The 57,671-nt window shown below is 58.3% G+C and carries 37 protein-coding genes and 3 tRNA genes (1 of these 40 running past the window's edge); 17 read left to right on the top strand and 23 right to left on the bottom strand.

Going from position 1 to position 57,671, the window contains the following annotated elements:
• The 3 genes from L1A08_RS18030 to uvrA all read right to left on the bottom strand — a co-directional run.
• A protein-coding gene (locus L1A08_RS18030; protein ID WP_238757917.1) for a hypothetical protein crosses the window boundary here: on the bottom strand, window positions 1–917 show its 5' portion. The gene continues 10 nt to the left of window position 1, outside the view; the window shows 917 of its 927 coding nt (coding positions 1–917); the start codon lies at window positions 915–917; its stop codon lies beyond the left edge, outside the window.
• A gap of 134 nt (window positions 918–1,051) precedes the next feature.
• Window positions 1,052–1,140, bottom strand: a tRNA-Ser gene (locus L1A08_RS18025).
• A gap of 203 nt (window positions 1,141–1,343) precedes the next feature.
• Window positions 1,344–7,709 (bottom strand): excinuclease ABC subunit UvrA, encoded by a 6,366-nt coding sequence (gene uvrA / locus L1A08_RS18020; RefSeq protein WP_238757916.1) that lies wholly within the window; start codon window positions 7,707–7,709, stop codon window positions 1,344–1,346.
• Window positions 7,710–8,001: 292 nt separating this feature from the next.
• On the opposite strand from uvrA, the gene L1A08_RS18015 reads away from it, so the two are divergent.
• Window positions 8,002–9,348 (top strand): sulfatase-like hydrolase/transferase, encoded by a 1,347-nt coding sequence (locus L1A08_RS18015; protein WP_238757915.1) that lies wholly within the window; start codon window positions 8,002–8,004, stop codon window positions 9,346–9,348.
• Here the strand turns inward: L1A08_RS18015 and L1A08_RS18010 are convergent, their stop codons facing one another.
• Both L1A08_RS18010 and L1A08_RS18005 read right to left on the bottom strand, forming a co-directional pair.
• Window positions 9,349–10,584, bottom strand: coding sequence for a glycosyltransferase family 4 protein (locus L1A08_RS18010; RefSeq protein WP_238757914.1), 1,236 nt, complete (start codon window positions 10,582–10,584; stop codon window positions 9,349–9,351).
• Window positions 10,584–11,747, bottom strand: coding sequence for a hypothetical protein (locus tag L1A08_RS18005; RefSeq protein ID WP_238757913.1), 1,164 nt, complete (start codon window positions 11,745–11,747; stop codon window positions 10,584–10,586). Before L1A08_RS18005 ends, L1A08_RS18010 begins: the two co-directional genes overlap by 1 nt.
• Window positions 11,748–11,843: 96 nt before the next feature.
• Here L1A08_RS18005 and L1A08_RS18000 point away from each other — a divergent pair, with 96 nt between their 5' ends.
• From L1A08_RS18000 to L1A08_RS17990, 3 genes are all read left to right on the top strand, one after another.
• The gene (locus L1A08_RS18000; protein WP_261362951.1) at window positions 11,844–12,632 is read left to right on the top strand and encodes an MBL fold metallo-hydrolase; all 789 of its coding nucleotides are present in this window, start codon (window positions 11,844–11,846) and stop codon (window positions 12,630–12,632) included.
• 141 nt (window positions 12,633–12,773) lie between these two features.
• On the top strand, window positions 12,774–14,006 hold the full coding sequence (locus L1A08_RS17995; RefSeq protein WP_238757911.1) for a hypothetical protein: 1,233 nt from the start codon (window positions 12,774–12,776) through the stop codon (window positions 14,004–14,006).
• A gap of 304 nt (window positions 14,007–14,310) precedes the next feature.
• Window positions 14,311–17,448 carry an AAA family ATPase gene (locus L1A08_RS17990; RefSeq protein WP_238757910.1) on the top strand — a complete coding sequence of 1,046 codons (3,138 nt, stop codon included), beginning with the start codon at window positions 14,311–14,313 and terminating at the stop codon, window positions 17,446–17,448.
• A gap of 30 nt (window positions 17,449–17,478) precedes the next feature.
• Here L1A08_RS17990 and L1A08_RS17985 read toward each other — a convergent pair whose 3' ends face one another.
• Together L1A08_RS17985 and L1A08_RS17980 are read right to left on the bottom strand one after the other, a co-directional pair.
• A complete protein-coding gene (locus L1A08_RS17985) occupies window positions 17,479–18,357 on the bottom strand; it encodes an endonuclease/exonuclease/phosphatase family protein (protein WP_238757909.1) in 879 nt (292 codons plus the stop codon).
• A gap of 117 nt (window positions 18,358–18,474) precedes the next feature.
• Window positions 18,475–20,256 (bottom strand): alpha-amylase family glycosyl hydrolase, encoded by a 1,782-nt coding sequence (locus L1A08_RS17980; protein WP_238757908.1) that lies wholly within the window; start codon window positions 20,254–20,256, stop codon window positions 18,475–18,477.
• 575 nt (window positions 20,257–20,831) lie between these two features.
• On the opposite strand from L1A08_RS17980, the gene L1A08_RS17975 reads away from it, so the two are divergent.
• Both L1A08_RS17975 and L1A08_RS17970 read left to right on the top strand, forming a co-directional pair.
• Window positions 20,832–21,026, top strand: coding sequence for a hypothetical protein (locus tag L1A08_RS17975; RefSeq protein WP_238757907.1), 195 nt, complete (start codon window positions 20,832–20,834; stop codon window positions 21,024–21,026).
• 181 nt (window positions 21,027–21,207) lie between these two features.
• Window positions 21,208–21,699 (top strand): zf-TFIIB domain-containing protein, encoded by a 492-nt coding sequence (locus L1A08_RS17970; RefSeq protein WP_238757906.1) that lies wholly within the window; start codon window positions 21,208–21,210, stop codon window positions 21,697–21,699.
• Between the two features lie 85 nt (window positions 21,700–21,784).
• Here the strand turns inward: L1A08_RS17970 and L1A08_RS17965 are convergent.
• The 3 genes from L1A08_RS17965 to L1A08_RS17955 all read right to left on the bottom strand — a co-directional run bounded on the left by L1A08_RS17965 (window position 21,785) and on the right by L1A08_RS17955 (window position 23,392).
• Window positions 21,785–21,867 (bottom strand) — tRNA-Leu (locus L1A08_RS17965).
• 80 nt (window positions 21,868–21,947) lie between these two features.
• Complete coding sequence (gene mscL, locus L1A08_RS17960) at window positions 21,948–22,448, bottom strand: large conductance mechanosensitive channel protein MscL (protein WP_238757905.1); 501 nt, start codon at window positions 22,446–22,448, stop codon at window positions 21,948–21,950.
• Window positions 22,449–22,525: 77 nt separating this feature from the next.
• On the bottom strand, window positions 22,526–23,392 hold the full coding sequence (locus L1A08_RS17955; protein WP_238757904.1) for a LysR family transcriptional regulator: 867 nt from the start codon (window positions 23,390–23,392) through the stop codon (window positions 22,526–22,528).
• Window positions 23,393–23,567: 175 nt separating this feature from the next.
• Here L1A08_RS17955 and katG point away from each other — a divergent pair, with 175 nt between their 5' ends.
• Window positions 23,568–25,934, top strand: coding sequence for a catalase/peroxidase HPI (gene katG / locus L1A08_RS17950; RefSeq protein WP_315860603.1), 2,367 nt, complete (start codon window positions 23,568–23,570; stop codon window positions 25,932–25,934).
• A 169-nt stretch (window positions 25,935–26,103) separates the two neighbouring features.
• Here the strand turns inward: katG and L1A08_RS17945 are convergent, their stop codons facing one another.
• The 5 genes from L1A08_RS17945 to L1A08_RS17925 form a co-directional block, all read right to left on the bottom strand.
• Window positions 26,104–27,030: a hypothetical protein gene (locus L1A08_RS17945; RefSeq protein ID WP_238757903.1), complete on the bottom strand. Its 927-nt coding sequence runs from the start codon at window positions 27,028–27,030 to the stop codon at window positions 26,104–26,106.
• A gap of 2 nt (window positions 27,031–27,032) precedes the next feature.
• Complete coding sequence (locus L1A08_RS17940) at window positions 27,033–27,569, bottom strand: hypothetical protein (protein ID WP_238757902.1); 537 nt, start codon at window positions 27,567–27,569, stop codon at window positions 27,033–27,035.
• A 376-nt stretch (window positions 27,570–27,945) separates the two neighbouring features.
• Window positions 27,946–30,309 carry an arylsulfatase gene (locus L1A08_RS17935; RefSeq protein ID WP_238757901.1) on the bottom strand — a complete coding sequence of 788 codons (2,364 nt, stop codon included), beginning with the start codon at window positions 30,307–30,309 and terminating at the stop codon, window positions 27,946–27,948.
• Between the two features lie 308 nt (window positions 30,310–30,617).
• On the bottom strand, window positions 30,618–31,625 hold the full coding sequence (locus L1A08_RS17930; RefSeq protein ID WP_238757900.1) for a DUF1559 family PulG-like putative transporter: 1,008 nt from the start codon (window positions 31,623–31,625) through the stop codon (window positions 30,618–30,620).
• 83 nt (window positions 31,626–31,708) lie between these two features.
• Window positions 31,709–32,110 (bottom strand): hypothetical protein, encoded by a 402-nt coding sequence (locus tag L1A08_RS17925; RefSeq protein ID WP_238757899.1) that lies wholly within the window; start codon window positions 32,108–32,110, stop codon window positions 31,709–31,711.
• Window positions 32,111–32,658: 548 nt separating this feature from the next.
• Here L1A08_RS17925 and L1A08_RS17920 point away from each other — a divergent pair.
• Window positions 32,659–33,864, top strand: a complete 1,206-nt coding sequence (locus tag L1A08_RS17920) for an aspartate aminotransferase family protein (RefSeq protein ID WP_238757898.1) — start codon at window positions 32,659–32,661, stop codon at window positions 33,862–33,864.
• Between the two features lie 188 nt (window positions 33,865–34,052).
• The gene (gene argF, locus L1A08_RS17915) at window positions 34,053–34,970 is read left to right on the top strand and encodes an ornithine carbamoyltransferase (RefSeq protein WP_238757897.1); all 918 of its coding nucleotides are present in this window, start codon (window positions 34,053–34,055) and stop codon (window positions 34,968–34,970) included.
• A 253-nt stretch (window positions 34,971–35,223) separates the two neighbouring features.
• Here argF and L1A08_RS17910 read toward each other — a convergent pair whose 3' ends face one another.
• From L1A08_RS17910 to L1A08_RS17900, 3 genes are all read right to left on the bottom strand, one after another.
• Window positions 35,224–35,817 carry an HAD family hydrolase gene (locus L1A08_RS17910; RefSeq protein ID WP_238757896.1) on the bottom strand — a complete coding sequence of 198 codons (594 nt, stop codon included), beginning with the start codon at window positions 35,815–35,817 and terminating at the stop codon, window positions 35,224–35,226.
• Between the two features lie 188 nt (window positions 35,818–36,005).
• On the bottom strand, window positions 36,006–37,469 hold the full coding sequence (locus tag L1A08_RS17905) for a hypothetical protein (protein ID WP_238757895.1): 1,464 nt from the start codon (window positions 37,467–37,469) through the stop codon (window positions 36,006–36,008).
• Window positions 37,470–37,667: 198 nt separating this feature from the next.
• Complete coding sequence (locus L1A08_RS17900; RefSeq protein WP_238757894.1) at window positions 37,668–38,246, bottom strand: GNAT family N-acetyltransferase; 579 nt, start codon at window positions 38,244–38,246, stop codon at window positions 37,668–37,670.
• A 386-nt stretch (window positions 38,247–38,632) separates the two neighbouring features.
• Here L1A08_RS17900 and L1A08_RS17895 point away from each other — a divergent pair.
• Window positions 38,633–38,706, top strand: a tRNA-Met gene (locus L1A08_RS17895).
• Between the two features lie 87 nt (window positions 38,707–38,793).
• Window positions 38,794–40,515, top strand: a complete 1,722-nt coding sequence (locus tag L1A08_RS17890) for a cation:proton antiporter (protein ID WP_238757893.1) — start codon at window positions 38,794–38,796, stop codon at window positions 40,513–40,515.
• A 295-nt stretch (window positions 40,516–40,810) separates the two neighbouring features.
• Here the strand turns inward: L1A08_RS17890 and L1A08_RS17885 are convergent, their stop codons facing one another.
• The 5 genes from L1A08_RS17885 to csrA all read right to left on the bottom strand — a co-directional run bounded on the left by L1A08_RS17885 (window position 40,811) and on the right by csrA (window position 46,671).
• Entirely contained in the window at window positions 40,811–40,948 is a 138-nt protein-coding gene (locus L1A08_RS17885) for a hypothetical protein (protein WP_238757892.1), read from the bottom strand.
• The gene (locus tag L1A08_RS17880; RefSeq protein WP_238757891.1) at window positions 40,929–41,786 is read right to left on the bottom strand and encodes a hypothetical protein; all 858 of its coding nucleotides are present in this window, start codon (window positions 41,784–41,786) and stop codon (window positions 40,929–40,931) included. The genes L1A08_RS17885 and L1A08_RS17880 overlap by 20 nt, the downstream gene beginning before the upstream one ends.
• Window positions 41,787–41,988: 202 nt before the next feature.
• On the bottom strand, window positions 41,989–42,648 hold the full coding sequence (locus L1A08_RS17875; protein ID WP_238757890.1) for a hypothetical protein: 660 nt from the start codon (window positions 42,646–42,648) through the stop codon (window positions 41,989–41,991).
• A gap of 588 nt (window positions 42,649–43,236) precedes the next feature.
• Window positions 43,237–45,837 carry a flagellin N-terminal helical domain-containing protein gene (locus L1A08_RS17870; protein WP_238757889.1) on the bottom strand — a complete coding sequence of 867 codons (2,601 nt, stop codon included), beginning with the start codon at window positions 45,835–45,837 and terminating at the stop codon, window positions 43,237–43,239.
• Between the two features lie 633 nt (window positions 45,838–46,470).
• Window positions 46,471–46,671, bottom strand: coding sequence for a carbon storage regulator CsrA (csrA, locus tag L1A08_RS17865; protein WP_238757888.1), 201 nt, complete (start codon window positions 46,669–46,671; stop codon window positions 46,471–46,473).
• 637 nt (window positions 46,672–47,308) lie between these two features.
• Between csrA and L1A08_RS17860 the strand changes: the two genes are divergently transcribed.
• The 6 genes from L1A08_RS17860 to L1A08_RS17835 all read left to right on the top strand — a co-directional run.
• The gene (locus tag L1A08_RS17860) at window positions 47,309–49,153 is read left to right on the top strand and encodes a carbon starvation CstA family protein (RefSeq protein ID WP_238757887.1); all 1,845 of its coding nucleotides are present in this window, start codon (window positions 47,309–47,311) and stop codon (window positions 49,151–49,153) included.
• Window positions 49,154–49,336: 183 nt separating this feature from the next.
• Window positions 49,337–50,914, top strand: coding sequence for a hypothetical protein (locus L1A08_RS17855; protein WP_238757886.1), 1,578 nt, complete (start codon window positions 49,337–49,339; stop codon window positions 50,912–50,914).
• A 44-nt stretch (window positions 50,915–50,958) separates the two neighbouring features.
• Window positions 50,959–52,626: a hypothetical protein gene (locus tag L1A08_RS17850; RefSeq protein WP_238757885.1), complete on the top strand. Its 1,668-nt coding sequence runs from the start codon at window positions 50,959–50,961 to the stop codon at window positions 52,624–52,626.
• Window positions 52,623–53,195: a hypothetical protein gene (locus tag L1A08_RS17845; protein ID WP_238757884.1), complete on the top strand. Its 573-nt coding sequence runs from the start codon at window positions 52,623–52,625 to the stop codon at window positions 53,193–53,195. Before L1A08_RS17850 ends, L1A08_RS17845 begins: the two co-directional genes overlap by 4 nt.
• Before the next feature lie 466 nt (window positions 53,196–53,661).
• Window positions 53,662–55,470, top strand: a complete 1,809-nt coding sequence (locus L1A08_RS17840) for an FG-GAP repeat domain-containing protein (RefSeq protein ID WP_238757883.1) — start codon at window positions 53,662–53,664, stop codon at window positions 55,468–55,470.
• Between the two features lie 579 nt (window positions 55,471–56,049).
• Window positions 56,050–57,671: hypothetical protein (locus L1A08_RS17835; protein ID WP_238757882.1), on the top strand; the 1,622-nt coding region annotated here is incomplete at its 3' end.

Genomic DNA, 57,671 nt, shown 5'->3' with positions numbered 1-57,671 from the left:
CGCAGCAGCGACGGCGGAGAAACAGTGGCCCTGCTTTTCGTTCCCCGACAACAAACGAGAGCACTTCGGCGAGAGCCGGGAGAATCGGGATCGCTCGTTCGGATCTCGTTTTCACTTGCCAACCGAGTTGGGGCTTGTTGCGCACAAAGATCCAACGATTCCCCAGATCCAGGTCGTCGGGTAGCAGCAAGTGCAAGTTCACCCGGACGCATCCCGGTCATTAATAAAGTGAGGAAGACCGGAAACTGCCACTCATCGCACGCTTCAAGAAGTCGGCGTTCGGAGTCGTGATCAAAAACCTCAATCGGCTTGGCGTCTTCGACCCGGATTCGTCCCACTTCAATCGCGCGAAACGGGTTCTCAACATAGGGTGGCAAATGCCGATGTCGTTCCGCGTAGTTGAACATGGTCGAGCACGTCAGCAGAATATATCGGATGCCGGAGTCCAGTAGCCGACGCTGTCGCGAATGCGTATGTCCGTTCGCTGCGACCCGCAAGGAACGCAGATATCGCACGAACTGTTCGGCGTGCGTGGAGCGAAAATCGGATGCCCGCCGGATCGGACATCGGTTGGTAACAAAGTCGATCAGGTGTGCGGTCGCCGATTGATAACGTCGAATCGTCGGTAGCGAGGAGCGGCGCACGTGCTCGTGCTGCTCCAGCCAGCGTTGCCGCAGATCGACGATGGTAATCGGCTCAAAGCCCAGTGAAGAAGGAACGCCGACTTCGAGCTGAGCATTGATCTCGGCAGCCATTTGCCGAGCAATGTCGCGACTTGGTCCGACACGAGGCTGCTTGCGTTTCCCGCCCTCATGATAGGACAGGTACCAGACCTGTCCCCGCAGGTAAACACGGACGCGCCCCACGCGAAACGCGGGTGTTTTCTTACCGGATCGATCGGTCGATTTCTTGGGCATTTTCGAGTCTCCTCAGAGAAGCTCTCCGCTACAAAACGCTACAAAAAGCGCTACAAACGGGAACTTTCTGAGAGTCTCAGAAAACGCAAATGCCCGCGAGTCATAGGGTTAGGCTCACGGGCAGCAAGCAAAAGCGGAGAGAACGGGATTCGAACCCGTGAAGCCTCTTTCGAGACTTACCGGATTAGCAATCCGGCGCTTTCGGCCTCTCAGCCATCTCTCCGTGGTGTCGCATCATAGCGACCGTTTCGTGGGCTTTGCAAGGGCTTGGATTCCCTCGCTTTGCTATTCTTGCGAGCCGTCAGAATCGGTCAATCTCTCCTGTCTTTTTCGGATCATCGGACCGGTCCGCATGACTCGGATTTCTCGAAATGGGACCTTTTTTTGGGACACGGAGACTCCGCCCCGGGTTCGGGACCGATTCCTCTACCGGAAGATCGATTCGAACAGGCGGAACATTTCGCGGCTGTGCAGCTGGTCGATGTCGGTCAGGCGGAAGTTCAGCAGGCAGTGCTGCTTTTTCGCCTTGATCTGATGGGCTCCCGGGATCTGGGCGAAGTACTCGGCCAGTTCTTCAGTTGAGCCTTCCGGCCAGAGGAGTTCAACCTCGAGGAAGTCGGGGCGGTCGGTGCGGATCGTCACCGGCGGGCTTTTCGTGCCGTTTTTCGGCGGGGACACGATCTCACTCGGATGATCCCAGCTCAATGTCGCCTCGAATTCCCGTTCCAGTCCTGAGGTCAGTTCTTCGAGCATTGCCGGTTGCCAGCGGGGTTCGCGGCGAGCCAGCGACTTCAGCGACGACTGGCTCAGATGCCACTCGCGGCTGTCTTCTTCCCAGGGCATCCGCTTCCCGTTGCCGTTCAGGTGCTCCTTGAGCCGGTTCTTCGGCGTCCGCTTTCGTGAGACATCGAGGGTGTCCCGCTCCTCCCGGCTGTTCGAATCGAGAATCGGGCCGAGCAGTTCGCCGGTCCAGGATCGACTCCGGAGCGTCTTCGCCGGATCGAGGAACTCCGGCTTCTTCTGCAGCTGCTTCGCCCGTTCGGCTACTTGCTCGGGCGTCCCTTCGGCGACAATCCATCCGCCGCCGGTGCCGGCTTCCGGGCCGACATCGACAATCCAGTCGGCCGTTTTGATGACGTCCAGGTTGTGCTCGACGATGATCACCGTGTTGCCGCAATCGACGAGTCCATTAATGACCTTGAGCAGCTTGGAGATGTCGTCGATGTGCAGACCAGTCGTCGGTTCGTCGAGAACGTAGAGCGTGTCTCCCTGATTCGGCCGCGAGAGTTCGGCGGCCAGTTTGATGCGTTGGGATTCGCCGCCGGAGAGTGTGGGAGCCGACTGACCCAGCGTGAGGTAGTCGAGGCCGATCTCGCTGAGGATCTGCAACGGGCGATGAATCTTCGGGATTTCTTCGAACAGATCCGCCGCCTGGCCGATCGACATTTCGAGCACATCGGCAATCGAGTGGCCACGGTACTCGACGGTGAGTGTTTCCTCGCCGAATCGCTTGCCGCGGCAGGAGGGGCATTCGACCCAGACATCGGGCAGGAAGTGCATCTCGATACACTTCTGGCCGAGCCCCGCACATTCCTCGCAGCGACCGCCGGCCACGTTGAAGCTGAACCGGCCCGCTTTGAAGCGTCGCTTTTTGGCTTCGGGCTGCTTGCTGAACAGGTCGCGAATGTGATCGAAGACGCCGACATAGGTCGCGGGGCAGGAAGCCGGCGTGTTCCCGATCGGCTGCTGGTCGACGACGATCACTTTACGAACGCCATCGAGCCCGGTCAGCGAATCGTGCAGGCCGGGTGTTTCTCCACTGTAGTTGATCTGCCGACTCGCGGCCCGGGCGAGAGTTTCCATAATCAGCGAGCTCTTGCCTGAACCCGAGACACCGGTCACGCAGGTAAGGGCGGCTCGAGGAATACTGAGATCGACGTTGCGGAGGTTATGGTGTCGGGCTCCGGTCAGTTCGATCCATTCGGAACTGTGATCGGAGAAGTGCACATCACGGCGGTCGACAGGAATCGGAATCTCCAGGCGGCCTCCGAGGTAGTTTCCGGTGAGTGACTTCTGATTGGCTGTGATCTTCTTCGGCGTTCCATCGGCGACGATGCGTCCTCCCAGACGACCGGCAGCCGGGCCGAAGTCGAAGATCTGATCGGCTTCGCTGATGATGTCGCGATCGTGTTCGACCAGAACGACCGTGTTCCCCAGGTCCCGCAGCTGCTTGAGGGCAGCATTCAGGCGGTGGTTGTCGCGCGGGTGGAGTCCGATCGTTGGTTCATCAAGCACATACAGCACGCCGGTGAGGGAGCGCCCCAGCTGACCGGCCAGTCGGATCCGCTGGCTTTCTCCACCGGAAAGCGATGGCATCGGGCGGTCGAGATTCAGATAGTCGAGTCCGACATCGATGAGAAACTTGAGCCGGTGTTCGACTTCCGCGATGAGATCGCCGGCGACCTTCTTCTCTTCGCGGCTCGGCTTCAACTGCTGGACGAAATCGTAGGCACTGCTGAGCGGCAATCGGCACAGCTGGGGCAAGGTCAGTCGTTTGAGCCGCACGGCTGCCGCGTCTTCGCGGATGCGGGCTCCCTGACAGGCGCTGCAATCCTGTTCGCCGAGTTGATCGTACAAGGCACGACGGTAGTCGTAACTCAACCGCGAGGCTTCGTGCAGCGTCGGATAGAGCCCCTTGTAACGGATCGTCAACCCGGGTTGATCGGGTACGGGGATCGGTTCTTCCGAGCCGTAGTAGAGCACATGCTGCTGCCGGGCCGACAGTTCGACGAACGGAATGTCGATCGGAATCCCCAGCTTCTCTGAGATCGCTTCGAGGAACCGGCGGAACTGCGGGTGGGTATGCGGATTCGGCCAGGCAGACACGGCTCCATCGAGCAGCGAACGGGACGGATCAGCGATGATGGCTGACTGACTGACCCCTTCCTCGACGCCGAGACCTTCGCAGGAATTGCACCAGCCGAGACTGCTGTTGAACGAGAAGTTCTGCGGCACGAGCGTTTCAAACGAACGGCCACAGCCCGAACAACTGTAGTGGACACTGTAGGAATAGGTCTGCCATTCCTGCTCTTCGGCCTTGGGATTGGCGATGACCAGATGCAGTTGACCGTCGCCATAGCTGAGTGCGGCTTCGACCGACTGAGCGATGCGGGACCGTTCGGAGGGACGAATACTGATGCGGTCGACAATCACCTCGACATCGTGCCGGGCCTTGTGGTCGAGCTTCGGCACTTCATCAATCCCGTAGGTGGTGCCGTCGATGCGGACTCGGGAATAGCCCTGCTCGTTGATCGACTTCCACAGGTCGGCGTAGGCCTGTCCCTTTGGAAGCTTCGCGCTGGCGGTGAGCAGGGCCCGGCTGTTCTCCGGCTGTTCGAGGATCTGGGCGACGATGTCATCGACCGTCTGCTGAACGACCGGGATCTCGCACGCCGGACAATAGAGCTGCCCCAGGCGAGCGTAAAGCACGCGAAGATAATCGTAGATCTCGGTCACTGTGCCGACGGTTGAGCGTGGCGTCGCACCGACGGTTTTCTGCTCGATGGCGATGGAGGGCGAGAGTCCCTGAATCTGGCTGAACTTCGGCTTGGGCATCTGGCCGAGGAACTGACGGGCATACGCCGAGAGTGATTCGACATACCGCCGCTGGCCTTCCGCATAAAGCGTATCCATGGCGAGCGAGGTCTTGCCGGAACCGCTGGGGCCGGAGAAGACGTTGATTTTGTTGCGGGGGATGTCGATGTCGACGTCCTGCAGGTTGTGCTGGCGGGCCCCGCGAATTGTGATCTGATTCGAGATCTGCTTGAGGTCTTTCGCCGAGAGCAGCGGCTTCGTTTTGCGGGCCGCTTTCGTCCTGGTTTTGCGGACAGTCACGTCCGGCAGCACTTCCCGGAGAGCGCGGCCGGTATACGATCTGGCGTGCTTCGCGACTGTTTCAGGCGTGCCGGCCACGAGAATCTCTCCGCCGCCCGCGCCTCCTTCGGGACCGAGGTCGATCACCCAGTCGGCGGTCTTGATGACATCGAGATGATGTTCGATCACGACGACGGTGTTGCCCTCATCGCAGAAGCGATGCAGCACTTCGAGCAGCTTCTTCACATCGTGGAAGTGCAGACCGGTCGTCGGTTCATCGAGCAGATAGAGCGTCTTCCCGGTCGACCGCTTGCCGAGTTCGCGGGCCAGTTTGATTCGCTGCGCTTCGCCGCCGGAAAGCGTCGGCGAGGGTTGTCCCAGCTTGAGATAATCGAGGCCGACATCGTGCAGGGCTTTGAGGTGGCGATAGATCTTGGGATGGTTCTCGAAGAGCGGCATCGCATCGCCAATTTCGAGATCGAGAATGTCGGCGATGGTGTGGCCCCGATACTCGATCTCCAGCGTTTCCTGTCGAAAACGCTTCCCGTTGCAGACCGGGCAGGTGACCCATAGATCGGCCAGGAAGTCCATGTCGAGCTTGGTCGCTCCGTGGCCGTCACAGGCATCGCACCGGCCTTCGGCGACGTTGAAGCTGAAACGTCCCGGCTTGTAGCCCCGGAGTTTCGAAGCCGGCAGCTTGGTGAACAGATCGCGGATCAGGTCGAAGACTTTGACGTAGGTCGCCGGATTCGATCGCGGCGTGCGGCCGATCGGGCTCTGGTCGATATCGATCGCCTTGTCGAGCAGATCGAGTCCTTCAATCCGGTCGAATGCACCGGGCGTTCCGTTGCCGCGATTGATGTCGCGGTTCAGCACCTGCCAGAGGACATCGTTGGTGAGCGAACTCTTGCCGGAACCGGAGACGCCCGTCACACAGACGAAGCAGCCGAGCGGAATCTCGGAGTCGACGTTCTTCAGGTTGTTGTGGCTGGCTCCGAGCAGTTTCAGCGCCCGATCCGTTGGCTTCCGCCGTTCGGCAGGGACCGGAATCTCTTCGGCTCCCGAAAGATATTGTCCGGTGATACTCCGCGGGTTCTTGACGATCTGGTCATAAGAACCAGAGGCGACGATTTCGCCGCCGCGATGTCCCGGGCCGGGTCCAAAGTCGACAATGTGATCGGCGGCTCGCATCGTCACTTCATCGTGTTCAACCACGACCACCGTGTTGCCCATATCCTTCAGGTTGAGCAGGCTCTGCAGGAGCATATCGTTGTCGCGGGGGTGGAGTCCGATCGACGGCTCATCGAGAATATAGACAATCCCGGAAAGCCCGCTGCCGATCTGGCCGGCCAGACGAATCCGCTGGCTTTCTCCCCCGGAGAGCGTGGGAGCTGTCCGAGCCAGGGAGAGGTAGTCGAGTCCGCACTGCAACAGGAACCCGAGACGTCCACGGATTTCCTTGAGGGCATCTTCAGCAATGATCTTCTGGGTTTCATCGAGCTTGATGCTGGCGAAGAACTGAGCCGCCTCGGCAATCGTCAGCTCGCAGACTTCGACGATGCTCAGCTCGTACTTGTCGTGTTCTTTGCGAAACTTGCGGTCGGTCGAAGTGATGCGGACATTGCGGGCCTGCTCGTTCAGTCGCGTGCCGTTGCAGGTCGAGCAGAGCGTCGTGTTCATGTACTTTTCGAGCTGCCGTTTTCGCATCGGATTGCGAGCCGTGCGATAGCTCTCAAGCAGTTCGCCAATCAGTCCGTTGAACTGGCCGTAGTGGCTGAGGAACCGTTTGCCGTACGTCGAACTCGAGTAGATCTTCTTGTCGCCGAGGCCGTAAAGCATCAACTGCTGCGCCTCTTCGGGCAGCTTCTTCCACGCCGTTTTCAGCAGAGTGGCGTCGTCCATGCCGAGCTGCTGCTCGATGATTCGGGCGGCTCCGCGATAGCGGTTCTTCTTCGACTTGCCGATCTTGCCGAACGAACCGATCAGCGGAATCGCTCCCCGGCTGATCGACTTGCCGGGCTCGGTCACAATCTTTTCGACTTCGAAGTCGAACCGTTCGCCGAGACCGTTGCAGTCGGGGCACATGCCGATCGGGCTGTTGAAGCTGAACAGCTGCGGCGAGGGCGGTTCGTAGCTCATACCGCTTTCGGGGCAGGAGTACTGCGCGCTGAAGAGTCGCTCGTTCGGTTCGCTGCCCGGCTCGGTGATGATGCCGATGAGCCGCCCGCCTCCCTGTCGGAGAGCCGTCTCGACCAGCTCCGCGAGTTGCGTCCGGCCGTCGACGCCGAGTGTGACCTGTCCGATTTCCAGAGCGATCGTGTGCTTGTAGTTCTTCCGCAGCGTGGGGGGATCGCTCAGCGAATGGAACTCGCCATCGGTCCGCGCTTTCAGGAAACCACGTTTTCGCAGGTCTTCGAACAGGTCGCGGAACTCGCCTTTCTGCTGCTGGACGAGCGGAGCCAGAATGTGCAACGTCGTTTTCGGCGGATGCGTCATCAGCGTATCGATGATCTGATCGCTGGTCTGAGCGCGGATCGGCAGCCCGGAAACATAGCAGTAGCCGAGCCCGACGCGGGCGAAGAGAATCCGCAGGTAGTCGTAGATTTCGGTGATCGTGCCGACGGTACTTCGCGGATTGCGGCCGGTCACCTTCTGTTGAATCGAAATGCACGGCGCGAGGCCGGAGACCATGTCGACATTCGGCTTGGGGAGCTGGCCCATGAACTGACGGGCGTATGTCGAGAGCGATTCGATGTACCGCCGCTGGCCTTCGGCGTACAACGTGTCGAACGCGAGCGAGCTCTTGCCCGAGCCGCTCACGCCGGTCATGCAGATCAGTTTTCCTTTCGGCAGCTTGAGGGAGACGTCCTGCAGATTGTGCTCGCGGGCGCCGCGGATGACGATTTCTTGTCTGGCCATAAAAACTGTGGAATCCTCTCCCTGTCGATTTCTTCCGCTGACGCCGCTGGACCGATGCCGGTCGATTTGTTCGTTATGAGTCGCCCCGGTTGATTCCCCCGGGGTGGTGAAGCACAAGAGGCCACGCCATGGCCTGCCCTCTCTAGAATCTCCCGATACCTCCGAGGATTATATGCCCCGGGGGAAGCAAGGCAACGCCCGCCGAGCCTGATGCCGCTCCCGCTGGCGGTGTCCAGTCGATCGATCTAGACTGGCTGATGCGTTTCTGCTCCGACACTTCCGGGAGACCACTATGCCTCGATGGACCGCATTCGCTGCGGCACTGCTGATTTCTACGATGTTCACCACCGACGCCCCGGCTGCCGAGTCGGGCGATCGGCCGAATGTGATTCTCATCCTGGCCGATGACCTCGCTCCCGGAGATTTCAGCTCCGTGAACGGCGGGCTCAGCCGCACGCCGCGACTCGACCAGCTGGCCGCCACGAGTGTGCAGTTCACGCAGGCTTACAGCGGATCAGCGGTTTGTGCCCCGGCTCGGGCCTGTCTGCTCACCGGGCGGTATCCGCAGCGAACCGGGGTCGTCAGCCTGAATATGAACAAGTACCCGGAGCTGACGAGCCTGTATCTCGATGAGGTGACGATCGCCGATGTCTTTCGCGACAACGGCTATCGGACCGGGCTGATTGGCAAATGGCATTGTGGCTCCCGTCCGGAGTATCACCCGCTGAAACGGGGCTTCGATGAATTCGAGGGCTTCGGCGGCTCGGCCGATCTGGGCTACTTCAATTACTCGCTCGATGTCAACGGCGAGATGGTCGAGGTCGAAGAGGGCTATCTGACGGATGACCTTTCCGAGCGAGCCGTGAACTTCGTGCGGCGAAATCAGAACCGTCCCTTCTTTCTGCATCTGGCCCACTATGCTCCCCATCGCCCGCTGCACGCTCCCGAGGAACTGATCGCGAGTTACGAACAGAAGGGACTGCCCAGAAAGACCGCGACAATTTACGCGATGATCGAAATCATGGATCGCGGCATCGGGGAACTGCTCGATGAACTCGACCGGCTCGACCTCGCGGAGCAGACGATCGTCATCTTCGCCAGCGATAACGGCCCCGATCCGCTCACCGGCGAACGTTTCAATCGGGAGCTGCGGGGAACCAAGTACGAAATCTATGAAGGGGGGATCCGCGTGCCGCTGCTGATGCGGTGGAGCGAGCAATGGGACGCCGGCGAGCAGTCCCGGCTCGTCCACTTCGCCGATCTCTTCCCGACGCTGATCGATCTGTGCGGGATTGCGTACGAGCCGAAGAGTCGGCTGGATGGCGTCAGCTTCGCGGGAGTGCTCAACGGAGAAACACAGCCCGACCCAGTCCGCTTCTGGCAATGGAACCGCGGCGAGCCGAATTACTCGCACAACGCGGCGATGCGGGACGGCTCATGGAAGCTGGTGCGGCCCTTCATGACGCGGAACGAACTCAAGGGCGATTCGACCGCACGGCCCGTGCTCTACAATCTCGCAGCCGATCCCGAGGAAACAACCGATGTCTCCGCCCGTCAGCCGAACCGCTATCGCCAGATGCAACGGCAGCTCGAGGAGTGGACGGAAAGCATCGAACAGGACCGAACCCGGAAGCCGTGATCAGCCGAGGCGACCGAGGAACTCAACGAGCTGATCGATGACGACCGGCACATCGTGATGTTGAGCCACGTAATCGTGCCCGGACTGTCCATGTTGCTGCCGCAGCTCGGCTGAACTCCACAGCTGTTGAACGGCGTCGACCGTCTTGTCGACTTCCCCCGTGCCGACGACACCGCCGCCGGACTTTGAGAGATACCCGGCATCGACTTCCAGAGAAACAATCGGCACCCGGCTCGCCCCAGCCTGCAAAAACGTGTTCGGCAGGCCTTCGTGCTGACTGCTGGATGTGTTCAACAGCAGTGCGGCGTTTCGATAAAGAGCCGGCATCTGCGAGAACGGGACGTGGGAGATGATCTGCAGATTGGCGGGACACCCTTCCCGGATGCGTTGCTCCACCTCCGGCTGCTGAGGGTTGAGGATCATCACGAAGTTGATATCCGGCAGTTTTTTCGCGATGTCGAGTGCGATGTTCGCCCGCTTGTGAAAATCATCGGCTCGCCCGATCCAGAGGACATAACGGTCGGACGTCCGCTCCGGTGCAGTCGCGGACTCCACTCGAGCTCTCCAGTCCGCCACATCGATCGGATTCCGCAGCAGTTCGCCCTCGCGATGGAAATGCTCCTTCAGTGACTGCAGTTGATTCTCATTCTGCACAATGACCGCATCGGCATTCTCCAGTACCCAGCGGCAGACAGGGCTGCGTTCTCCGTATTGGGTGCGGAAGGAACCGGGCGAGGCGTACTGCGGATCGACATCGGCGTCAGAGCCGAGGAACAGGACCGCTTTTCGCTGAGTCTGGTGGGCGTTGTAGATCACCTTCGCGGCCGCCGAGTGGACTCCGAAGACGCAGAAGAGATCGGCGGCGGTTTTCTGCAGCACCGGATCGGTTCGCAGCGGCGTATTCCCTCTCGGCTGGAAGACTCGGTGCAGAAGAATCCCCGCCGCATCCCGAAGCAGGGCAGGGGACCAGCGTTTCTCCTTGAGCGCCTCCGCCACGCGGGCATTGCGTTCGGTCACCGGATCCCGCCAGGATTCAAAGGTGATGCCGTCAATCGACTGCGGTTGAATCAGATCGGGATGACGCACGAGAAAGCACACGTCGAAGTTCGAACGACTTGCCAGTCCTCGGGCCAGCGTCACGGCTCGAGTTTCGGTGCCGCCAAAGATCCCCGCCGACTCCGGATGAACTACCGGCCAGGCGGGCAACGACACAAACGCCAGCGTGTGGGCCGCCATCAGGACGCCTCATCGAGGCGGAGGACATCGGGAATTTCGATGGTCTGTCCATCAATCGTGACCGGCCTGCGGGGCCAGTCGTCGGAAAGAATTGCGGCTGCCCTTTCCCCGGTGGTGCGAACCAGTGTTTGACCGGCGATCGCTCTACCGAGTCGAAACTGCCAGAACCAGTGGGCGTGCTCTTTCAACTCGGCCTCCCCTCCCGGCAACAGAACCCGCTCGGGGCAGCGGTAGCCGAGCTCGATGGCGAATTCACTTCGCCGCCATTCGTCGTCGAGTCCGAGTGTCCGAGCCGCTTCTTCCATGACGTTCCATAACTGCGGGGTGGTTTCGCAGCGATTCAACGCAATCGCAGCCGTGGCGAGAAGCTGACGGACACGCTCGCGATCTTCGCGAAGTTCCGCATCTGGTTCGGCGAAGTCGACGGTTCGTGCGATGGCTTCGCTGAGACCGTCGCGGCTGGCGATGACCTGAAGAACGCAACGTTTCAGGATCGGTGTTTCATCGGCCGTCCAGCCGGGGTACTTCACGTGTTCGTCATCGGCGTAAACCTGAACTCTCTGGGGCGTCAGCCCGCGAGCGAGCAGATCGACATTGAGACGGACCGCAACTTCCCGCTCGGTCATGCCAGGAGTCACCGTGTGAAGCAGCCTTTCCACGATGCTGGTCAGATCGAGTCCGAGTTGCTGCCAGCGTTCGCGGGTGAACGGACTGTGGTCGAGCCTGAGTGACTGGACGCGCTCCGGCATGGCGCGGGTGCGGCTGAAGCCCGAGTCGCTCATCACGGCTCGGCCGCGGGTAATCTCATCAACGAGACTCGGAAGGTCGTCGGTCCAGAGTCGTTCCTTCAACTGGAAGCCGAGGCCGTTGATTTCCCGTTCAAAGAGCTGCAGGGAGACTGAGTCGGTGGTGAGAATCACGCGTCCTGTCGAAGTGACGAAGATGGCTGCCCCGGGAAATGCGTACTGCTGGCCGAACCGCGGATCGCTGCCAGCCGTGAACCAGGCGAAGTTCTCCGGGTGGGTCAGCAGCAGGCCGTCGTAGCGGGTTTCCTGCAGGAGATCGACGACGCCGACGAAATTCCGTTCGACGTCCGCATAGCGTCGAGGATCGATCTGGTGAGCCGCCAGTCGTTTGCCAAATTCCTCGGACGAGATGTTCAAGGGTGTTCCCGGTTCATCGCAAAAGATAGAGTGGTCGCGTTCGGCGCTCCGCTCGAACGGAAGCCACAGTTACGAACCCGCAGAGTCAGTAGAGTTATGTCCACACCTGGTGAAATCATTGTTCTTGGTTCAGGGACCAGTCATGGCGTGCCGCTCGTTGGTTGCCGGTGCCCCGTCTGCCAGTCGACCGATCCTCGTAATACCAGAACAAGAAGCAGTATCCTCGTGCAAGCGCCCGAGGGGAATATTCTCGTCGACACCACGCCCGAACTGCGAATCCAGCTGATTCGCGAACAGGTCGACCTCGTGCATGCCACGGTGTTCACCCACTGCCACGCCGATCATATTTTCGGGCTGGATGACCTGCGGCAGTTCGGGCATGTGCTCGACAAAGAGATCCCGCTCTACTGCGAGGAAATTGTCGAACAGCAACTGCGAAGCGCGTACAGCTACGCCTTTCAGCCGCTCCCACCGGGAGGACGCCGGGGGGCGATTCCGCGTTTCGAACTGATTCGGGCGACCACCGATCCGTTTTCGCTGCTCGGAGCTCACGTCCAGCCGCTGCGACTGCTGCATGGCAAGCTTCCGATTCTGGGGTATCGCTTCGGCAGCGTGGCGTACTGCACCGACGTCAGCGAGATTCCGGAAGAGACCTGGCCGCGACTTCAGAATCTGGATGTGCTCATCATCGATGCCCTGCGTTATCGCGAGCATCCGACGCACTTCAACATTGCCCAGGCGATCGAAGTGCGGGATCGCATCCAGCCGCGACAGACGTATCTCACGCATATCGCTCATGATATCGACCATGAAAAGGTCTCCGCCGAGCTTCCGGACGGGGTCGCTCTGGCTTACGACGGGCTGCGAATTCCGGTCACATTCTGACGAAGGCGTTCCGTTTCCGGTCAATTTGCAAGAAATACAAAGTGATCTTTGCGAGATCGGCGGAACCTGTTAGATTCCACGGCTGTTCGCGAATCACTGGATCAATTTTACGTTACTGGCGTATCAGGAAAGGACTCCGATATGCACGCCTCGGCCCGACGTCTGCTTATTGCGGGGCATCTTCATCTGGATGGAGTGCTGCGCGGTCTGCCGGGACAGAGCGACGCCCATCAGGACCTCCTTCGCGATGCGCCGCTGGCTGCTTTTGAAGCGCTGGTCGAAGCCGCACTCGAACGCGAAGTCGAGGCCGTTCTGCTCACCGGTTCCCTGTTCGATGGCGAACCGACCATTCGAGGAGCCGCCCTCTTCCGCGATGCCGTCGAAGCTCTGCAGGAAGAAGGGGTCGCCGTCGTCTACTGCGGGCCGCGTCCCGATCAGATTCACAGTCTCATCGCTGCTCGGTGCTGCCCGGAAAGTCTCGAAGTTCTCGAGCAGAACCGCCATCGCCGCATCGTTCTGGCTGCCTCGAACGGAGAAACGGACCGGGAACTGGAGATCGTTTCGGTTGATCAGCCCGGTTACGAAAGTCTGCAGCATTCCGGGCTGACGATCGGCGTCACGCGAAACGCTTTCGGACACATCACGCCAGAGCATCCCTTTGTCGACGAGAATCATGCCGCCTGTCCGCTGGTGCTGTCCTCGGGACACGAGACACCGTTCACGCAGCGGGTTCGAAACACCATGCTGCACGCCCCCGGCTCCCTGCAGGCCGTGGCTCCTGTCTTCCCGGGAACACGTTCAGCGACCTTCTGCCGGATCGATGCGGACGGGACCGTCGACCTGACGCCGGTGACCACGGCTCCGGTTCTCTTCCTGCAGCAAGAACTCAATCTGCATGAAGCCGAGGCTCTCGACTCAATTCTGTCCCGTTGCGATGAAGCCTGCGAACTGCTGGCGCTGGAGAGCGTTCCCGCCGCGACGCAGCTCTGCATTGTGAACTGGTATCTGCGAGGCACCTGTTCGACCGTCGCGGAGTGGTCGAGCGAATCGATCTCGTCGGAAATGCAGACGTTACTCGGCGACAAACTCGACTCGATCTCGCTCCTGCATCAGGCGACCGTCGTGCCGCAGCTGATGGGCGCTCATCTCGATGGAGAAGACCTGAGCGATGAAGCGATCGAAGACGAACTTCTGCGGCTCGTAAGCGAACAGGTCGCTGCCGAAGCGGGACAGACTCACGTTTATGAAACATCGAAAGGGCGAACGACTCTGCCGTTCGACGAACTGCGACGGCAGATCGATTCCAGAGAACTGTGTCACCGGGCCGCCGAACTGGGCCTGCGAGCACTGAAAGAACAGAAGAAAGCCAGCTAACGGGGGTGCCACAAACGCGACACCGGAGGTTCCTTCGCCCCCTTCAGGGGGAGAAGGTGCCCGAAGGGCGGATGAGGGGGCGGACAACCAGCGACGTTCCATTCGAGCAAGAACAAACGGCTCGTGAAGCATGGAACCCGCATTTCCCCCTCACCCTGACCCTCTCCCCCAAGGGGGCGAGGGGATACGAAGTGAAGAAGTCACTCCAAAGTGAGTCATACAGAAACACTGCAGTGGACGTCGGGGGGCGGACGCGGCAGCGACATATACGGGCGGGATTACGGGATAAGCCAGGGAGCAGGCGATGAGAATCACGGATGTCATGATCGACCGGTACGGCGTGTGGAACGACCTGCTGCTGCCGGTGCAGGAAAACGGGCTGACCGTCATCTACGGCCCCAACGAAGCGGGCAAGTCGACGCTGATGCGGTTCATCCGCGGCGTTCTTTACGGGTTCCCGGCGTCCGGGCTCTCCGCCGATGGCAGCCGGGACAGCATGAACGGCTGGGGCGGTTCGCTGCGTCTGAAAGATCGAAACGCTCCGTTGCAGGCTTCGCGCCACATCGACGAACAGGGCCGCCAGCACTTTCGCGGGTCTGCGGGAAATCGCACGCTCTCGGAGTCCGACTTCGAAAAGATGCTGCAGGAAGTCGACGCCGATATCTACAAAACGATCTACACCCTCGGCCTGAAAGAGCTTCGCGAACTGGCGACACTGCAGACCGATCAGGTGGGCGAATACATCTACGGCACCTCGCTGGGGCTCATCGGCCATCGGTTGATGCAGGCCGAGCAGAAAACGCGAGGCAATGCTCAGAAGATCGCCGACTTCAACTACGGGACCGGGCGTCTGTTCGATCTCTCCGGCGAATACACTTCGATGCAGGACGCCCTCCGCAAGTCGGGGCAGGTGATGCAGCGGTATCAGCAGTCGCTCGATCAGTCCCGCAAGCTGGAAAGCGTCCAGTCCGAGCGGCGGCATCGGCTCAACGAACTGCGTCGGGAACGGTCCAACTATCAGTTCCTGCAGCGAGTCTGGGGACCGTGGAAACGTCAACGGGAGCTCAATGCCGAACTTCGCGGCCTGCCCGATGCCAGCCTGTTCCCGAACGACGGACTGGCTCGACTCGACCGCCTCGAACAGGAGAAGCGGGCCGCCGAGAAGAATGTGAAGCAGCTTCGTCGCGAGCAGTCCGAGCTGCGGAAGGCTCTCGACCGCGAACGCGAACACTACGACCTCCGCGATCATGCCAGTGCCGTCCGCGCTCTGATCGACATGCGGGGCCTCGTGGAATCGGCGGAACGGCATCTGGCCAACGTCTCCGCAGATGCCTCGTTGCTCAAAGCGGAGCTCGATGAGAAACTCAAGACACTCGGCCCCGACTGGACGATCAACCGGCTGTCGGAAGTCGATACTTCGCCGCAGTCTCATCTGCAGTTGAGTACGGCTGCCCGAAACTATCAGAACGCCATCAGCCGCCGGGCTCGGCATCGTCGCAAGTACAAGAAGGTTTCCGACTCCTGCCACAACCGCCAGTCCGATCTGCAGGAACGTCTGCGTCGCGAGAATATTTCCTCGCTCGATCAGGCGATTCGCGATGCCGAAGCTCGCCTGGGTGATCTCGAAAACCTGGCTCAGCTGCGGGTTCGCGAAGCCGAGTACGATCAGCGGATTCGCAGTGCGAATGCTCAACTCGAGAAGAACGATCTCGGCACCGAACTGCCGTGGTGGGCCCAGACGATGCTCACCCTGTTCGCAATGGCCGGCGGCTTCTTCATTATTGCCGGTCTCGTGAACGGCGTGAAAACCGGCTGGGTGATCGGTTTGATCTACCTGCTGACCGGCATCATGGGAGGCGGCCTCGCCTTCGCGTTGCGACGTCATTACGAGTCCGATTCGTATTCCCTGAACCGGCGGCTGCGGGATGAGATTGAGAAGTGCCAGGCTCAGCTCAACGATGTTCGGGCTCGCATCGCCCGGATTACTGGCGAGAAGCTGACCCGTGCTCCCCGCGAACGGGAAGTGAACGTGACACGCAGCTGGCGGTCGGAATCGGAGCTGATCCGCAAGGCGACGCAGCGGCTCGTCGATCTGCAGGGGCTCGCCCGCACGCAGGAACGACTCCTCAAAACACGCAAGAAACTGTCGGTCCAGCGGGGCAAACTGGCTGAGTATCAACGCGACGTGAGTGCCACCCGCCAGGCGTGGTGCGATCTGCTGCGAACGCTCGGCATTCGGGAAACGGTCCGGACCAGCGAAGCCTTCCTCAGCTGGCAGCACGCGGTCGACGCTCAGCAGACTTTGCGACAGTGGCAGGGAGCCCGCGACGATGTTCAGCGGCATCAGGAGCTGCTCAACCAGTTCCGCGATCAGATGGAAATGATTGCCAGCCGGATGTCGATGCGAGGCAATTCGAGCGAGCGGCTGACCGAAACGCTCAATACCTGGCAGCGTCTGCTGGAAGACTATGAGAGCAATCACGGTTCTTACTTGAAGAAGCGGAGCGAGTATCGCGAACTTCGTAAGCGCGTCGCCGCGGCCAAAGCCGAGAGCCGCCGTTGCGACGAGAAACTTCGCCGCCTCCTCAACGACACCCGCGTCTCCACGCCGGAAGAATATCGGGTCCTGGCCGAGAAGAAGGCGCGAGCCGAGAAGCTGCAGGCTCTGATTGCCGATCTGAACGATCAGCTGGCTTCCATCAGTCGCGAGGAGCCGGAGCTCGCCATCGTTGAAGAGGATCTGATCAACTTCAACGTCGACAGCAATCAGGAACGGATCGACATGCTCGGTCTGGAGATCGACGATCTCGACGCCGAGTACTCGGCTGCTCAGGAAGAACTCGGCCGCCTGCGTCAGACGCTGGAGACCCTGGAGAGCGATACGTCATCCGACGATCTGAAAGCGAAGCAGGCCCGCGTGCTCGATCGGGCCGCGGCGTCCTGGCGGGATCTCGAAGCCAACCGCATTGCCGCCTCGGCTCTGTCTCGCATGACATCCGAATTCGAGCAGCGGTTCCAGCCGGAAACACTGGCACGAGCTTCAGACTATCTGTCTCAGCTGACCTGCGGCCGATACGGGCATGTTCGCACGCCCGTCGGCAGCCGCGAATTGCTGATCCGCGAACAGGACGGCACCACTCGCAATGTGGGCGAACTGAGCGACGGCACGCGGGAGCAGTTGTTCCTGTCGATTCGTATGGCTCTGATCGACACGTTCGCCGAAGAAGGAATCGCGATGCCGATCGTCTTCGACGACATCTGCGTGAACTTCGACCAGCAGCGGACCGAAGCCGCCGCCGAAACGCTGATGAACTTCGCGTCCAACAAACAGGTCCTGTTCTTCACCTGCCATCAGCATCTGGCGGGCATGTTTGAAGAACGCGAAGTCGAGCCGATCTGGCTGCCGGCACTGGCTCAGGCCAATACGCGGCTGGCTGGCTGAAATCAGCGAGGCGGAGTCAGTTCCTGGTAATCAGTGCTTGCTGAAGACGAGCCGAGCCTGAACCGGCAGATGATCCGAAGGCGTCACGCCGTTGCGATTGATCTCGACGATCGCAGCGGACTGGACCTGGAAGCCTTTGCTGATCGCGATCCAGTCGATGCGTTTGTCGCCGCGTGACTTCAGCGAGAAGCCGGTGAATGTTCCTTCGTTCTGCTGGGCACTCGGTTGCGCGACCCGCCAGGTATCCTGCAGCTGCACCGAGCCGGACTGCTCGAACAGGGCCTGATAGGGTTCGGACTTCTCGGCGGCATTGAAGTCGCCGGTGATGACCACCGGAGCCCCCGCGACCATCTCGTTCACGCGCCGACGAATCAGTCGGGCCCCTTCGAGGCGAGCCTGCGGGCTCTTGTGATCGAGATGCGTGTTGAAGAACCAGAGGACGCGATCCGCGTTCTTGTGATCCTTCAACTTCACCCACGTCACCATCCGGGAGCAGGCCGTGTTCCAACTCATACTGCCGGGAACATTCGGTGTCTCGCTCAACCAGAAGTGACCGCCATCGAGCTTCTCGAACCGTTCGGTCCGGTAGAAGATGGCCATCATCTCTCCCTCGTCGCGACCGTCTTCCCGGCCGACGCCGAAGACCGAGTATTCCGGCAGCTTCGAGCTCAGATAGTCCCGCTGAAAGCCGAGTGTCTCCTGCGTTCCGAGCAGATCCGGGTCGAGTTCCTGAACGGTTTCGACGACGAAATCCTTTCGCTTGTCCCAATGGTTCTCGCCATCGCGAGCCGAGCCATAGCGGATGTTAAAGCTGACCACGTTAATCGCGGCTGTTGACTCGTCTTCAGCAGAAGCATTCGCGGCCGTAGCGATCGTCAGGAGTGCGGAGAGCAGCAGGCTGAGTTTCATGCGGAAGTCCTCGAAGGGGTGGGCAATAAAAAAGCACGCCGGTCGTCACGGGAGCGACCGGCGTGTATCAACAGGTCTGGCATTCAGCCTACCAACCGTTGTCCGCTGAAGCCATTCTCAAGCTTCATGCCCGAAGATCACAGCCGAGTACGGTGCGATCGTGAATTCGACTTCCCCCTCGGTCTGCAGCACGTGTCCCGGGCCGACGTCATCGTACGACTTGCTGTAGAGATGGCTGTCGCTGTTGAACAGCGGCTTCCATTCTCCCGCCGAAGGCATGTGGACCTTTACGGTGTGGGCCTGGCTGGAAAAGTTGACGGCGACCACGACGTTGTCATCAGTTCCCCCTTCGTACCAGCGATGGTAGACGACAACCTTGGCATGATCATCGACGTGCAGGAAGTTGATGCCCGATCCGGTCAGTCCCTTCGTGTTACCCCGGGCATTGAGCCGAAGATGAATCAGATCGCGATACAGTCGGACCGTGCCGCGGAATTCATCAGCTTTGTCCCAGTCCAGCGGCACGGTGTCGCGGAACCATTCGTCTTCAAGAAACTCTTGTCCCTGAAACAGCATCGGCACCCCGGGGGCAGTCAGCGTCAGCACGGCTCCGAGGACGGATCGCTTGCGAGCACACCAGCTGTGGGGAGCATCCGGATTGATCTCGCTCGTCATGCGAGCCTTTCCGTTCGCCACTTCGTCGTGAGACTCGGTGTAGGCGACACGCTGGAACGGATCCCCGTTGTAGTTCTTGCTGAGAGCTTGAACGACCGCTTCCATCGAGCGGTCTTCGTCGTTCGGCTGCGTGAGCACATCGCGAATCGGATGCACGAATGCGGCGTCCCATTGAGCATGGAACCCGGCGCCCCCGTCTTCGGGAGACTTTGTCATCCAGTCGTTCTTCTGCAGGTCTTCCGCGATCGTGATCTTGTCGGGGAACTGCTTGCGGATTTCTCCGTTGATCCACTGCGTCAGAGACCAGCCTTCCGGAATGTCGCCGCCCGGATCGCCGTTTCCGCGGACGTTCCGGATATAAAGCGTCATGTCGTAACGCAGACCATCGACACGAAAATCGTTCATCCACATCATTGCATTGTCGAAGATGTACTGCCGGACTTCGCCGCGACCGTAATCGGGCCGCGTCAGTCCCCAGGGCGTTTCGGCTTTCCAGTCGTTGTAGAAATAAATGCCGCCCATCTCGTGCTGATGCCAGCCATCGAACTGCCACAGGTCGAGATCGCTCGGACCGAAGTGGTTGTAGACGACATCAAGCACCACGGCGATGCCCCGCTTATGGGCTTCCAGCACAAACTGTTTGAACGCCTTCGGGCCGCCGTAACTCGACTCGACGGCGAAAATGTGAGCCGGGTTGTAACCCCACGAATAATCGCCGGCAAACTCGGCGATCGGCATCACCTCAATGCAGTTCACTCCCAGTCGCTGAAGATGGGCGAGATCTTCGATGGCGGTTTCGAATGTGCCGGGCTGTTCGCCGTCTTCAGACGTCGTGTAGGTGCCGATGTGCATCTCGTAGACGACGAGCTCATTGATCGGCGGCATCTCAAAGTTGTCTTCCAACCAGTCGAACGAGGGATCGGGCACCACCGCGTTTCCGACCGAGTTCGTCACTTCCCGGGCGTACGGATCAATCCGCTTCAGCTTCTTGCCCCCCGCGTGGATGACAAACAGATATTGATCACCGATGGAGGCGTTCTCCACCAGAGTGTACCACTTGCCTCCGTCCTCGGCGTCCAACTTATTGGACTCTTCGTTCCAGTCGTTGAACGTACCAATCACGGAGACAGCCTCGGCATGGGGAGCCCACACGCGAAACGCGACGCCATGATCTCCCGGGATCGCTCCCATACCTTCAATACGCACAACCTGATCTGTACTCATCAACCCGCACTCCTGGTTCTGTCCCTGTATTCTCCGTTGGCCTGATCCACTGACCAGCCTTCGCATTTCGGATGTACTTCCACTTACTGAAAGACGCAGTCGAAAGGCGTCGCCAGCGTGATTGCACATTCCGTGCCTATCGGCTGCAAGTAGGGTTATGGGGGAAAATCGGACGGGGTCCACGTTCTGCAAGTTTTTCCTTGACTTCCAGTAAAACCACGGTAACGGGTCGCTCAGCGTCCACGCTGGACGCCCAGCGGTTCATGATCGACCAGCGGACGGCGAGCGATCGGCGAGCGATCAACCGTCGGCATGAGTCATCAAGGAAAAATTTTCGGCGTTCTGCGAAGTCCTCCAGCTTGCGGATTTCGCTGAAAGAAAAAGATTTACGTCAAAAATGTCAGGGCTGTTTCCTGGCCTGGACCTCAATAAAAGTTCGACCGCTCGCCGGACTGGCACGACCATTGCGTCTGGCCCTCTCCCATACACAAGACGCTCACGACGGTTCGAACCGAATCACTCTGAGCAGCTGATAACCACAACCACGATCAAATCCATCCGGAAGGGCATTAACCGTGATCGACATCGACGCCAGCACCGCTCCTTACATCCCGACGCCTGAAGAAATCGAAGCTCAGTGCCGCCGAATTCGTGCCTCATGGTCGGAAGAAGAGAAACTTCGCCGTGCCAGCACGACTCGACCCGGGAAGTTCTGTAAGCGAGTCTTCCGCTGTCATCTGCCTGCACAGGAGATGGAAGCCGTGGCGTAACGCCCGCTTCACTAAAGGAAAACCGCCCTCTGCCGATTGAGGGGTGATGCTCGAAGCCGAACCAGAGCATCATCGGCAAGGGCGGTTTTTCCATGCGCGGTTCACAGACCCATCGGTCTCCCACGCGGCCCCGGAACATGAGCTACACTTAGGCTCAACGACCCAATCCGGAGAGCTTGCGATGAACTGTATAAACTGTGGCGCACCGCTTCATTTCGACGTGCGGAAAACGGGCGGACTCTGCCCGCACTGCAATACCCGCAATTCGCTGCGAAGCGACTTCCCGGCCGAAGGGCTCGAAGTCCTGGATCTGCCGACCGAGTCGCTCTGCTCGCGCTGCGAACACCCCATGGACGCGGCTCTGCTGAACGGGCGACCCGCTCAATATTGCGGGCAGTGCCACGGAATTCTGATCGCCGATGAGGACTTTGCCGGCGTCGTCTGGGAACGCCGCGCCAGCTATGGGGGTTCAGACGCGATCCCGGCTCCCATTGATCCCCGCGAACTCAGCGAACGCGCGTTCTGCCCGGACTGTTCCGCTCCGATGGATTGCCATCCCTACTATGGCCCCGGCAACGCCGTCATCGACGCCTGCACACGCTGCGGCTGGATCTGGCTCGACAACGGAGAGCTCGAAGCGATCGAATCAGCTCCCGGCCGACGCGGCCGCTGAACGATTTCCGATCACAGTCTGAACGAAACAACGCCGACATTCCTCCTCGGGAACATCGGCGTTGAATTTTTTCGGTCGTATCGATTGCGAGAGGGGGGACTCGAACCCCCACGCCGTAAAGACACTGGATCCTAAATCCAGCGCGTCTGCCAATTCCGCCACTCTCGCTGGGTCGCAAGGCGTAAGATATCACACGCCTTCCGGCAGAACAAATGTCGCCGGAAGGACATTCTGTCCCGGATTCTGGTTCACACGCCCGGTTCCGGCTGGGTGGTTGAGCCGGGATCCGAGCCCCGCTGAAGGTCGATCTGCTGCTTGAGCAAATCTCTGATATCACCAAGCAGCTGCTGTTCCGGGTTCGGGGCCGGCGGAACCGATTCAGGCTCTTCCCGCATCATTTCGAGCAAGTGGTTGACCGGCTTGACGATCACGAAGAACACGACGGTCGCGGTAATCAGAAACCCGATCACCGCATTAAGGACAATCCCGACGTCGAAGATCCCGACCTTCAGCGAAACATCGGGGTCGCCGCCCGCCAGGCTGATGAGCGGTTTCATGATGCCATCGGTAAAGGCCGTGACAATGCGGCTGAAAGCCGCCCCAATGATCACCCCGGTCGCCAGGTCGACCACATTGCCTTTCAGAATGAACTTCTTGAATTCGTTCAGCACTTCACGGTCCCCCTCACAGCGGTGACTCACCAGCATCGATTCGAAGCCTCTGTCGACCGGGGACGAACGAGATGCCATCCCCCACACGCCGACCAGTCCGTTCTATCACGATTCAGGCGGGATGCGACCGGAATTCTCGCACGAAATCGATCTGGTCAACGTTGCAGACGTTCCCGGAAGGCTTTCAGCAGCTTGCTTTGGAACCGGTAAGGATTCCAAACCGCCACCACGGTTCGCATCGGCTTCTTGCCCGTAAAGGAGCGGTAGACGCGGCGGTCGCTCTGGTCACGCTCCCTCGCCATCGCGGGAACCATCGATACGCCATGCGACAGCGAAACCAGTTCCTGGACCATCGCCAGTTGACTCGTCCGCTCGACGGCGACCGGCTGGAAGGAGCGGTTCCGGCAGAAGGAGACGATATTGTCGGAAAGACAGTGCGCTTCATCGAGCAGGACGAACGGATAAGGTTCCACATCATTCACCCGAATCTTCTCTTTCGCGACCAGCGGATGCTCAGGAGGAAGGACGAGCAGAAGTTCTTCCTCGAAGAGGACCTCCACTTCGAGGTATCGTGCCGGCAGCGGCAGCGCAAGAATGGCCAGATCGATCTCACCCTGTGTGCAGCTCTTGAGCAGATTGTCGGTCGTGTTTTCCTGCACAATCAGTGTTGCCTTCGGGAACTCGTTCGCGAACTTCCGCAGGAAATCGGGCAGAAAATAGGGAGCGATTGTCGGAATGGCGCCCACCCGCACGCGGCCGCTCTGGCCATCGTCGGTGATTTCGGCTTTCGTGTCTTCAAGAATGGCCAGCACCTGCTGGACCCGGGCCTGCAGCAGCGTCCCGGCATCCGTCAGCGAGACCGAACGCGTTTTTCGCTCGAACACCGGCTGCCCCAGTTCATCCTCCAGCTTCTGAATCGACCGACTCAGCGCGGGCTGCGAAATCCCCAGATCTTCCGCCGCTCGAGTGAAGTTCTGCCGTTCCGCAACGCGGAGAAAGTAGCGCAGCTGATCCAGTTCCATCAGTGACCTTGATGATTAATAACTTGAATGCATGGTCGGAAGTCGCGAAATGCATTGGAAGTGTCTGATGTAAAGGGCGATACTGCAACCGTGCAGTTGGGACTGCCAACTTCAAATCTACAATCTGAAACCGACTCGGTGTGCCTTTCCCTACCACCACAATCAGGAGACATTCATGGCAATTCGTACTTTCGCCGCCTGCGCGAGTCTCGCGGCGCTCGTCACATGTGCGAGCTACGCGGAAACCGGCAGCGGTAAATCCGCAAAGACCGAACAGGAAGGCGGCAGCAGTGCTGCTCAGTGTCCTGTCATCGGCGACGTCCGACCGGCATCGGCTCGCCACACCGCGGCTGGCTCCATGTCCAACAGTGACTGGTGGCCCAATCAGCTGAACCTGAGCATTCTTCACCAGAACTCGGTGAAGGGAAATCCCCTGGGCGAAGATTTTGACTACGCCGAAGAGTTCAAAAAGCTCGACGTCGAAGCCGTCAAGAAAGATCTGCGCGAGTTGATGACCGACTCGCAGGACTGGTGGCCGGCTGACTACGGTCACTATGGTCCGCTGTTCATTCGCATGGCCTGGCACAGCGCCGGAACCTACCGCGTGAGCGATGGTCGCGGAGGAGCCGGTTACGGCACGCAGCGGTTCGCACCGCTCAACAGCTGGCCTGACAACGCCAACCTCGACAAAGCCCGGCGGCTGCTCTGGCCCATCAAGCAGAAGTATGGCAACAAAATTTCCTGGGCCGACCTGATGGTCCTGACCGGAAACGTGGCTCTGGCATCGATGGGCTTCGAAACCTTCGGCTTCGCCGGCGGACGTGAAGATGTCTGGGAACCGCAGGAAGATATCTACTGGGGTCCGGAATCGACCTGGCTGGGCGACAAACGCTACAGCGGCGAACGTGACCTCGAAGATCCGCTGGCCGCCGTGCAGATGGGACTCATCTATGTCAATCCGGAAGGTCCCAACGGCAAACCGGACCCTCTGGCTGCTGCTCACGATATCCGTCAAACCTTCGGACGGATGGCGATGAACGATGAAGAAACCGTCGCCCTGATCGCTGGCGGACATACGTTCGGAAAAGCTCACGGAGCCGCCTCGGCTGACAATGTCGGCGCGGAACCGGAAGCAGCCGGGATTGAAGAGCAGGGACTCGGCTGGAAGAACAAACACGGCTCGGGCAACGCCGGGGATACCATTACCAGTGGTCTCGAAGGCGCCTGGTCCAGCACGCCGACGCAGTGGTCCAACGGTTATTTCGACAATCTGTTTGGTTACGAATGGGAGTTGACCACGAGCCCGGCGGGCGCCCATCAGTGGGTTCCCAAAGATGGAGCCGGGACCGACCTCGTGCCTGACGCCTTCGATTCGTCGAAAACACATGCTCCAATCATGTTCACGACGGACCTGGCACTGAAGCTGGATCCGGCTTACGGCAAGATCTCGAAACGATTCCACGACAATCCGGAACAGTTCAGGGAAGCCTTCGCCAAAGCCTGGTACAAGCTAACTCACCGGGATATGGGACCTTACTCCCGTCTGGTGGGACAGAATGTGCCTGAACCTCAGATCTGGCAGGACCCGGTTCCGGAAGTCGAACATGAACTGATCAGTCAGGACGATGCCGCCGCTCTGAAAGAGAAGCTGCTCGATTCCGGTCTGTCGGTCTCTGATCTGGTCTCCACGGCCTGGGCTTCGGCCTCGACCTTCCGCGGCAGCGACAAGCGAGGCGGCGCCAACGGGGCCCGTATTCGCCTGGCTCCGCAGAAAGACTGGGAAGTGAACCAGCCGGAGAAGCTGGCCAGGGTCATTGAGAAGCTGGAACAGATCCAGAAAGAGTTCAACAGCGCACAGTCTGGTGGTAAGCAGGTTTCACTTGCGGACCTCATCGTGCTCGGCGGGAACGCCGGCGTCGAAGCCGCCGCGAAGAAAGCAGGCTACGACATTCAGGTTCCATTCTCTCCCGGCCGTGGCGATGCGACCGCTGAGATGACCGATGTCGAGGCCATGGCCGTCCTGGAACCAAAGGCTGACGGATTCCGTAACTACGTCGACAAGGAGATCGACCGGCCGGCGGAAGAACTGCTCGTCGACAAGGCGCAGCTGTTGACTCTGTCCGCTCCGGAGATGACTGCACTCGTCGGCGGCATGCGAGTTCTGGACACCACCTGGGGCAGCGGACCATTCGCCGAACTCGGCGTCTTCACCGACAACCCGGGGGCGTTGACCAACGACTTCTTCGTGAACCTGCTCGACATGAGCACCGAATGGCAGAAGTCGCCGATGTGCGATCACTTCTTCGAAGGCCGCGATCGCGAATCGGGTGACGTCAAATGGACCGCCAGCCGTGTGGACCTTGTCTTCGGTTCCAACTCGCAACTGCGAGCCATCGCCGAAGTCTACGCCAGTGACCATGCCGAAGAGAAGTTCGTCAACGACTTCGTCGCCGCCTGGACCAAGGTCATGAACCTGGACCGTTTCGATCTCGAACGGGACGTCCGCGCCGGCCACAAAGAACTGGTGCTCGGCCAGAAGTAAAGAACGTCGAATTACTCTCCGCTCCAGCGGGCAGTGAACGGCAACAAAAGAAACCCTCGGCTCGAGAGTAATCTCGGCCGAGGGTTTCCTGGTTCTTCAGAACCGTCAAAAGTTCGGTAGACGGCGATGGCGTATCGGGTGCTCCGAGAGACAGCCATGGTCGGGCATGTTAACCTTTTCCGTGAGGCCTTAAAGAATTCGTTTCAAGCAGTTGATCTGTGAGCTCTCCATGGAAATATTCCTCATTGAGAAATCGAACGACTTCCTTTAGCTGGCGTTTGTGAGATGGAAGTGCAATTTTATCTTTCCCGTTAGGGCGTCGAACAGGAATTACAATATCGAATTTAGCTGCCTTATTAGCAGCCGCGCGGGGACGGACGACTGTCAATATCTCGCGATTAACAATCGAAGCAATGCGCCGTCTGAGAAAATCATCATTTTCGATAACCCGGAAAATCTTTTGCATCGAGTCGTCGTCCTCGTACGCGAACAAGTCATCGCGAACGAACGAAGCTACTTCCTCTGGTGTTGCTTTGGGCTCAAATTCAGCAAGATCGAAGAACCGCCGAACAATAGAAAACGATCGGAAGAAGAGATGCCCATTTTGCCAGATAGCGGCAAGCTCATGAGCCAGGCTTATTCCATCGCCGGAAATACGGCTGAATACGTTCCCCTTCCAAAGCAGGGAGAACCGGCGATCCAGTAGTTGCGGCGATCGAAACTGTTGGAAAAGCAATCGATGGACCGTGCGATCACGGGCGTCTGAGCCAAAAAAAGTCACAATCCGCGGGAAAGAGGCGTTTCCCATCTCGAATTCGTCGGCTTGATGTGGTTTCAGAACAGCTTCTTTGTAGCGGGAAGATAGATCGAAATCTTTAATAACGTAAACTTGCCCACGTTCCAGTCGATAGTTCTCTTTGGGATTGAATTCGACAGTTTCTGTGTCATCGGTAAGAAACATATCAGCTTGGTTCGCAAACATTTCAGAAAGCTCGCTTTGCACACCTGCCTCGAGCGACACCTTCTCCAGGTGCGGTTCCTCCGTATTGGAAGAAATACCTGCAAAAAAAGTCAATTCGGGCAAAGGGGCTTGCATGCTCAATCCTCAATGTGGAGAAATGTGTACTCAAAGAGTTTCGTCACCCGCAGTTCCTGGCAAGGCTTTTTGATCGGAGTGCTACTAATCAACAGATAAGGGAAATGGTCGTCGTCTTCCACCTCATAAAAATGGTATCCTAGCATCCCAAGCAGAGGATTGAAGTCGAACGCATTGCTGTGGTACACGGCAATACTGACGAGGGCTAGAATGAACAAAGTTGGGACGTTGATCTCTCTGAAGAGATATTCATGGTCACTGAGCACGGGAAGAAGATAAGCGACCAAAAACGTTATGACCTCTTTGTCGGAGTTCTTGGCCTTGCAAACTCGGAGCGACATTTTCTCGCCCGACTTTTTTGCGACGTGCATTACGCAGATCGCGATCAGAAACAGCGAAGCAGCGATTACGAAGAGGAGGAATGGAAGACTTGCCCACCCCTGAAACCCATCGCGGAACAACTGGTCCACTCCCATAACCACTAGAACCGGAGCCATTGCTGTTCCGACCAATAGAAGTTTGATAGATTTTCTGAGCATCGGCCTACTCCCCAAGTCAGTCGGCGAAATGAATTGCGTTCTCAAAGGGAGAACTTGTGTTGCGCGTTCCCGTCTGTGAACTAGGGGCGGCCGAGCAAGTCCTCGGCGCGGCAGAAAAAAGTACTTACTCAATCTACCTAGACAGTTAATGCGCTGCAATCGTTCCTCGCTTAGGTGATCCACTGTCAAAAGCTCGAGTTGTTTGGCAGATCCAGAGCCGCCATTTGACGGACCAATTGACTTTCGCCGGCTGCCGAATACGGGCACCAACTGACGGCGCCCCGGCGGGCCGTGAACTGTCTAACGAAAGAAACCCTCGGCTCGAGAGCGATCTTGAGCCGAGGGTTTTCTGGTTCAGGCTTTCTACGCGAGTGCGTTACTTCTGATACTTGATCTGCAGTTTGTCGATCTTTCCGTTGAATCGAAACGGCTTCCGATCGAAGTAGGCTTCAGAGACCGGCGAGTAACTGTCCATGCCGACGTCGAAAGAGTCGTTGGCCGTGAACGCCAGGACCGCAGTCCGAGGCACGGTGCCGTGAGCGACTTCTTTTCCGTTCACCCGCAAAGCGACGTCTGCTGCCCCCCGGGGCTCGGAGATTCGGGTTTCGACTTCAATGGTCGTCTTGCCTGTCGGAAGCGGCTCTTTCGACTCCAGTCGTGTCCGTTCAATCTCGAACAGGTTGTACTCGTAGTGAAGTTTGCCCTTGTCGACCCAGAGTGCGACGCCTCCGGAAAACGCACCCAGAGCGTAGAGAACTCCCGACGAATCCTTCTCCAGATCGAGATGCACGGTCACCAGATTACTGCGAGCTCCGACTTTGGGGCCGGCAAACTCGGGCACGCCGACGACATCCTGCGTGTAGTTGAAGGTGGTCGCCGGATTCGAAGGAGCCGACTGGGGACTCCAGATGACCGACCAGAGGCCTCCGCCAACCGGGTACACCAGATTAGCCTTCGCTTCCTGAGCAAAAATCGTCTTCAGCTCATCCAGCTTGTCCGGGTGCTGTTTCGAAAGATCAATGGCCTGGGAGTAGTCGCCATTGATGTTGTAGAGCTCCCAGCGATCGTTGTCCGGACTCCAGTTCTGAATCCCCGCGGGCAAGCCGGGGACCCACGGAATACGAGGTCCCCACGCCGATGCGAACCAGCCATCGGGAGTGTAGACCCCTCGATCGGCCATGCACTCGAAGTATTGTGCCTGCTTGCGTCCCGGAGCTTCGGCTTTGTCGAAGGTATAGACCATGCTGATTCCATCCATGGCCTGCTGGGTGACGCCGTCGACTTCCTGCGGGGGAGTGATGCCGATCACCTCGTAGACAGTTGGCGCGATATCGTTAACGTGGTGGAACTGCGTCCGCGGCTTCTTATCGGGCGTAATCGACTTCGGCCAGGAGATGGCCAGCGGAGTGCGTGTGCCTCCGAAATGGCTGGCCGTCAGTTTCGTTCCCTGATGCGGAGTCGATCCGGCCCAGGCCCAGCCGGCGTGGTACATATTGTCGGTCTTGTTGCTGCCGAGGACATCGAGTCCACCGAGTTCATCCAGCGCTCGAATATGATCTTCGACTTTCGTCGCGATTCCATTCTGGGCGAGAAGCTCACTGATTGTCCCATGCTGACCTTCCGAACTCGACCCGTTGTCACTCCAGACATAGAAGATCAGGGTATTCTCGCGGAGCCCCAGCTGTTCAAGCTCGTCGACCAGACGCCCGGCATGGGTGTCGGCATGCTCTGTGAAACCGGCAAAGATTTCCATGAGCCGCAATTGGAATGCTCGCTGGTCTTCGGGAATGTCGTCCCAGCCGGCCAGCGTTTCCGGACGTTGGGTCAATTGAGTTTCCTTCGGAATCCAGCCGCATTCCTTCTGCCTGGCGAACATCTCTTTACGCAGCTCATCCCACCCGGCGTCGAAGCGTCCTTTGTACTTGTCGGCCCACTCCTTGAAGATGTGATGCGGACCATGAGAGGCTCCTGGAGCCCAGTAGACAAAGAACGGCTGCTCGGGGGCGATTGCGTTTTGTCGCCGAATCCACGAGATCGCCTCATCGGCGATATCGACCGTGAAGTGATAGTTCTCTGTTTCCGGCGTCTCGATTCGCGTCGTGTTTCGGACGATGGCCGGCTCCCATTGCGACGACTCGCCGGCAAGGAAACCGTAGAAGTAATCGAAACCGACGAGACGCCCGGTCGGCCAGCGATCGTACGGTCCCTGTGTGGTTGTTTGCTCGGCTGGAGTATTGTGCCATTTGCCGAATGCAGCCGTATTGTAACCGTAATATCCCAGCACCTTGGCAATTGAGGCCGTCGTGGCCGGCCAGTTTCCGGTATAGCCGTCCCAGTCGTTGGCCAGTTCGGCAATCTGCCCGAACCCGACGCGATGATGATTTCGTCCGGTCAACAGTGAAGCTCGCGTCGGCGAACACATCGCTGCGTTGTGAAAGCGGTTGTAAGTAATCCCCTCGTCTGCAATTCGAGAGAGCGTCGGAGTATGGATCGGACCCCCGAATGGTTCCGGCAACGCCGGCCCAACATCGTCGAGCATAATGATCACGATATTCGGTGCATCAGAGGGCAGGTGATGGACTGGTTTCACCGGTTTGTACGTCGATTCGGCGATTGTGGGACCAGCCGTACTTGGCGAGGATGGTGGCGGAAAAGGAAGGCTTTCCTGGGCCGACACGTTCCTGGTGAATAAAACTGTCGCCAGAATGGCTAGACCATACTTGAAGATCGAGAGTTGCATTGTTCCCTTCCCGAACAAAGACCAATGGTCTCTGTTTCAAAGCCCGGCTGACTAAAGAAGATGGTTTTCCGAACGGATATCCTGAGATGTGAAAGCGGGCTGTTGAGCATACCGAGCTTAACACTAGACAACCAAGCATGGGGATCAAATGTTCTTGAAAAACTCATCATTGCTTTGCGGTCACCCGTAAAGTGGCCGCCATCTTCCGAATCACTGCGCCGGCAGGGAAAGCATCGATCCTGAATCGGAGAAGAGCCCCATGACCTGTGGTCGCGGGGCTCTTTGAGTGCGGGCGGCTGACGGAGAGATTACAGCTCGCCAAGAATCAGGCCGTCATCGCGAATGCACAGCCGCTGCAGCGTCACTTCGGACATGTTTTCCGACAGGAACCGGACGCTTCCGTCTCCCAGCAGTCCCTGCACTCCCCCGGCGTGGTTGGAAGAGAGAGGATTGTTCTGCGTGTAGGAGTAGAGGTAGCCTTCCGTGGACGAGGTCATTGCGTCGGAGTTGATTGGATATCGGACCGAAATCTGATTCGCGATCCAGCCGGACAGTTCTTTGGGGCCGATCCACATGCCGCCCGAGAACGATCCGACACGATTGTCGTATTCATTCCCGACGGCTCCGCGAACGCCCAGAACGTCCCGCGTCGGCCGGCTGTTTTCGCTGACCATCAGCGTGTTACTTGTGCCATCCCGCAGATCCCGCATTCGAGTCTTGCTTCGGGCGTAGATCGTTCCGTTGCTGGCGTAGTGCCCGTAGGAGCCTGCCGTGTAGAGGTCGGCCTGCGTATTCGGATTCCGAGTGTGGCCTGCGATGGCGGCGTACTCAGCAACCTGAAGCGGTACGTTCGAGGAACCGAACGAGCCAACCTGGCCTGAAGGCACGGCTCCATCTTTCACGGCTGGCATCGGCGAGCTGGGACACGTGATGTACGAGAGACGAACTTGCGCATGCAAATCGATATCTTCCGCCGTACAGCCGCATCCGGACTGGTACATGAACGAGCTGTGCTCGCCGAACGTCAGGCCGTCGTAAACAGCGGACTGTTCCATGTACGGAAGAATGTAGACGTGCCACGAGGCACCGCGGCGATAGTAGCCGTTGGCCGGAAAAACCGAGAACGTGTCGTGGTAGTTATGGAGCGCCAGCCCCATCTGCTTGAGGTTGTTCTTGCACTGTGAACGCCGCGCTGCTTCCCGTGCCTGCTGCACGGCTGGAAGCAACAGGGCAACCAGGATAGCGATGATCGCGATCACGACCAGAAGTTCGATCAGGGTAAACGCGGTGCGACGGGGGGATGACCCAATCTGCATGGTGGCACTTCCTTTAACGCCTTTCGGCGCAGCTAAAAATTGAGAAACATATCCAGCGGGATCGACCTGAAGCCTCAGGCAGACTACTTGCTCTTCAACGCGAAGTCGTAGTGCTCTGTGTTCTCACTGACTTGAGCCGTGAGGGTCGACCTGGCGTTGTATTGCGCGGGCAGGATCTGCTCGGTCAGCGTGTTCCCTTCTTCGTCCTGTTTTCCCGGAAGCTCTCGCACGGCCGTGATCATGACTCGGTGTTCTCCGGGCAGGGCTCCTTCGCGATCCGAATCGAATAAGAGTTCGAATCGTCCCGTCTCATCGGTTCGACCGGCGGAGCTTCTTCCCTCACCATTCTGCGGCTGAAACTGGATGATCGCCTCCGCGAGCGGTTGACCGTTCAAGGTCACCGTCCCGGCCACCGGGAGCGTCTGGATTCCGTCGTCGGAGCCTCCGCCGCAACCGGAAGTCGACGAGAGGAGAAGGAACAGCATCATCGAAAACCGGGCAGCGCAAACGCAGCCGGGGCGCACTTTGAGCAATCGCATGGGTCGGAAACACTTGCAGGCAGGAAGGTCTTGGGTGGGGCGCTTTGAGGATGGTCTCGGTGGAGACTCGGCGAAACTTCATGGCAAGTCCGATGCCGACAACTCGCCTTTCAGAAAACAGACGACCCACTTTATTCCGGAAGTTGGCGTAATTCCTCGATTCCACTGGAGTTCCGGATGTTGCTCGAATGCGGCCGCTGAAAGGATTCGGCGAGCCGTTCAGCCGGAGATGCACATCGTGTCGTCAAACCTGCTGCTGCGGTAAGCTGGCGCCGTCTCAAGGCGCAGCAGCGGATCAGGCGAACCGGCGACTCCCGATCGTGTCCTTTGAGTTTCCTGGAACGGTCGAGGCAACTCCGATCACCGGGCAAGTCCCCCGGGGTCCTCCGTTTCAGTCCCGGCTGCGACCGAGTATAATCGTCCGTTCCGAAAACGAAGTTTCACTGTCTCTTCTGATTCATTGCCGATGTGATCGGCCGAGTGTGGAAATTGCGATGAGTTCGACCAGTTCCAAATCGAGTGCGGATGTCGTTTCACTGTTTGATCAGTACGTCATCCCCAATTACGGCCGCTATCCCATCTGCCTCACCCACGGTGGAGGCTCTTATGTCTGGGATGCCGAGGGGAACCGCTACCTCGACCTGTTTCCCGGCTGGGGCTGCAATATCCTGGGATACTGTCCGCCGAAAGTTGTGGAAGCGGTCCGCGAGCAGGTTGGCCAGCTGATTCACGTCCCGAATACGTGGTTCACGGAAGCTCAGGGAGAGTTCGCCAAAGAGATCTGCAGCCGCAGTTTCGGCAAGGCTTTCTTCTGCAACAGCGGAGCCGAGGCGGTCGAAGGGGCCATCAAGCTGGCCCGACTGCACACGCCGGAAGAGAAGTACAAGATCATCACTTTTCAGAATGGCTTCCATGGCCGTACGATGGCCGCAGTCACGGCGACCGCTCAGCCGAAGTATCATCAGGGGCTCGGCCCGCTGGTCGCTGGTTTCCAGTACGCTCCACACAATGATCTGGATGCGGTCCGCGAACTGATCGACGACGAAACCTGCGGCATCATGATCGAGCCGGTTCAGGGCGAAGGGGGCGTCAATACCCCCGCCGACGGTTTCCTGCAGGGGCTTCGCGATCTGGCCGATGAACACGGTCTGGTGCTGATCTTCGACGAGGTTCAGACCGGTATGGGTCGTCTCGGCACCTGGTTCGGACATCAGAAATACGGCGTTCAGCCTGACATTATGACCCTGGCCAAGGGGGTCGCCGGCGGTGTCGCCTGTGGCGCGTTTGTCTGTCGAGATGAACTTGCCCCCTCCCTGCGACCCGGTATGCACGCCAGTACATTCGGAGGAAACCCGCTGGCCATGGCCGCCGGCATCGCGACTGTGAAGACCATCGAAGAGGACAATCTGCTGGAACATGCTCAGCAGATGTCGGATCGCTTCCGGTCCCATTTCGAGCCTTTGCTGGACGAACTGCCGATTCTTCGCGAGCTGCGGATCGCCGGAATGATGGTCGGTCTCGACCTGACCGTGCCGGGCGCTCCGCTGGTTCGCCGTTGTATGGAGAAGGGGATGCTGATCAACGTGACACACGATACGGTCGTTCGTTTGTTGCCGGCTCTGAATATCACGTCGGAAGACGTCGATCAGGGAGCCGAACTGCTGATCAACGAGTTGCGAACCCTGTCCGCGGAATCGTAGAGAAGTCTTGCGGCCAACGGGCCCCTCTGCTCATAATAGCTCTTTGCGATTTCGAGCGGCGTTCGCCGATGATTCGAGGCGAGCCCTTCTTTTACGCAAAATACCCCATGCCTCAGGCCGGCCCGTGAGCCGGCCTGTCTGCATTTTCGTTTCTTGTCTGGATGTCGTTTGACGAGTTGAGACCCCTCATGAAAGTGAAGCACCTTCTGTCGCTGTTCGATTTGAGCCCCGACGAAACGCGTGACATCATTGAGCTGACGACGAAGCTCAAAGCTCAACAGAAAACCGGCAAGCTGAAACCGATGCTTGATCGGAAAGTGCTGGTCCAGATTTACGAAAAGCCTTCCCTGCGCACACGGGTCAGCTTCGAGTCGGCCATGATCCAGCTCGGCGGCTCGGGCATGTTCATGTCGGAAAAAGAAGCCGGTCTCGATGGTCGTGAATCGCTCGAAGACGTCGCCCGCGTCGTCAGCCGTTTTGCCGATGTCGTCGTCCTGAGGACATTTTCGCAGCAGATGATCGAAGACTTCGCCGCAGCCGCGACCTGTCCGGTGATCAACGGTCTTTCCGACGATTATCACCCCTGCCAGGCCCTGACCGATTTGCTGACAATGCGGGAACATTGCGGCGACCTCGCCGGTAAAACCATGGTCTACCTGGGTGATGGCAACAATGTCGCCAAATCGCTGGCGGTCTGCTGTGCTGACATGGGCGTGAAATTTATCCTCAGTGCTCCCGAGGGCTATCAGTTCGACGACGAACTGGGCAAGCTCATCAAGAAGCGAAATGCGAAAGCCTCAGTCACGATCGAGCCCGATCCCAAAGTCGCCGTGAAGAAGGCCGATGTTCTCTACACTGATGTCTGGGCCAGCATGGGCCAGGAGAAGGAATCGGCCAAGCGGAAGAAAATCTTCGCTCCGTATCAGATCAACGCCGAGCTGGTGAAGGCGTCCCCGAAGAGCGTGAAATTCATGCACTGCCTGCCCGCCAAACGCGGACTCGAAGTCACCGACGACGTGATGGAAAGCCCGAACAGCATCGTCTTCGATCAGGCCGAAAACCGCATGCACGTCGCCCGCGGCGTCTTCGCCTGGCTGATGACCTAGAGCAAATTCAAAATTCGACTGCAGGCGTTTGCCGGAGCAAATTCAGCATGGCCGGGGGATTGCCGCCCATGCGACTGCAGACGAAGCATGAAAATGCTCTAACCCGCCCCTCGTAACGGCGGCATACTGCCGCCGATTACGCGTGCCATCAGCAGAGACGTGGATCGTTCGATGCACCCGATCGGAGCTGCAACGGTCCACGAGAGTGGACCGCGCTCGTAGCGTGAGGGTTCATTGCGGCCGCCGTTGCCGCTTACGCGATCTTGCTGCTCATCTGTTGCGGATTGAAGTACGTTCGCACATCGATCGCCGCCATGCCGGCATCCCGAGCTGATTTCAGGCCGGGGTCGGTGTCTTCGTAAGCCAGACACTGCGTTGGGTCGACACCAAGACGACGGGCGGCTTCGAGGTACGTGTCCGGAGCCGGCTTGCCGTGTTCCACGTCGAGAGCCGTGACGATCGTGTCGAAGTAGTGGCTGATCTCAAGGTTCTGCAGAATGCCATTGCAGACGCGCGGAATGCCGCCGGTGGCGACTGCGAGCGGGATCTTGCCGTAGTGATCGCGGACGACACTAACGGTCTGCTCGATTGGTTCGATCACATTGAGGTGCTTCTCGAACTCATCCTCTTTCTGCTCGGCGATCAGATGGGGATCCGCTTTAACGCCGTCCCGTTCCAGCAGCAGTTCGGCGACTTTCCACGAAGGCCAACCGCCCGTCCCGTAGAAAAGCTCTTCCGTGAATTCGATCCCGTACTCCTTCAACGTCGCCACCCAGGCGACGTAGTGAGCGGGCATCGAATTGGCCAGAGTGCCATCGCAATCGAAAATAATGGCAGCGTAGTTCATGTCTCGACTTTCGGTCGTTCCGACTCGTAACAATGTTGTAAAGGATTGGATCAACAACGGGCGGGGCGGACGAGCAGTCCGTGATGCGCGGGCGTTCCGGGGGATCTCCCCGATTATTCGAGCCGCGTTCGATCCGTGCAAGCGGAAATTCGTGGATGCATGCTGGGCATCGACAGATCCACATGCCGTTACTTCACGGTGAAGTTGATCGTGTAGGTCGCGACTTTGCGGTTCAGCTGGTCTTCCACAATCAGCTTGAGCAGATAGGGACCAACCGTGAGTTCGCTGGGAATGTTGATCTTGTAACTGTGAAAATAGTCATGTCGGCGTGTCCGACAGTAGTCTTCGGTTGGCGGATAGGCCTGCTCGACGACCAGTCCCGGGTTACTGCCGGCCCGGTGGATTTCGATCGTCGATTTCAGCACCGTCTTGTAGGTGCCTTCGGTGGTCAGTTCGCTGAGGAAGTTTTTCAGCTCAGCATAGACGAGGACCGGCTGACCCGGACGGAACTCATCCCGTTCGTAGCGGTCATAGATTCCGAAACCGTGAATTCCGGTCGAGAAGGTCACGTTCCGAATTTCAAGATTGGCACGTTCCCGCAATCGTTCGGCTGCATCGGCAATTTGAGAAACCGTATGGGTCGCCCGGTCGCCCCGATTGGGGATGCCGGAGGAATCGAAGTAGTTTGAGAGACCCCAGAACAGCTTCTGCCAGAACTCCTGCTCGGCGGCCGGGAGATCGGGGATCGCTTCCAGTGAGCGTTCACGACGATCAGCCATCAGATACAGCATGCGGAGATACGCGTGTTCGCGGGCGTAAGCGTCCAGATCATCCGGAGAGCCCGCGTTCCGACCCTGCTGAATTCGCTGCTCCGCCAGGGCGATCAGATCTTCCAGCGCCTCGCGGTAATTCTGATCAGGATTGTCCGGTTTGGTATTCCGTTCGTCATCGGAAGGCATTTCTGGAGCCGAGATCGGACCTGTATGAGAGGCCGGTTTGACCGACGAGTTCAGATCAGTCTGGTCCGAAACCGTGAGTGTGTCACCCGGTTTGAGGTGCCGAGGCTGGTTCGGCAACTGCGAGTTCTTGTCCCAGGGATTGAGCCCCAGAAGATCGTTGCCCGAGACCGGATTCGGAGCCGAGGCAGCGACCACGGGAAGCTCGGTCGACGATTCGGCCGGTGCCGGGGCACTCGACGGCGGAGCCGCAGCATTCTTTTCCGAATGCTGCAGAGCCAGGCGTCGCATCCGGATTACTCGCGGCACCATCTCCGGTGAAACCTGACGCAGTTCTTCGTACCAGAGCCGTCGTTCTTCGGGCGTCGCATCCTTGAATTCCGTCTCGATCAGCATCATTGTCGCCGGGTCGAACTGGGGGACGCTGGCGGCTGTCGATGAAGACTGCTTTTCCTGCGCGGCCGACGCGGTGCGAACAGGCGGCGAAGGAGCGACGTCGAAGGGATTCAGAGACTCTTCTTCGGGAATCTCGGTGCTGTTTTCTGCGACAGGTCCTGCGGGTTGCTTCGAGAACCAGGTCGATGGCGACATCCGTGTGCCGAAATGATCGATCGAACCGCAACCGGTGACGGTCGCAGCGAGGATCAGGTGAACCGTGACGACGGCAAACCGACGAGTTTTCGGTGAAGACAGCATGTTGAACCGAATCGATTGCGATGGAGGGAATGGGGATCGCAACGGGAGTCGACGACAGGAGAGGATTCTCTGGAAAGGTGCAGCAGGGTAGGAGACCCGTCCGAGGTGATCAAGACCAGCCGGTTTTCGGGGTCAGGCGAGCCAATCGACGCATGAGTTTGCAGGATTTACACGCGAAGGGGAGCAAATCTGCACAGGTCAGGCCAGGGAAGTCGTGCTTTCGGACTCCGGGACGTTCAAGGTCAGGAACGAGACCTCACGGATGCGGAAACCGATTTTCTCATACAGTCCGACCGCGTTGCAGTTGGCAGCCGTCACATCAAGATAGACCCGATGCATGCCAGCCTGGGCGAAGCCTTCCAGACATTTTGAGACCAGCGATTTCCCCAGCCCCAGGCCGCGACAGTCGGGCGTGATCCCAACGTTCTGGATGGCGCCAAGCCGCGTGGCTCGCGACATCCCTTGTATGGTGCCGCAATACGCCGGGCTGGTCAGCCGGTTGGCGTGACGGATCAGCCACGTTGCAGCCGGGACGAAATTGCTGCGGGAGGCGATATCGCTCATCAGTTTCCGACAGCCGGCCAGATGGCTGAGGCACGGGAAGAGGACTGAGTCGATTTCGCCCTCAAAGCACTCAGCTTTGATGCGGGCGTGGGCTTCGATCAGCCGGGGATGCCAGGAGACCCATTCAAAGCCGTCCGGCAATTCCGTTGACGGAATATCCGTTTTCTTCAGATCGAAATCCATGCGATAACGTTTGTAGTACCGCGTTGCCATCGAATGGACCTTCTGGAGATCTGCGGCCCGACCGAACGAGCTGCCATCGGGGTACAGGAAAAGGCAGTGCAAATTAAATGCTACATCTGTAGAAACTGGTGTCAAACTGATTTTGGTGCGAATTTCGTACCGCACCGCTCGCCTTCAATCGCTGCTTGTCCCAAGTGTCACAGAGGGAAAACTTCGCGGGAACTCCGCGATCGGTCTGACCCGGCAAGCAAGTTCTCCCGCCCATGGCAGATACGGCTGGAAGCGGTCGCGAACCTGTTTTGCTGAGCGCTGTCCCTAAAATTGTCGATGAAACCCCTGGAACATCCTTTTCAAGCTTCGGGTCGCTAAATATACTGTGCGATCTCAGGGCGAGTGCAACGAAGCGCTTCCCACAAGGCGGTGTAGCTCAGTCGGTTAGAGCGGCGGATTCATAAGCCGTAGGTCGGGGGTTCGAGTCCCTCCACCGCTACTCAAAACCCTGCGATACTTCGGTGTCGCAGGGTTTCTTGTGCGCTCACCTCACATCACCGCCGCGAACCTTGAGGATTCCAAGTGTATGGATATCTGGATCCTTCTCTCTGATATTGTTCTGCTGCTGGCGGCCTGTCTCGTTTTCGGGGGCGTCTTTTCCCGGCTCGGACAGTCTCCCCTGGTTGGATATCTTCTCGCAGGCATGGTCCTCGGAGGTCCGGGCAGTCTGCATCTGGTCCAGGCCGAACATGAAATCGAGAACATCGCCGAACTGGGCGTCTCGTTGTTGCTTTTCAGTCTCGGGCTCGAGTTCTCGGTCTCTCGACTGCGAAGTCTGGGGCCGGTACCGCTGGTTGGAGGGGGACTGCAGGTCGTCCTCTCCCTGATCGCCAGCGCGGGGGCCGCGGTCGCATTTGGCAGTGAAGGACGGGAAGCGGTCGCCATTGGAGCCATGGTCGCACTCAGCAGCACGGCCGTTGTGTTACGGACGCTGATGGACCGTCAGGAGCTTGAGACGCCTTACGGAAGCAATTCGCTGGCGGTGCTGCTCGTGCAGGACATTGCCGTGGTTCCGCTCGCCATTCTGATTACACTCCTCGCCGGCGGCGACGACCCCGCACAAATGGTGACGAACGTTGGGCGAATTGTCGGAGTGGCCACGGCGTTGATTCTCGGTCTTTACCTGCTTCTCAACTTCGTCGCCTATTACGCACTCGGAACGCTGGAACTGGCTCGGAATCGGGAGCTGACGATTCTGCTTTCGGTTGTGACCGGACTCGGCTCCGCGTGGGCGGCTCACAAAGCCGGGATCTCGCCTGCTCTCGGAGCCTTCGTGGCCGGCATGTTTCTGGGGAGTTCGCCCTTCGCCACACAGGTGCGCGCCGATGTCTCGCCGCTGCGAGTCGTTCTGCTGACGCTATTCTTCGGATCAGCCGGGATGGTCGCGGACCCGCTCTGGATTGCGAACAACTTCCTGCTTCTTGTCCTGACCATCACCGTTTACCTTCTCCTCAAGTTTGTGGTGATTACAGCGATCTTCGTGGTGCTTGGAACGCTCGTCGAAACAGCACTCACCACCGCCCTCTGCCTGGCTCAGATTGGGGAGTTCGCGTTCGTGCTCGGTCGCGTCGCTCATGAAAGCGCTGTTCTGTCCGATCAGACGTACAATCTGTTTGTCTCGGCGACGATCGTCTCGCTGTTTCTCAGTCCCTATCTGGTCAGCCACGCCCGGACAATTTCCCGATTCCTCGTGACGTTACTGCCAAAGCGGTTTCATTCTGTTCCCGAGCAGGGGGGCGGTCATGCCGTCTATCCCGACGTGGTGATCGTCGGCTTCGGCCCGACCGGGCAGATCGCCGGATCGCTGGCTCACGAGCGGGGACTGGTCACCACGGTGATTGATATCAACCGGTCCAACATTACGAAGGCGATTGAACTCGGAATGATAGGGCATGTTGGGGACGCCGGCACGGTCGAAGTGCTGGAGCATTCGCACGCGTCCCACGCCCGAGCGGTGATTGTCACGCTTCCGAGCAAGCGGGCTTCGATTACCGTCGCGGACCTGATCCGCGAAATCGCGCCGCAGGCTCACATTATTGTTCGGTCACGGCATCAGCGGGACTGTCAGGAAATTCTCGCCTCGGGAGCCGATGTCGTTTTCGATGATGAGCAGGAAGTCGGTCAGCAGATTGGCAATCATCTCTGCGGCTGGATCGATACGTTACGGGAGCAGCAGAACGCGACCATTCTCTTCGATCTTGACGAAGACGCAACGGAAGCAGGACCCGACGATCGGCATCATTCCTAAGGGGGGCCAGATCTCCGTCCTGATTCGATACGGCAGCTCCTGGGACGTCCAGAGCGGCCGTCATCTGGAGCAGAACGGAAGCCGTGTGTTCGCCAATATCTCGCCTGAGCCGATGTTCGTCCCGTCGCAGCCTCTTGCAGCTGAGCCGCTCCGAAAGATTCTTTCAGGACAACACGTTCCGGTCGCAGTAAAGAGATGGGCGCAGCAAAAAGCCATCTGCTGCTTCAACGAGAAACAGCAGATGGCTGAGACGAGAGATGAATTGTTTTTACAGACCGCTCGCGGCCGGGGGCGATCAGCTGTACTGAGCCAGAGCCAGCACCAGGAAGACGATTCCGGCGATCAGGCAGGCCGTGGACATCATCATCAGGCCGACGTAGACGTCCAGCTGCGGAGCGGGTTTTGGTCCTCGACTAGAGCTTGCTCGTGACATTGTCGCCCTTCTTAATGATGCCGTTCTTTGCTTTATCGACGAGTCGACCGACCGCATGATCGGTGTCGACATACACCAGTTCAATCTGTCCCAGGTACCGGGCGTCTTCGCCAGAACGCCAGACTTCGAGGCGGTGACCCCGCACGAGGCCATCGTCCGCACCCAGAGAGATCTCGACCAGATCCACGGCGCCGCGTTCATCGGTCGTCGCGTTCACAACCAGCCCGCTTACGACCGGCGGGGGATCGTTCTGGGCGGCGTAGACGCGAGGATCGGTTTCCAGATTGTTATTCCGCACGACCTTCTCGAGAAACGCGAGCCGTTCAATCAGCTCTTTGTTCTTCTTGGTCAGGTTTTCCTTCTCGACGTTCAGACCGTACATCTTGTCTTCGGCGATACGATTATCTTTGATGCGATCCGACAGCTTCTTATGCAGGTCGGTATTCACAACTCGCTGGGACATCGCTTCTGAGCGGCGGGACTCGGCTTCGTCTTCAGCGATCTTCACCAGAGCCAGCTGCGACTGCAGAGAGTTGGACAGCCGTTCGGTTTCCTGCTTCAGTTCAGCCAGCTGAGCCTGCAGAGCGGAGTTGGTCGCTTCGGCCCGGTCGGCGCGGTCTTCAGCCTGACTAGCCAGAGCGGTCATGTCGGCTTTGACCTTGTCGAAGTCGGCCTGCAGATTGTCCTTCTCGGCCTGGATCTGAGTCTTGGCCTTCGTTTCATTTTCGTACAACGTCTTGTAGTTGTTCTGGTACGTGAAGACTGTCGCCGCGAACCCCATGAAGGTTACGGAGAGCAGAATCTGCATGACTACGAAAAACTTGCCGATCAAGGACATCGCTGTTTACTCCGCTTTTACGACCGTGCTGACCAGTCGCAAAAGACTGTCTTCTCTATCGGACCCGCGTGGGAACACCCTGTCCCGCACGCCAAATTCCATCCACGCCGATTAAAGACTTCCTTTGCTATAAATCGTGCAGAACGTCTCTATAACATAAGGCAACTCTCGTCCGGCTGGACGTATTGCCTGCTTCATCAGATCAGTTTACCTGATTTACGGATTCTTGCAGTTGCCGGTTCCGCGATTCGAGCTTCACCACATTTCCCTGGGTGCGGCGGATCATATCGGTCAACTCCTGATGCAACTGAACGGCTCGGAAGTAGTCAGCTTCGACTTCTCCCAACTGCTCCCGCAGTCGGAAGACATCACTCCGCCGGCGTTCGCGTTCCATCTGCGTCTTTTCCGCCACGGCTTTCTCGCGTTCGATTTCCGCAGTCAGTCGGGCGACTTCGTCATCCATCTCCTGCAGTCGATCGGCGAGCAGCTCCTCGCGAACGGTGACCGCGGCGTCATCTTCTTCAATAGCCGTTCTGGTGGCGGCGATCTGCGCTTCCAGAGACGGGATATTTGCTTCGTGTTCCTGCACCTGGGCGTCGATGTCCTGCTTGGCTCGCTGGTACATCTTTTCCAGCACTTCGGCCATATTGGTCGAGGTATGCACCGACTCCTGAGTGCGGCGTGTGGACGCCGACCAGCTCGGGGTTTCCCCCTCGGTCCGTGTCAGCGTGAACATTTCCAGATCACGCGCTTCGGTGGACCAGTCTGGCACGGTTGCATAGCGCGAAATGGCAAACGCCATGAACGCTGCGGAAAACATAGCCGTGAGTACAGCCAGCACGCGGCCGAGACTCGAAATCATTTGCTCCGTCTCCCGGACGACTTAGAGAGGACAACAAAGACGCGAAGCGCTCCTGCGACAGGAGAGCCCCGTGCATACAGGACAACACCCGTAAATCTCGACTTATCTTACCCGTCGCGATCAACCAAAGTCAAATTCTGCCAGTGGTTAACGGCAAGAAGTGGTTAAACAGGATCGATTACAGCGGTGCTGTCGCCTGCGCGGCTGCCCGGTGGAAACGACCTGTTCGCTTCCGTCAACGCTCGCAGCGGCACAGACCTTCCTGTCTGTGGCCGGGAACTTCTGTCGCGGAAGCCGTCATTGAGCAACAATCGGCGGTTGCGAGCCAGCGGACGAGTTCAGCGAAGAATGCCTGGACGGGATTGTCTCTTCACACATAGATGGAACTCAGTCGCCGCTTTGTCGAAGCGCTCCTGTGTTGCCGTGAAGGATGGCCCCGAAAGATTCTCTCGGGGCGGCGCAGCCTGGGGCGGAGTGACCGTGTGAGTGAGGGCCCGCCGCAGTTGTATCTTCACTCAACGAAAAAACTCTCCTGCCTCACGGGGAAGCAGGAGAGTCTGGTTCAAGTCGTCAGGGTCGACTGTCGGACTAACCGAGCAGCGAGAGCACCTGAGACGGGTTCTGGTTGGCGATGGCCAAAACCGAGATGCCCGACTGGTTCAGAATCTGAGCCTTCGTCAGGGACGCGGTCGTTTCGGCGAAGTCGGTATCAACGATGGCCGACCGGGCTTCGGAAATGTTTTCCAGAGCCACACCCAGCGAGTTGATGTTGGTGTCGATCACGTTCTTCTGGATGGCACCCAGACGACCGCGAAGAGTGGACACGCGGTTGATCGACTGTTCGACGATGTCGACCAGCACGCTACCTGGCGTGTCCGGTCCGATGTCGAGCAGACTCTTGCCGGCCCCCGATCCGAGTTCGTACAGCTTACCAGCCACGCCGCCCAGACGAGCGGTGTTGACGGCTTCGATCCCGATGCCGATCTGGCCGGCAGCCGAAACTTCCTGGCCAATCTGGAACAGCGAACCCCCACCGGTGATGGTGACGTTGGCCCGACGACCCTTGACGTTGTTGTCTTCGTTGAAGCTCAGCGAAGCGTCCAGAGAGTTCGTCTTGATACGAGCCGACAGACCCTTGGTCTGAGCAACCTGACCGTTAATCACGGCGATCAGGTCCTTACCGGTGTCACGACGTGAGGTCGAGACGTTGTCGGTGCCCGTCGTGTTGAACGCACCATCGAGCACGTTCACGGCGACGAACTGATCGGTCCCGTAGTCGGAGCTCTTCAGCTTCAGAACGCGGCTGGCCACGTCGACCTGCTGCTGAGCCTGAGCCTGAACGGTTTCGGTTCCCGAGCCTTCGACTTCCACGTTAACCAGCGTCCGAGCCGTAGCGGCTCCGTTGCTCGTGTCGGTGGCGATGAACGTCCGGATGTCATCCGCGGTGCTCGTGATATTGCCGAACTCATCGGTCGCCAGGTTCACGGTAATCGTGTAGTCCGAGGTTCCGGTCGAAGCGACACTGACGGACAGAGTCGAGTTGGCTGCGGTCGTGCTTGAGAACTGCACATTCACCACGCCGTCGGTGCCGTATGCCCGTGCGTCGTTAAAGGTGATGTCGTTGTTGGCACCATCGTTACCACCGAGCAGCTGAGTCGCAGACGTCTGAGCGGTGAAGATCGACGTATTGGCGGCGTCTGCTGACGTTGCCGAAGCCGAGATGTAGGCCTGAGCAGCCACGGCGTTGGTCGAGGTTCCGCTGTTGATCAGAGCCGTGACGTCGGCGATGGTTGAGGTGTTGGCACCGCTCGACCGTCCCAAACGAATCTGGATCGTCGTGTCGCCGGTTTCCGAGTTGGTGCTCACGCTCGAGACGCCGAGGCTTGCCGATGTCGTTGAAGCATCGACGAACTGGACGAACACTTCGCCGCCCAGAGAAGCGACCGAACCACCCGCACCGCTGTTACGGTTGTCGAGAATCTTGATGTCAGCGATATCGGCACCGCCGGTGAGAGCCGAAGCGGCTGCTGTCGACACGGAGATATCGGTTCCGGAGCTGGACGCTGAGACGTAGTTTCGAGCGGCGACGGCGTTGGCCGAAGTTCCGCTGTTGATCAGAGCGACAATGTCCGAGATCGTCGAGGTGACAGCGGCTGTACCGTTGGTCTCGTTACCAATTTCGATTGAGATCGTCACATCGCCGTTGGCGGTCGTGGCGACACCGGCCACTGAGGCGGTGTTGGTCGAAGTACCCGCAGTGACGTTGTCGACATACTGGATGCGAATCGTTCCGCCGAGGGAGGAGTCCGTTCCCTGCGTTTGCGTGGTTCGCGCATCGGTGAACGTCACCGTTCCGGTCTGCGTGGTCGTCGCTCCGGTTGCGGTCACGTCCAACGTGTTGGCAATGGCCTGTCCGGTGTTGATGTTCGCCGAGCCCTGGGTGGCCCCGCGGGAGAACGTCAGACCGGGATCGAAGCTCGCTTTCACGCCGGTCACATCCGAGGCGGCGTTGATGGCGTTCTTGATGTCGGCCGTCGTGCTCGCTCCACCCAGGAAGATGACCTGAGATCCTTTGGAGCCGGACAGTTCGACGGTCGCTGAAGACGACAGGTTTCCACCGGAGTAGCGGATTTCCGCTTTTTCGGCGGCCTGGGTGATCGCGGCTTCGATTTCAATCGTCGACGAGGTGCTGAAGACGGCTTCGTTGATCTGAAAGTCGCTCAGTTTGGCGGCGTCGGCGGTAGTTGTATTGGTGATGAATGCCTTGCTGCCGTCGATCAGCTTATCGCCTGCGAACGTGGTGTTGGCCGAGATTCGGTTAATGGCCGACAGAGCGGCATCAACCTGCAGCTGGTTGGCTTCAATTTCCGACTGCGACAGGGCACCGCTGTTCAGCGTTTCCTGAACCAGACCACGAACCTGGTTGAGCAGGTTGTTGACTTCGCCGAGGGCGGCGTCGGCCGTTGCAATCACGTTGTTTGCACGGGAGCTGTTCGTGATCGACTGCTCGATGGCAGAGATCTGCGAACGCAGTGTTTCGCTGGCGATCAAACCAGCCGGGTTGTCTTTACCCGAGTTGATCTTCAAACCAGTCGACAAACGCGTCAGCGACGTGTTCATCAATTCGTTCGCTTTGTTCAAGCTGCGGAGGCCTCGTAATGAGGCGACGTTCGTGTTAATTCTCGTCATTGGGAATCGCCTTTCCTGCTGCTGGCCAGACTGCCGTTGTCAGCTCTGTGCCAGTACCTGGGTTTAAACTTGTCTGAATGAACTTGTCAGTCTTGACTACTTTCGAAGTTCCAACTTTGTGACTCACCAGAACTGGCATTCGTTGCCGTGAGGCATTCTGTTGTCGTTCTCTGTGGCCCGGTTGTCCCCACTCGCCTTTCCCGGATCGAGTCCGGACTTCCCTTCACCATCCCTGTCACTCGGAAAGTCAGTGCGATCGAAACAATCGCGCTGCATCCATCATCGTCCGGCGAGAAGACCGGCTATCATTCTTCCATCGGACGTGCGGGATAATCTGCTTGAGTAAAATCGGGGAAATAAAAAGAAAAAGTAAAAAGGGCGATTGAGGCTTCTTTCGTGGAGTGGGTTGCCGGGCGCTGGGGCGACTGGACGATTCCTCTCCACGTTTCTCTTTTCCCCAAGAGTGATACGGCGCTCTCAACGTGCTCCCGATCTCTAACCGTCTCAGGAACCGGGTTCGGAAAGCGCCGCGGACAACCGGGCGGAGTCTGTCAGTTCATTCCTGCCTTCGCTCCACTGTCCATGCAGTCCCCCAGGAGACATACGGCTGGCCGGAGCGAAAGCGCGACGAGGCTATTCTCCTTGCGTCTGAGGATTCGGCTGCTGACTTTTCTCCTGCTGGATTGCCAGATAAATCTCTTCCCGATGCACGGCCACATCGCCAGGGGCCTGAATGCCCAGGCGGACCTTGTCGCCGCGGATATCTACGATGGTTATTTTGATGTGATCACCAATCATGATGCTCTCATCACGTTGTCGAGAAAGAACCAACATCTTGTGGGCTCCTGGTATGTCGATGGGACCTGATGCGGGGCAGGTCGGGTGGATTGGTCATGTGTTGTTCAGTGTCGGAATCTCTTCCGCCTGGTCCTCTGACGCGGCTCGGTCGTCGCACACCGAGAGCCGTCACGTTCAGAGGTCAATCGCTCCGGATTGCTGGCGCACGCTCAGTTCTGTCGCCACGGGTGGAAATCACGAGTCCACGAGGGACTTCTCGTCGCCAGCCGCCGCGACAAACCTGGACGCAGTCCAGTCCGGGGTCAGGAAAAACGGTTCGGACGCGTGCCTCACTGGCGTCGGCGGACCTCACAGGTCCTCCAGGTTGCCGAACCGACTTGTCTGTCTTTGTCTGCGATGCTCTCCGGATCGTCACGATCGGCAGATCGCACAAAGCGAGATTCTCTGATTTGCCTACTCCCCGCAAAAGCCCTGCGCGGCTTTGCCGGTTATGCGGGATGTGGTGATTACGCAGGGCGGGTGGCAGGCCTCTCGCCGTACCGTATGGGCCGTTCCGTGCAAGAAATTCAGAGCTCGCTTGGAACTCGATTCCGCTTAGGTAAGAATGGTGGCTTCAAAGTTCGGACATATGTCCGCGCCCCCCACGCACCCTCACGGATCCGGAAAAACTTCCATGTGGACCCTCTTCGTCGCTCTCGCGTCCTTCGCCGGTTTCATTCTGGCTTATCACACGTACGGTCGGTATCTGAGCAAGAGGCTGTTCCAGCTTGACCACGATGCTCTCATGCCGAGCGAAGAACTCCGGGACGATGTCGATTTTGTTCCGACCCGCAAGAGCGTGATCTTCGGCCATCACTTCACCAGCATCGCCGGGACTGGGCCGATCGTTGGACCGGCGATCGCCGTCTTCTGGGGCTGGCTGCCGGCTTTGCTCTGGGTGGTCTTCGGTTCCATTCTCATCGGAGCCGTCCATGACCTAGGCGCACTGGTGATCTCTCTCCGCAACCGGGGCCAGACCGTTGGTGAGGTTGCCGGCCGGCTGATCTCTCCCCGGGCCCGGGTCCTGTTTCTGCTGATTCTGTTCTTCGCGCTCACGATCGTGCTGGCCATCTTTGGCCTGGTAATCGCGGTGATCTTCAAGATCTATCCCGAGTCGGTTCTGTCGGTCTGGCTGGCCATGCCAGTCGCCATCGGCATTGGGTTCTGGGTGTATAAAGGACACGGCGGTCTGCTCGTTCCTTCCATCGTCGCACTCTTCGCCCTGTATGCGGCTGTGGCGATCGGCGTCTATTACATGCCGATCACGCTGCCGGCGTCGTGGGGAAACCCGGTGATCTTCTGGACGATCCTGTTGATGGTCTACTGCTTCTTCGCCTCCGTGCTGCCGGTCTGGGTGCTCCTCCAGCCGCGGGATTACATCAACAGTCATCAACTGGTCGTGGCATTGATTCTGCTCGTCGCTGGCGTGCTCTTCGCCGGTCTGGGAGGGCAGACCAATCTGTTTACCGACGCCCCGATGATTGCCCAGAACGTTCCCAAAGATGCTCCGCCGATCTGGCCATTCCTCTTCATTACAATTGCCTGTGGGGCCTGTAGTGGTTTCCACTGTCTGGTCAGCAGCGGCACTACCAGTAAGCAGATCGCCAATGAAACCGACGCGAAATACGTTGGTTACGGCGGAATGCTTCTCGAAGGAGCACTGGCCGTGCTGGTGATTCTCTGCTGCACATCGGGACTTGGCATGGGAGTGACGACCGCCGACGGCCAGCAGTTAACCGGCCTCGCCGCGTGGAATTCCCGATACAATCCGGAACTCGGCTGGGAAGGCTTCAGTCTCGCCGCGAAAGTCGGTGCCTTCGTCGACGGCGGAGCCAACTTCCTGACCGCCATCGGTCTTCCGATCGCGCTCGGAACCGGCATCGTCGCCGTGCTCGTCGCCTGCTTTGCCGCGACCACACTCGATACAGCCACGCGACTGCAGCGTTATGTCATTCAGGAACTTGCGACGTCCCTGCATATGAAGCCGCTCGAGAACAAGTATCTGGCGACGGCCCTGGCGGTCTCACTCGGCTTCACGGTGGCGATGCTCCCCGGCCCGAGTGGAGCGTACGGAACAGGGGGGCTCATTCTCTGGCCTCTCTTCGGAGCAACCAACCAGCTGCTGGCCGGCCTGGCGCTGATGGTCACCTTCTTCTATCTGTGGCGACGCGGCAAGCGCGTCCTGCCGATCGCCATCCCGATGATTCTGATGATGCTGATGCCCGCCTGGGCGATGCTCTGGCAGATGTTCACGACCACTAAAGACGTCAACACCGGCGAACCAGTCGGCTGGCTCTGGTCGAGCGATCCGCTCCAGCACTATGTTCTGTTCGGCTTCGGCGTCGTCGTCATGACGATGCAAATCTGGATGATCATCGAAGGCATCATCGTCTGGCAAAAAGCCCGCGGCGTCCTCGAAGAACAACTCCCCCCACTTCCGGCCCGCGAGCAGAAGGGCATCAGCCCGACGACGGCGTAGAGAGCTGCGAAACGGGCTCTGCGCGGTGCCAGGCCCGCATCGCGCAGCCGGGCCTCATGCCGGATCAGCGAGACGTTTCCCTCAAATGAAACGCTCTCGAACTCGCCGCGTTGACTTTGCATGCTTCGCAATGTTCAATGGGACGCCTGTTCATTGCGTTCCGTTGGTCCGTGAGTTGTCGATATGCGTTGCTGTTTCTGCGCTCTGCTTTCCAGTTTGCTCCTGACGACGATTATCTTCGCCGCCGACCAGCCCGGCCGGCCCGCTGCGAAACCGAAGCCGTTTACGATCAGTGAGAAAACCACACGCCTTCTCGGACCGATTCATCCGGAGGGGTACGTTGATTACGTAGCGGTGTTGAACGAAGAGGCCGGCGAGAATGTTGCACCCGACCAGAACGCTGCGATCCCTATCTGCGCACTGACAGCTCGAAGCGGGATCTCCTCCTTCGGTCCTGTCGAGTGGGATTGGAAAGAGGTCGCGACCAGGCTAAATCTGGAAGACCACCTGCTCGAACATTCGAAGTCGAGGTTTTACAGACTTCACGAACTGGCCGGCTTCCCCAGCTCAGTCGATAAGAAAGACAGGATTCTGCGTGAAATCATCGACGCTGGCAGTCGTCCGTGGACGCCGGAAAGCAGCCCGTGGGCGGCCAGATACATCGACGCCAACCACCCGGCTCTGCCTTCGATAAGAGAGGCACTTCAAAGACCTCACTACTTCAATCCTCTGATGGAGGATGTTGTTCCGACCCGGAATTTCCGCGGCGCCCTGCTTGTCGACCTGGGATCATGGCTCGAAACTCTGGCATTTCGCCAACTGGATGAAGGCAATCTGGACGAGGCATCCGAGACGACAGTTCTTCTGTTTCGCCTTGCGACTCATCTGAGAAACTCAGTGACGTATCACGAGGCCCGTTTCGGCAGCATTTTTCACCTCGACGCCGCCCGCCTCAGTCTTGTTCTCATCTTCGCACGCGAGGCGTCGCCGGAGTTCATACGAAAATTCAGACAGCAACTGAAACCATTCGCAAAGCCTGTCGACGTTGCGAAGCTGTTCGATCGTTGGGCTCGATATCGTTGCCTGCAGTTCGTCCAATTGCGCGCACTGAGAGCTCTTGACGACAACCGCCGTCTCTTGCTCGGGATCCCACTCCGCGAAGACAAAATGTTCGGCACGATGGACGGGGCGGACTGGGATCTGGCGCTGGAGCAAATCAATCTCGTTTTCGATGCTGGCGTAAAGGCCTGGGAGAACGTACCTGGTCCCGAACTGCTGCACTCACTCCTTGAAATGCATTCTCAGCACTATTCGAGGACGGACGTCGAAAGCACGGCTGCCACGATGTCGGAACTGTCTCAGCGGCGATCGAGTCCGTTTAGCGACCTTCCGGAGCGAAAAGGCAGATTCTTCGGAGAGTTGATTGCGAAAGACGTCATTTATTCCATGCATTGTGAATGGGATTTCGGCTTTACAGCGCTGCAGTACCTCGAACTGGTACAAATCGCAGCTGTTATTCGTCTCCAGCAACTTGAACATCAGACACTTCCGGCGTCCTCTGAGGAACTCCGCCGTTCTTGTCCTGAGATTCCCGAACTCTCTCTCTGGGGCGAACCATTCACGTACAAGACAGACGGACGTGAGTTTCTGCTCGAAGTTTCTCGGCCCGCCGCGATTCCGGTCGCTGACGGAAAGCCATTCTGGCCGGAGAATCTTGAGGCTGTGAAGATCGGGTTAGATATCAGTGAGTTCTTTGATTGAGCGAATCGAACCAGCCCCGTCCGAAACCATTTCCTGACAGCACAATGTTGATTGAGAGTCTAAAAATGCTTCCGTTTCGTCCATTCTTGATTCTCCTCCTTACGGCCACTCTGACAACCGCCGCCGACCAGCCCGGCCAGCCCGCTGCGAAACCGAAGCCGTTTACAATCAGTGAGAAAACCACGCGTCTGGTGGAGCCCGTTCACTCGGACGGTTACATCGATTACGTGGCGGTGTTGAATTCAGAAGGGCTGGAGCGGGTTCCGCCGGTGAAGAACTTCGCTATTCCGTTGTTGTGTGTCGACAGGGAAAGCGACCTTAGTGCATTTCTTTGGTCCGAAGATACGTGGGGGCAGATCTTCAAGCTGATAGCCTCACACGAGGCGGCTTTACCTGAGAATGTGCCCACTTATCATATGCCGCTGCACGGCGAAGGAATTAAGGTACCGTATCCTGTAGCTCTGGGCCTTTTCAATGAGGTTGGACGGGCAGAATGTCTGCCGTGGACTGAAGAACAGTTCCCGTTTGCTGCAAAATACGTTCGGGAGAATCTGGGCGTCCTGGAGTTCCTTCAGACAGAATTGAATCGCTCCGACTACTTCAATCCTCTCGTGTCTCCCTTCATTGCGGAAAGCCATCGTCAAGAGAGCTTTCATCGGACGTTCCGGGAGCTTCTGTCCACGACGGCGTATCTGGAACTCGGAAAAGGTAATTTCAATGCCTCCCGAAAATGGATTGTTGCACTTTTTCAATTGGCTGAGAGGCTCAAGAACGGTCTGGCCCAGGATGAACTGCGGGAAGCTACTTTCGCAGAGTCTCTAGCAGGACAAATCAGCCGCGATTATATCCTCGATCCTCGTGCGAAGTCGGAGGACATCAAGTTACTACTTGCTGAGATTGGTCAATTTGGAACGCCTATCGATCTCAGTGGATTCGTCGACAGTGTCTATCGATTTCGTATTCTTCAAATTCTTCAGTTGCGTGCGCTCGGAATAATGAATAAAGAGTACGCGGAGTTGATGGGCGATAAGCTTCCTGAATTCTCTATCGAAAAGAAGGTGAATCTTGAGCGTGTTGACTGGGACGTCGCTCTTGAGCAAGCCAACGTTCTACTTGATGAAACAGTCGATGCCTGGTCTCAGCCAGTTGGGCCGAAATTGCGTGCTGCCCTTCAAGAGTTGGATGACCGCCGCCACGGTCCGAAAGTGCTCGAAGAATATAAGAAGAGACTTGCATTTGCTGCATCCGAGAGGCTGCTCCCTCATGGAGAAATCGACCCGAGAAACGGACGGCTGATTGGCGATCTCGTCGTCGTTGCGGATCTGCACAAGCTGCACCAAAGATGGGACTGTGGCCTGTTCAGTCGCCAATTTCTCGATCTGGTCCTGGTTACCGGTGCGATTCGTCTCTACGAGATTGAACATGGTAGGTTGCCTCGGGACCTGCAGCAATTAGCAACCCATTTCCCGAGTATTCCTAGGACGTCGATATGTGGGTCGCCGCTCGTATACAACCTTCGGAAAGAAAGCTTCTCTCTTTATGCAGTGGGTTTGAATGGGAAGGACGAAGATGGCGAAGGGCAGTTTCGACACGCACCATGGGAAAATGGTCCAGATGACGTCAGCGTCTGGGTAGACACCAAAACCGCACCAGAGAAGACGATTTTTCGAAAAGGCGAACTGCCATTTGAGCGAAAGGAGTCGTCGCGATGACGCAACCTCCGTCAAACCACGAACGCCCCGGCTGGCTGAAGCAGGCGCGGCGGTTCTTTCCGAACGCCATCTTTGCGACGTTGATGTCGATCGCATTCGCAGTCGTCGGCTTCGTTCTTCTGCGAGCAGCGGGAGAAGGTCCTGCATTTCTGGTCTATCCGAGCCTTCTGATATTCGGGGGAGCAGTCTATTCCGGGGCGGCTGCGGGCTCGCATATTGCCGATCGCGTCAAAGGAGTTCCCAAGACCCGATCGAAACCGGTCGCATCGAAACCGACCTTTGCGATCCTGGTCTTTATGAACGGCGTGATGAGCTGGATGATGCTGACGGCTGTCAACTTCCTGCCGGCCCGGACGCCCTCATCAGAAGAGTCGTTTAATCCGATCTACATTCCCCTCGCCCTGGCGATCCTCTGCACGGTCTACATCGGCGTGCATGGACGGAAAGTCATTCGGGAGCACTTCAGCCAGCCGGGTGACCGGAATTTCGAACTCACCGGCTGGCAGGCCTTCTGGGTCGTCGTGCTCATCCTGTTCTGGTCGGGAATGGTCACGGCCGTTCTTCTCTGAGTCTCCGAATCGAGCCCGGAGCCGCCGTCGCGGACATCGAATCGCCAGCACTGCTCAAACTGATGGCCACTCTCTTCCCTGTCATCGCGGTGTTAACGACCGCGGTACGCTTTGAGATGATTTATCCCCTTGTGACATGGGCTCGGCAGTAATCGCCTCCGACAGAACGTCGTTTGACGCTGCATGGGTGCCTCGGTTTCCGAAACTACCCATATTCACAGGAGTGCGTGTGGTGTACGATTAGCCGCTCTTCGGGCGAATGACCGGAGGCTCGGTCGGACGGTCTCGTCGCGGGACGTCCTCTCTCCAACGACTCTTTCAACGGCACGTAAGTATGTACAAGTTCAGTCGCGGTACGCAGTCATGTTCGCCCCTTTCCTTCTTCAGGAGGAATGCGTTCGGAGCGATGTCTTGTGGAACCCGGCGTCGACGAGAGGCTTTCGCCAGATCTGCCGGTGTCTCAACCATGAATGTCGAGTTGCTCGAAACCCGGAACCTGTTGGCGGCTCCTTCGGTCACGCTGGAAAACCACATGAGAATCTTGCCCGAGACGACCGATACGACGTCGCGGATCAAGGTGGCCGACATTGTGGTTACCGACGACGGCGTCGGAACCAACAACCTGAGCCTCGACGGCCTGCATGCTGAGCAGTTCGAGATCGACGGCATGGAGCTGTATCTCAAAGCGGGGACCAATCTGAACTTCGAAAGTGAACCGCTTCTCTATGTCTTCGTGCAGGTCGATGATCCGGCCGAAGGGACAACATTTGATGACTCGGAACTGCTGATCATATTCGTCGCCGATGTCTACGAACCCCCCACGATCACCGTGAGTAACGTGACTTCGACACTGCCGGAGAATATCAACACTGCGAATCGGGTCTTCGTTGAAGAGTTCAGCATCACCTACGACGATGAAGGACCTCACGTGAACCACTTCACACTGTCGGGAGCCGATGCAGGTCTTTTCGAGATCATCGGCAACAAGATCTATCTGATCGCCAATGCCGATCTCGATGCCTCAGCCAATCCCAGTCTCGATCTCTACCTGGAAATCGTGGGATCGGGACCGGAAGCGGTCTTCGACCTCTCGATGAGAGTGACCGATCCCACGGCTAATCCTTTGCCGGAACTGCCGCAATCGTTCCTCGGCGTCCGGAGTAACACCGGCTGGTCGGGGAAGCGCTTCACGTCCGACCATTACACGACGGAACCCGCTTCCAATCTGCCCTTTTTTGCTTCCTCAATTGAGCGGTCGTTCCAGGGCGACTTCAATGGCGATGGCATTGAGGACGTCGCCTACATGTTAACCAGCGGACGACTTTACGTCGGTAGAGCGAACTCTTCTGGACGCTTTACGATTTCGCAGTGGACGACGCTGCGAACGACCGATGTGCAGTCACTTCAGGTCGGTGACTTCAATGCCGATGGGTTGGATGACATCGTGGGAGTCTATATGTCCGGCACCCGGGCGCGGCTGTGGGTCTTTGAATCAACGGGATCCAGATTCCTTCCGGATGACTATGGTTTATACGGCGACTATGCGGGGATCGAATCCGTTCATGTTGGTGATTTTGATGGCGTCAATGGAGATGATCTCGCCATTCACAACAGCAGCCGAGCGGTTTGGGTGGCTCAGGCCGATATCGCAGGCACCAGTTTCCAATTCGGCAGCCCCTGGGAGATGTGGGATCCAAGCCGCACGATCACCAATATTTCCGTAGGCGACTTCAACAACGACGGCTCTGATGATCTCCTCGGCGTCTTCGACGTTCCCGCCAATGCAATGCAGCGGACGCTCATGGTCGCCCTGTCGCAGGGAACCGGATTCGCTACGGAGAACTGGGGGACCGTCACCCTGGGAGATGCGACGCTCGATCAACTGTTTGTCGCCGATTTCAATGGAGACATGCTGGTGGATGTCGCGATCAACGACGGCCTGACCATGACGGTCGGTATCGCCGAGCCGACCAACTCGAGATTTCGCATTGAGTCCTGGGGAGCAGCGGCTGGAGGAGCCGTCCAGTTCGCCGCCGTCGGCAACAACAACATCGATGGACGCGCTGATATTCTGTTCTTTGATGCGTCCAACCGCTGGCGCAGTTACCAGTCGACCGGATCATCGTTCAACACTGTGACGCTGGAAGAGTGGAAAACCGGCGTCAGTTTTGAGCAACTGATGGTTGGCACCTTTCGCAGACCTTCAGCTTTTCCCGATTTCGCACCCTTCGGAGATGAGAGCTTTCTTGAGCTCCTGCACCAGACCAACGGTTAAATGATGCGGCGGGAAGCAATAAGCACGGCGGTCGATGATGACGCCGTGCTTTTTTTTGTTTGAACGTTGAGCGATTTCCCGCTTCCAACCGGGAAATGGTTCTTAAGCTCCCGAGGCATAGCCAACTCTCAGTGAGCACAAATTGCCGGGCGTACCTCCCGGCCCTCCACGCATCGGTGGCTGTGTATGCACTCGTTCTTTGAGGGATTCGCCTCGATAGGTATTAATACTAAGGGGAAAGCCTTATAGACCGGGGAGGCTAAGGGTTATTACCCTGCGGTGGCCGGCCATTAACATGTCGCAATGTTGCGATATTTATTTGTGCTTAAATCTTGAGCGAATCGGTTGGTGCAAACTTGCCAGAGCTTTCCTGATTGGCATAATCGGATCACCTTCGCTCTTCTGTGTGAATTACGCTGCCGGTGTACGTGGTTCCACAGTGAGTGAGTCGCTTTTTAGCCGAAGTATCCCTTTACATCCGCTTAAGCGGATCGCGCGGCCACCCCAGCTCGTCTGCAGGAACAGGACGAGCTCAGTAACCTCCCCCGCTCGGCATCCCTATTCTTCAGGTGAACAATGATGTTTTGTTTAAGTCGCCTCGCCAGGACCGTCTTTCCCGTCCGTGGTTTTCGCCGTCACGCTCTGCAGGCTCTGCGACGGGGAGCCACTCGACGCCATCGATCAACGGCTGTCTTCGCCGACACTCACGTCAATGCGAAGGCGGAGCTCCTGGAAGCACGAGCCCTGCTGACATTCGACGCCGGCCAGTTTCTCACCGGCAGTGCGAACACGAACAACTATGGTTCAACAGCGGTCTCTCCGGACGGCACCCTCTATGGCTCCTGGCAGTACAGTAGCGGGTCCGCTAACCAGCGTTTCGCGACCTGGGATGGGGACTCCTGGAACGAGATCGCGGGGTCAGCGGTAACCGGGGCTACGATCTCGGCACAGCTCACCGGACTTGACGGCTTTTACGACACCGGCACCCGGTCGATGGCGGTGGACAGCGAAGGCGATCTCCACGTCGCCTTTGGCGTCAGTTCCTCGTCCGGAGGATCCAATTCGCTGCGTGGTCTGGCCTACGGGAAGTTTGACACGTCGGCCCAGACGTGGTCGTTTGAGCGAATTTACATTTTTCAACAATCCAGCGGCTGGTACAACCTCGTTAACGGGTCCGCGGCGATCGTGCTGGACAACGCCGAGAACCCGCACATCATCTTCGGATGGGCCGACGCGAATAACCCGCGGGCATCGTATCTGGTTCACGCCTCTTCTGATGCGGGAGTCTGGAATACGTCGGGTAACACCAACGCGTTCGATGGCACCAACATCGATTCGATCACCGGCGGCGCCGAGATTTATGGGATCTCCGCCACGGTCGACAGCTCGGGTGACTTCCATGTCTCTTACATTAAAGAAGATGGGAGTGTCGCTTACGGAGACGTCTGGTATGCGAAACGGACCGGCACGACTTGGGGAGTGGCCTCTGAGATCGTGGATGGAGACGCCTTCTTCAGCACGTCGATCGCTACGGACAGCTCTGACAACGCTTACGTCGTCTACAACCAACGCATCGTCAACAATGTCCAGCATCAGATCAAACTGGCCACCAACGCAAGCGGAAGCTTCACATCTTCGACCATCGCCGATCTCACGTATGGTGGAGCCACTTACTACTCCGTTGACCCCCCTCAGATTTCGATCAACAGTAGTGATGAGAAAGTCATCGGATTCGCCGATTCGGCTTACGATGCCGGATATACTAATCGCCTTGCCGAGCGATACAACGTCTACGCCGAGACGACGCCCGGGACCTGGGTGAGCGAAGTCGCCATGAGCGTTGCCGATCCAAACGGGAATCTGTTTGGGGAGTCTCTCATTCTTGCCGACGACAACACCGTGGCAATTCTCGTCGGAACCCGGGACGATAATTACACCACCGGAAATTTGCGGTACGCCGTTGGCACTCCGGATGCCCTGGCTCCTCCGGCCAATACCGCACCGACCGTCGCGTTGCAGAACACGACGACCACGCTGGCTGAGAACGCCAACACGACCGCCCGCACCAAGGTAGCCGATATCGTCGTCACCGATGATGGGCAGGGGACGAACACCTTGAGCCTGACGGGTACCGATTCGGCACTCTTCGAGATCGACGGGACCGAACTGTTCCTGATCGCCGGAGCATCGCTCGACTTCGA

Source organism: Rubinisphaera margarita (assembly GCF_022267515.1).
Lineage (GTDB): Bacteria > Planctomycetota > Planctomycetia > Planctomycetales > Planctomycetaceae > Rubinisphaera > Rubinisphaera margarita.
The sequence above is the reverse complement of the archived record's forward strand: the minus strand, read 5'-3'. Positions and strand labels throughout refer to the sequence as shown.

What these genes read in the sequence shown, in the direction of transcription:
- uvrA (WP_238757916.1), bottom strand. Translation starts at nt 7,709, where the DNA reads ATGGCCAGACAAGAAATCGTCATCCGCGGCGCCCGCGAGCACAATCTG.
- L1A08_RS18015 (WP_238757915.1), top strand. Translation starts at nt 8,002, where the DNA reads ATGCCTCGATGGACCGCATTCGCTGCGGCACTGCTGATTTCTACGATG.
- L1A08_RS18010 (WP_238757914.1), bottom strand. Translation starts at nt 10,584, where the DNA reads ATGGCGGCCCACACGCTGGCGTTTGTGTCGTTGCCCGCCTGGCCGGTA.
- L1A08_RS18000 (WP_261362951.1), top strand. Translation starts at nt 11,844, where the DNA reads ATGTCCACACCTGGTGAAATCATTGTTCTTGGTTCAGGGACCAGTCAT.
- L1A08_RS17995 (WP_238757911.1), top strand. Translation starts at nt 12,774, where the DNA reads ATGCACGCCTCGGCCCGACGTCTGCTTATTGCGGGGCATCTTCATCTG.
- L1A08_RS17990 (WP_238757910.1), top strand. Translation starts at nt 14,311, where the DNA reads ATGAGAATCACGGATGTCATGATCGACCGGTACGGCGTGTGGAACGAC.
- L1A08_RS17985 (WP_238757909.1), bottom strand. Translation starts at nt 18,357, where the DNA reads ATGAAACTCAGCCTGCTGCTCTCCGCACTCCTGACGATCGCTACGGCC.
- L1A08_RS17980 (WP_238757908.1), bottom strand. Translation starts at nt 20,256, where the DNA reads ATGAGTACAGATCAGGTTGTGCGTATTGAAGGTATGGGAGCGATCCCG.
- L1A08_RS17970 (WP_238757906.1), top strand. Translation starts at nt 21,208, where the DNA reads ATGAACTGTATAAACTGTGGCGCACCGCTTCATTTCGACGTGCGGAAA.
- mscL (WP_238757905.1), bottom strand. Translation starts at nt 22,448, where the DNA reads ATGGCATCTCGTTCGTCCCCGGTCGACAGAGGCTTCGAATCGATGCTG.
- L1A08_RS17955 (WP_238757904.1), bottom strand. Translation starts at nt 23,392, where the DNA reads ATGGAACTGGATCAGCTGCGCTACTTTCTCCGCGTTGCGGAACGGCAG.
- katG (WP_315860603.1), top strand. Translation starts at nt 23,568, where the DNA reads ATGGCAATTCGTACTTTCGCCGCCTGCGCGAGTCTCGCGGCGCTCGTC.
- L1A08_RS17945 (WP_238757903.1), bottom strand. Translation starts at nt 27,030, where the DNA reads ATGCAAGCCCCTTTGCCCGAATTGACTTTTTTTGCAGGTATTTCTTCC.
- L1A08_RS17940 (WP_238757902.1), bottom strand. Translation starts at nt 27,569, where the DNA reads ATGCTCAGAAAATCTATCAAACTTCTATTGGTCGGAACAGCAATGGCT.
- L1A08_RS17935 (WP_238757901.1), bottom strand. Translation starts at nt 30,309, where the DNA reads ATGCAACTCTCGATCTTCAAGTATGGTCTAGCCATTCTGGCGACAGTT.
- L1A08_RS17930 (WP_238757900.1), bottom strand. Translation starts at nt 31,625, where the DNA reads ATGCAGATTGGGTCATCCCCCCGTCGCACCGCGTTTACCCTGATCGAA.
- L1A08_RS17925 (WP_238757899.1), bottom strand. Translation starts at nt 32,110, where the DNA reads ATGCTGTTCCTTCTCCTCTCGTCGACTTCCGGTTGCGGCGGAGGCTCC.
- L1A08_RS17920 (WP_238757898.1), top strand. Translation starts at nt 32,659, where the DNA reads ATGAGTTCGACCAGTTCCAAATCGAGTGCGGATGTCGTTTCACTGTTT.
- argF (WP_238757897.1), top strand. Translation starts at nt 34,053, where the DNA reads ATGAAAGTGAAGCACCTTCTGTCGCTGTTCGATTTGAGCCCCGACGAA.
- L1A08_RS17910 (WP_238757896.1), bottom strand. Translation starts at nt 35,817, where the DNA reads ATGAACTACGCTGCCATTATTTTCGATTGCGATGGCACTCTGGCCAAT.
- L1A08_RS17905 (WP_238757895.1), bottom strand. Translation starts at nt 37,469, where the DNA reads ATGCTGTCTTCACCGAAAACTCGTCGGTTTGCCGTCGTCACGGTTCAC.
- L1A08_RS17900 (WP_238757894.1), bottom strand. Translation starts at nt 38,246, where the DNA reads ATGGCAACGCGGTACTACAAACGTTATCGCATGGATTTCGATCTGAAG.
- L1A08_RS17890 (WP_238757893.1), top strand. Translation starts at nt 38,794, where the DNA reads ATGGATATCTGGATCCTTCTCTCTGATATTGTTCTGCTGCTGGCGGCC.
- L1A08_RS17885 (WP_238757892.1), bottom strand. Translation starts at nt 40,948, where the DNA reads ATGTCACGAGCAAGCTCTAGTCGAGGACCAAAACCCGCTCCGCAGCTG.
- L1A08_RS17880 (WP_238757891.1), bottom strand. Translation starts at nt 41,786, where the DNA reads ATGTCCTTGATCGGCAAGTTTTTCGTAGTCATGCAGATTCTGCTCTCC.
- L1A08_RS17875 (WP_238757890.1), bottom strand. Translation starts at nt 42,648, where the DNA reads ATGATTTCGAGTCTCGGCCGCGTGCTGGCTGTACTCACGGCTATGTTT.
- L1A08_RS17870 (WP_238757889.1), bottom strand. Translation starts at nt 45,837, where the DNA reads ATGACGAGAATTAACACGAACGTCGCCTCATTACGAGGCCTCCGCAGC.
- csrA (WP_238757888.1), bottom strand. Translation starts at nt 46,671, where the DNA reads ATGTTGGTTCTTTCTCGACAACGTGATGAGAGCATCATGATTGGTGAT.
- L1A08_RS17860 (WP_238757887.1), top strand. Translation starts at nt 47,309, where the DNA reads ATGTGGACCCTCTTCGTCGCTCTCGCGTCCTTCGCCGGTTTCATTCTG.
- L1A08_RS17855 (WP_238757886.1), top strand. Translation starts at nt 49,337, where the DNA reads ATGCGTTGCTGTTTCTGCGCTCTGCTTTCCAGTTTGCTCCTGACGACG.
- L1A08_RS17850 (WP_238757885.1), top strand. Translation starts at nt 50,959, where the DNA reads ATGTTGATTGAGAGTCTAAAAATGCTTCCGTTTCGTCCATTCTTGATT.
- L1A08_RS17845 (WP_238757884.1), top strand. Translation starts at nt 52,623, where the DNA reads ATGACGCAACCTCCGTCAAACCACGAACGCCCCGGCTGGCTGAAGCAG.
- L1A08_RS17840 (WP_238757883.1), top strand. Translation starts at nt 53,662, where the DNA reads ATGAATGTCGAGTTGCTCGAAACCCGGAACCTGTTGGCGGCTCCTTCG.